The organism is Ruegeria sp. CF4, from assembly GCF_056537345.1.
The window spans coordinates 1-56,260 of the sequence record NZ_JBQFRJ010000017.1 but is presented as its reverse complement, the minus strand read 5'-3'; the positions used below and the strand labels follow the sequence as shown (position 1 = coordinate 56,260).

Sequence of the window (56,260 nt, the reverse complement as noted above, 5' to 3'; positions counted from 1 at the left end):
CCGCGCAAAGCGCGGCGCCGGGCCCAACCAGAGGAGATGTCTCATCAGAGACATTAACGATGGGCGGGAGGTCTTGCTCTTTAGTCTAAGTGACTCAGTCACCCAGCTTGGCGTGAATCTCGTCCAGATCGATCTCACCTACCGGCATCTTATTGGCCGGGTTTTCGAAATCGTATTTAAACAGTTCGAAATCTTGTTTGTAGATTTCATAGACCAGGTGCATGGACAGATCGTCAAAATAATCCTCGACCGGATGCGCGCGTTTGGGTCCGTGACCTTCGGATTCATTAAAGCGCGGAATCTCGGACAGGGTCACCGGGTGTGCGGTCTTGAGGTTGTCCAGAACACCCTGCATCCCATCATTGAACTTCTCGGTCCAGAAAATCCGGTCATAGCGCCCGCCATTTGCAATCAGGGTTGAGACATGGCCGGACATGGCGGACCAGTGAATATCCGGCTCCATCGGGCGACGCCAACGGATGGTATCCCGCGCGAAAAGAAGAAATCGGCGGAAACTGGCGATCTGATCGAACTCACCCTTACCGTCTTCGCCGCCCACTTCGATCCCGTAATTGTAAATCAGCGTTGGCACCAGATTACCGCGATAGCGTTTACCGTTGCGCTGAATGCCGCAGATCTTGTCGAAGAACGAGCTCAGGATGCGGGTATATGGGTTTCGCACACAGGTAAACGTATAGGATTCATGTGATCGCACGTTGCGCGAGATCGGGTCCTGGCTGGCCCCAAAAGCCCATTTGTGCATCCCGTCCTTGGCGTCATGGATATCACCACCAAAAAACCGACCGTGATCCGAATAATACATGATCTGGCCAATGGTCGAGCAGGCGCATTTCGGCACCACGCGGTACACCATGCTCTGGCTTTCGGTCATCCATGTTCCGGGAAAACCCATCTGCTGCGCCTCCTTGGCCGGATATCGGAGTGATACTTCGGCGGTATTGGCCCAAAGAACCAAAAATATTCTGTTTATTCAATCGCTCATCCTCAGTATCACGGTCGCGAACGGTAGAAACGGGGAATAGCGAAACGCAAATGGCAAAGATTGCCTATATCTTGCTATGTCACAAAGACCCTGACGCGATCATTGATCAGGCCGGGCAGCTGACGGCGGCGGGGGATTGCATGGCGATCCATTTCGACGCCCGCGCCAGTGAGGCAGCCTATACGCGCATCCGCGACGCATTGAGGGACAACCCGAACGTTACCTTCGCCCGCAAACGGATAAAGTGCGGCTGGGGGGAGTGGTCGCTTGTCCAGGCCACGCTGAATGCGCTGCAAGCCGCAGTGGAGGCCTTCCCACGTGCCACCCATTTCTACATGCTTTCGGGCGATTGCATGGCGATCAAGACAGCGGAGTACGCGCATCGCTTTCTCGACGAGTGTGATATGGATTTCATCGAAAGCCATGACTTCTTTGAAAGCAACTGGATCAAGACCGGCATGAAAGAGGACCGGCTGATCTATCGTCATTATTTCAACGAACGCACGCAATCGCGCCTGTTCTACGCGTCATATGAAACCCAAAAGCGGTTTGGCCTGACGCGCGAAATCCCCGCTGACCTGCAGATCATGATCGGCAGCCAATGGTGGTGTCTGCGCCGCCGCACGGTTGAGATGATCCTTGATTTCCTGCGCCAGCGCCGCGATGTGATCCGGTTCTTCTCGACCACCTGGATCCCGGACGAAACCTTTTTTCAAACCCTTGTCCGCCACCTGATCCCAAGGCAAGAGATCGACAATCGGACGCTGACGTTCCTGATGTTTTCGGACTACGGGATGCCCGTGACTTTCTATAACGATCACTATGACATGCTGCTGGGCCAGGATTATCTGTTCGCGCGCAAGATCAGCGCTGAAGCGCATGAGTTGAAACAGCGGCTGGGTCAGCTCTATGCCAGTGAAGGGGTCGCATTCGATATCTCGGATGAAGGGCGCAACCTCTATCATTTCCTCACGGGGCGTGGGCGGGTTGGGCGGCGTTTTGGCCAACGCTTCTGGGAAGCGGGAAATACGCTAGGTCCAAACCGTCAGGTGCTTCTGATCGTTTGTAAGAAATGGCACGTAGCCAAGCGCCTGGTTGATCAGATCGCGTCTGAGACCAACACGCCCTGTATTGAATACATCTTTGATGAGCAAGAGACAGCACTGCCCGACCTTGGGGGTATCGAAACTACTTTGAAGAAACGCGCGCGTCATCGGCGTGCGGTGATGCGGATGTTGTTCGATCATTTTGGAGACAACAGGCTGGTGCTCTGCCTCGATCCGGCCAATCTGGATGCAATTCAGGATTTCTGCTCTGATCAGGCGGACACGCGCATACTGGAAATCGACTGCAACTATTCCGACGCATATCTGAAGGGTCACGCCCATCGTGTCGGGCTGGCCGGGCAGAATAGCTCGGACGACACTTTGGGGCGATTGCTACCAACGCTGCGCAATGCTCTGGCCTTCGAATCCGAACAGATCCGGGGCACGCAAAATGACGGGCTGTTTTATCTGCGAGAGTCTGCAAATCGCGCCGAAAACGAGGCGGTCATTGCCAAGTTTCTTGACCTTGAACCGGGTCAGGCACATGCGGTGATGCAGTTGGATTATCTGTTTGCAGATTAGGTCCGGCGGCGCACCAAACACCGCCGGAGACCTGGCTCAGATATCGAACTTGACTCCTTGCGCCAGCGGCAGTTCAGCCGAGTAGTTCACCGTGTTGGTCTGACGCCGCATATAGGACTTCCACGCGTCCGAGCCGCTCTCGCGCCCGCCGCCAGTTTCCTTTTCACCGCCAAACGCCCCACCGATCTCGGCCCCCGACGGGCCGATATTGACGTTGGCAATGCCGCAATCCGAACCTGCAGCCGTCAGGAATTGTTCCGCCTCGCGCATATTCAGCGTGAACACGCAAGAGGACAGGCCTTGCGGCACGTCGTTCTGAATCTCAATCGCCTCGGCAAAGTCGTCATAGCCCATGACATAGAGGATCGGTGCAAAGGTTTCGGTCTTCACTGTTGCGGTCTGGCCCGGCATCTCCACGATGGCCGGTTGCATGTAGACACCACCCGGCACGCCTTCGGTCACGCGATTGCCGCCGAACACGCTTCCGCCTTCAGCCCTGGCAGCCTCAAGGGCGGCACTCATGGCATTGCCCGAGGCTTCATCCACCAGCGGGCCAATCAACGTGCCCTCGGTCAACGGGTTGCCAATCGGCAGATCGGCATAGGCTTTCTTCAGACGCGCAACCAGTTCCTTGCGGATCGAGTTGTGCACGATCAGGCGACGCAATGTAGTGCAGCGCTGACCTGCTGTCCCAACGGCCGAGAATACAATCGCACGCACAGCCATTTCCAGATCGGCTGAGGGGCCCACGATCATCGCATTGTTACCGCCCAGCTCAAGGATGCATTTACCAAAGCGCTGCGCCACAATCGGCGCAACCGCGCGACCCATACGTGTCGAACCTGTGGCTGAGATAACCGGAACATCCTCACTGGCAACCAGTGCCTCACCCAAATCAGCACCTCCGATCAGGGTCTGCAAAAGACCCTCGGGTGCATCGCCAAAGCGGGCCAAAGCGCGCTCAAAGATCTTCTGGCAGGCCATGGCGGTCAATGGTGTTTTCTCGGACGGCTTCCAGATCACCGGATCACCACAGACCAGAGCCAACGCGGCGTTCCACGACCATACGGCGACGGGGAAGTTGAAGGCAGAAATCACGCCCACCGGTCCCGCCGGATGCCATGTTTCCATCATCCGGTGGCCCGGGCGCTCAGATGCAATCGTCAAACCGTAAAGCTGCCGTGACAGACCAACTGCGAAGTCGCAGATGTCGATCATCTCCTGCACTTCGCCAAGACCTTCCGAAGTGATCTTGCCAGCCTCCCAACTGACAAGCGCGCCGAGGTCGTCTTTGGCGGCGCGCAGCTCTTCCCCAAGCAAGCGGATCAGCTCGCCCCGGCGCGGTGCAGGTACCACGCGCCATGCCTTGAACGCTGCTATCGAACGATCAAAGATGGCCTCCATCTCGGATACCGGTGTTTCATGCACTTCAGCCAGTAGGCTGCCATCGATCGGAGAGGTTACGCGCAATGCGCCCCCTGTCAGCTCTGCCGCGGTCAAGTCCAGTTTCGCAAGAGTAGCTTCAGCAGTCATCACAACATCTTTCATATCTCAGGCCGCCTTGTTCTGTTCGGTAACGTCACCGGCGCGATAGAGCCGGCCAAATTCGGTGTTCAGGAAATCGGCAAGCTTCACCTGCTCTTGCCGGACGAAGCCTTTCAAGGGCAGCACACCCACCCGCATCAGATCGACGACACCCAGTACACCCGCCGCTGTAGTAATCTGGATCGCGCTCCAGACCTGCCCATCTATGGTGCGGGCGAAGGATTTGTTGATCAGGGATTTCTCGCGCAGCGTACCATCAACCATCCCTTTGGCGGTGCAATAGACCAGTACGACATCCTGATCGGTACGCGGTAGGGCCGTTTCGAAAATCTCTTTCAACAGATCGCGACGACGCCCAAGCCCCAGATCGTTCAACAAGAGGCGCAGAATATCGCGATGCCCCGGATACCGGATCGAGCGGTAAGACACGGCGCGCGCCTTGTCTTCCAACGTCTCCGGTAATGTGCCCAGACCACCCGAAGTGTTGAAACATTCATACTCCACGCCGTCATGGCCAATCAGTTCATAATCTTCGAGCGGCGCAGTTTTCGTCCGCTCTCCATTCACGATAGCATCGCAGGGGTTGCAGTATTCGTTAATCAACCCGTCCGTTGACCAGGTGAGATTGTATTTAAGAGCATTCGTCGGATAGAGCGGCAATGCACCGACTCGCATATGCAGGCTGTCGATCTCATCAAACTCAGATGCCAGGGCCGCGCCCGCAATCCCGACAAATCCGGGGGCCAAACCACATTGCGGCATGAATGCAGTTTCGCTGTTACGCGCCAGATCCCGCACCGCATTTGTGGCGGCCACGTCCTCGGTCAGGTCGAAGTAATGCGCACCAACCGCCTTGGCTGCACCTGCAATCGCAGGGGTCAGGAAAAACGGAGCCGCTGAAATAACGGCATCAAACCCTGCAAGTGCCCGTTCGAGCGCCACGCTATCCGTTGCATCGATCTGTCGGGTGGGAATGCCGCGCTTCTTGAATGCGGACAAAGCGGACAGATCATGATCTGCGACCGTTACCGAATAATGCGCCGACGATTTCAGCAGGGTGGCGATCATCTGACCGATCTTTCCTGCCCCGACGATACAAACATTCCAGTTCAAAACGCGCCTCCATCTTTTCGTTTGCTTCAAGTATGAGGCACGGTTTGTTCGAGCTGCAGGATGTATCTTGACGAAAATGTCGTTGATTTCGTCAATTAATCGTCAGTTCCGACAATATGTCGTATCTGCAAATTGCGCATGTTTTCTGAACGTAGAAACTACGGTCCAAGCCTTTCGTGCAGCACCGACATCAGGATAGAACAGACCAACTGCCCTTTTACGGACGCTACATACTCACCATGAGCCGAACACTTCTGGTTACGACCGTAAAGAACGAAGGTCCAAACATACTCGAGTGGGTGGCCTATCATCGTTTGATCGGCTTTACGGATATCCATGTGTATCAGAACGATTCCACTGACGAGACGCAGAAGACCCTGCGTACGTTAAATCGGCTGGGCATAATCCAGTACTTCAGAAATGCAGCACCGAACCAGCAATGGCAGAACCGTGCTTATAGACGTTCTGCTCTATCGCCTGAATACCAGGAGTGCCAATGGTGTATGGCCCTGGATGGTGACGAATTTCTCAATATCCAGGCAGGCGACGGCACGCTTTCAGCGCTTTTTGATGCGGTCGGGGATGCGTTCGACGAAATGGCAATCAACTGGCGACTTTTTGGTGACTGCGCCGAAACCGAATTGTCGCCAGACCTTGTGATAAGCCGCTTCTTCATGGCCGAGGACGAAAATCTGATCAATGAGCGGTGGCGTGGGGTCAAGACTCTGTTTCGCACCAGCGCTTTTGAGCGACCCGGCATTCATCGTGCCAAGACCCCTCTCATAGAAGCCCCGCGTCGGATCAACGGATCAGGCTTGCAGCAAGGGCTATTCCGCGAATTGGGCTGGCGCGCACTCGACCCTCAGAAACGCGCGGTGGCGCAAGTCAATCATTATGCGGTTCGTGATCTTTCAAGCTTTCTGCTGAAATCCGCCCGCGGCAGCGCCTCGCATCCCGATCGAAAGGTCCAGATGCAATACTGGAAAAGAATGTCGTTTAATGATCAGGAAGATCGCTCTATACAGCGCTGGGTTGGCCCGGTACAGGATGAGATGCAGCGATTGAACCAACTGTCCAATGGCAGGCTGTTCCTCTTGCGAAAGAAATCTCTGAGACTGTGGCGCAGGCAGTTGAAAGAAGTCCTGAAGGCTCCGGGAATCCAGCAGCTACGGCAAGAGCTCCTCGCGCTTGGAACGCGGCAGGCCCAAACATAGAGTGAATTCGATGGTCGCCCCCGTTTCAGGTATCGGACAAAGAGAGGGCTGAAACAAAAAAGGGCCGTTCCATTTGGAACGACCCCTTTGCTCACTGTCTCTGTATCAGAGGATCAGGCGGCCAGAGCTGCCTGAGCTTTGGCCACGATCGCGCCGAACGCTTCCGGTTCGTGCACGGCCAGGTCGGCCAGAACTTTGCGGTCCACTTCGATACCGGCCAGGTTCAGGCCGTTGATGAAGCGGGAATATGTCAGAGCCTCGTCATGCGAACGGACAGCAGCGTTGATACGCTGAATCCACAGCGCGCGGAAGTTGCGCTTGCGGTTCTTACGGTCGCGGGTTGCATACTGGTTGGCCTTGTCGACGGCCTGACGGGCAACCTTGAAGGTGCTCTTGCGGCGACCATAGTAACCTTTGGCGGCCTTGATGACCTTCTTGTGACGGGCGTGAGTTACGGTTCCACCTTTAACGCGGGACATCTTCTAATCTCCTCTTAGCGGTCGTAGGGCATGTAGCCCTTGACGATCTTGGCGTCGGGGGCGGACAGGGTGGTGTTGCCACGGGCGTCGCGGATGAATTTCTTGGTCCGCTTGATCATGCCGTGCCGTTTGCCGGCCTGGCCAGCAAGGACCTTACCGGTCGCAGTCACCTTAAAGCGCTTCTTGGCGCTCGACTTGGTCTTCATCTTAGGCATTTCCGTCTCCTTTTCCGGGTTCGGTTTCAGACGCGACTCGGCATGCCATCTCGGCCGGTCACGCGATCAGAAGCGCCATTTACGCAAGTTCGGTCATACTGGCAAGGGGGTTTGGCCCAGATTCTGCGCTTTTCGCATCGGGTCAGGCACCGGGGCCGCGCGGGGCCGCCCCGGTGGAATGGTTTAGTGGCCGAATTTGCGGATTTCTCCGGTCTTCAGCCGTTCTGCGTAAGAGGCCAGCTCCTGCCGCACCACTTTCATCAGGAAGTAGAGCGCGAAGACGTTCACAACCGCCATCGCAAAGATCGCCGCATCCGAGAAGTCGATGACCGGGCCAAGGTTGGCCGCCGCACCGATAACAACGAAGATGCAGAAGATGATCTTGAACACCAGTTCCTTGGTGTGGCCTTCGCCGAACAGGTAGGTCCAGGCCTTCAGGCCGTAGTAGGACCAGCTGATCATGGTCGAGAAGGCAAACAGGACCACGGCAATCGCCAGAATGAACGGGAACCAGCTGAATGCGCTGCCGAACGCCGCCGATGTCAGGCTGACACCAGTATTGCCGTCAACGGTTGCAATCGCGTTGCCTGCTTCGTTCAGCATGTAGTTGCCAGTTGCCGGATCGATAATCAGCTGTTGCGTGATGATGATCACCAGCGCGGTCATGGTACAAATCACAACCGTATCGATGAACGGCTCCAGCAGAGACACAAAGCCTTCGGTAATCGGTTCCTTCGTCCGCACTGCCGAGTGTGCGATGGCCGCAGAACCAACGCCCGCTTCGTTCGAGAACGCCGCACGGCGGAAGCCCTGAATCAGCGCGCCGACCATACCGCCGGCGACACCAAGCCCGGTGAAGGCACCTGCGAAGATCTGGCCGAAGGCCCAACCGATCTGGTCTGCATGCATGATAATGATGACCAACGCCGCCGCCACATACATGACACCCATGAACGGCACGACTTTTTCAGTCACCCGTGCGATGGATTTCAGGCCACCAACGATCACGGCAAAGACGATACCTGCAAAGACCAGACCGGTGATCCAGCCCGGATAATCTCCGACAATACCCGCAATCTGCTGATGCGCCTGATTGGCCTGGAACATATTGCCCCCGCCCAGCGCGCCAAGGATACAGAAGATCGAGAACAGAATGGCCAGAATCTTACCGCCCGGCAGGCCCAGTTCGTCGAACCCTTTGGACATGTAATACATCGGACCACCGGAAACGGTGCCGTCCTCGTATTCATTACGGTATTTCACGCCCAGCGTACATTCAGTGAATTTCGACGCCATGCCCAGCAGACCCGCGACGATCATCCAGAAAGTCGCACCCGGACCACCAATCCCGACGGCAACCGCCACACCGGCGATATTCCCGAGACCGACCGTACCAGACAGAGCCGTGGCAAGCGCCTGAAAGTGACTAACCTCACCCGCATCATTGGGGTCAGAATAATCGCCTTTCACGAGGCTGATCGCATGCCCGAAGAAGCGCAGCTGAACAAAGGCAAAATACAGCGTGAACACGGTTGCCGCGATCACCAGCCAACCCACAATCCACGGGAACCCGGTGCCCGGGAACGGAGCAAAGATAAAGCTGACGAACGGCCCTGTGAAATCGGCAAAGGCCTGATTGATCTTGTCGTCCAACCCAACCGCTTCCTGAGCGGCGGCAGGACCTGCGGCCAGAGCGGTAAGCGCGGCCAGACCCAGTTTGTTCTGAATATTCATCATCATCTCTCCCCTCAGTTCACGACCGTGACGGGAACGTCGGCGTGCATGACAAGGTTCTGGGTCGAACTACCAAACAGGCGTTTCTTGAATCCATCCGCCGAGGCCCGGCCTACAACGATCTGAGTGCCGCCGTTTTCAACCGTGATTGCGTTCAACGTTTCCGCCACATCTCCGTGACGGACGATGCCGCGCGCCTCGAACCCTGCAGCCTTCAGCGCTTCGACCGCTGGCTCAATGATCCGCGACGTGGCCAACGCCACCTCTTCTTCACGCCGCTTGTGGCGCAACGCGTTTTCTTCCGGTGTCTGGAATGTGAAAGGAGACCATTCGATGACATAAACCGCCAGAAGCTCGCATGATCCGATGAGCCCTGCCAGATCTTTGGCAAAGGTGATCGCGCGTTCTCCGGTTTCTGTCCCGTCCAGCCCTATGACAATTTTCGTTGTCATGCCGTTCCTCCGTTATTGTTGATTTGGCCGGGACCCTCGCTCCCGGCAGGGCAGCCGGAACCTGGAACTTGTTTGAGTAGACTGCCCTAGGGGCGAGTATCCCTAAAAAACACGGAAAAACAGAGAGATAATTGCCGAGCACAACCCGAAATCAAATATACTATTGATAAATAAGTATATTTTTTGCCTAATAATTAGACATACACGGAATTGTCGAACTGAAAGTTAGCCTGCGGACCCGAGCTCAACCCGGGTCCGTATTGTAGATCAGCCGCTCATCGCAAGGCGCAATGCGCAGAATATTGGTGGTGCCGGGCACGTTGAACGGGACACCGGCAGTGACCACGATCTGATCAACTTCTGATGCAAATCCCGCGGCGCGCGCGGCACGAGCAGCGCTGACCACGGCACCTTTGAAGCGCTCCAGTTCGGGCGTCATGACACAGTGGCACCCCCAGCTGAGGCACAGGCGACGCGCCGTTCCAGTGGCCGGGGTCATCGCGATGATCGGCACGCCGGGACGTTCACGCGCGGTCAGCAAGGCGGTCGTGCCGCTTTGGGTGAAACAGCAAATCGCCTTGATATCGGTCTTCTCGGCAATCTCACGTGCGGCGGCAACGATCCCGTCCGCGACCGTCGTGCCCTTCGCCGTGCGCGAGGCGGCGATAATCTGGGTGTAGGTCGGATCGGCCTCAACCTCGATCGCCACCTTGTTCATGGTCTGAACGGCCTCGATCGGATAGGCACCGGCTGCCGATTCCGCGCTGAGCATAATTGCGTCCGTGCCCTCGTAGATCGCGGTGGCGACATCCGAGACCTCGGCTCGCGTGGGCATTGGGCTTTCGATCATGCTCTCCAGCATCTGCGTGGCCACGATCACCGGCTTGGCGGCACTGCGGCATCTGCGGACCAGACGCTTCTGAATTGGCGGCACGGCAGAGACCGGAAGCTCGACCCCTAGATCGCCGCGTGCAACCATGATCCCGTCCGAGGCGTCAAGAATGTCGTCAAACGCCTCGACCGCAGCTGGTTTTTCAATCTTTGACAGGATCGACGCACGGCCATCGGCCAGCGCACGCGCCTCGAAAACGTCCTTGGCGCGTTGCACAAAACTAAGCGCCAGCCAGTCCACACCCAGCTGGCATACAAATTCCAGGTCGTCCCGGTCCTTGGCCGAAAGCGCCGCCAAGGGCAGCACCACGTCCGGGACGTTCACACCCTTACGGTTCGAGATCGTGCCACCGACCTCAACGGTACAATTGGCAAAATTCTGACCACACTCCCGAACGATCAGGCGAATCTTGCCGTCGTTGACCAGCAGCCGCGCGCCAACCTCCAGCGCGGCAAAAATTTCGGGGTGCGGCAGACAGACACGACCGGCATCACCAGGTGCCGGATCAAGATCCAGCCGAAAGGTCGCGCCCTCTTCCAACTCTTCGGCATTATTGGCGAACACACCAACGCGCAGTTTGGGCCCCTGAAGGTCGGCCAGAATTGCGATCGGGCTGTCCAGGTCCTTTTCCACCTGCCGAATGATGCGGTGGCGTTCGCGAATCTCATCGTGGCTGCCGTGGCTCATGTTCAGTCGAAACACATCCGCCCCGGCCTCGTGCAGGGCGCGGATCATGTCATAGTCATTGGACGCTGGCCCCAGCGTCGCCACGATCTTCACGTTTCTCAGGCGTCGCATCGATCAAGTTCTCCTCAAACGTCCAAATGTTACCGCAAACAGTTCTCAGGCTGCTTATTGCGCAATTCCCTTTCCGAAGCAACTGTCCTACACCTGCGGCAAACAAGATGACAGGTTCATGACATACTCTCCGTTTTTCGTTCACGGCGCGGATCGCCCGTCGCGCTGGCTGATTACCTGCGATCACGCAACCAACATGGTGCCGCCGGATATCAATGGCGGTGACCTCGGCCTGCCGCGTGAAGATATGGAACGCCACATCGCCTATGATGTAGGGGCCTACGAGGTTTCGAAGCATCTGGGAGAGATCCTGAACGCCCCAGTCATCGCAGCCAACTTCTCGCGCCTTGTGATTGACCCCAACCGTGGCGAAGACGACCCAACCCTGCTGATGAAGCTGTATGACGGCTCGATTATCCCGGGAAACCGTCACGCCAATGCGACTGAGCGCGAACTGCGTTTGAACATGTGTTACCGGCCCTATCACACCGCACTGGCTGAACTGGCAGCTCTGCCGCATGCGGTGATCGTGTCGATGCATTCTTTCACCCGCCAATTGCGCGGCCGAGAACCGCGCCCCTGGCATATCGGCGTTCTTCACACCCCGGATGAACGTTTCTCACGCCCGTTGATCAACCGGCTTGAGACCGAGGGCGATCTGTGCGTCGGCATCAACGAGCCCTATACCGGCACGCTGCCGGGTGACGCGATCGACAAGCACTGCACCACTTTTGGCCGCCCCAACGCACTGATCGAGTTGCGCAACGACTTGATTGCAGATCACGACGGACAGCGGCACTGGGCCGAACGGCTTGCGGTTGTTCTGCAGGATGCACTATCGGAAAGCGGGCTGTGACATAGGGACGCCTCGGGTCGCTTTCACGACTAACGACATTGTGAGCTCTGGCACCGATACACATATATTGGACGAAAGGAGGCGATCATGACGCAGGAATTCCTGACCACCGTCTTCGGCTGGATGACAGTCCTTAACATCGGCGTGTTGCTGTTCAGCACACTAATGGTTGTGGCCTTGCAGGATTGGATTGCCGGTATACACGGCAGAATGTTCCAAATGGAAAAGCACGACGTGAAGCGCGCATATTTCCGGTATCTTGCCAATTTCAAGATCCTGACGATCACATTCAGCCTGATGCCGTGGATCGCACTTAAACTGGCGTAATATCCAGAACTATTGTCCCGGTGGGCTCATACGCCTTTCGTTTCATTGTAACATGGCCGCCGGATTGCTAGGTCAGGCTTAGCAAACAAACCTTCGGAGCCAGAACATGGACAAGCAAACCGAAATCGAACTTCAGGCGGCTGCCTTTCGTCGGCTGCAGAAACATCTGATGGAAGACCGCACCGATGTGCAGAACATCGATCTGATGAATCTGGCCGGGTTCTGCCGAAACTGCCTGTCGCGCTGGTATCAGGAAGCGGCCAATGAAAAGGGCATCGAGATCGGCAAGGATGAGGCGCGCGAGATCTTCTATGGCATGACCATGGATGAGTGGAAGGCCAATTATCAGACCGAAGCCAGCGCCGAGAAACAGGCCGCTTTCAAGGTCGCCTTTGAAGAGAATGTGGGGAAACAGGGCTGAGCCCTAACGATCAGCGGCGTAAAGCCCGCCCTGCGCCTTCGCGCCCTACTGTCGAACGAAAAAGGCCTGCCGCATTCCTTGCGGCAGGCCTTTTCCAGAACCGGTTCAAACAGCGGCTTTCAGACTCTCTTCCAGATAAATCTCGCGCAACCGCTTTGCGATGGGACCTGGCGTGCCTTCGCCGAGCGTCTCGCCATCAATTTCGACGACTGGCATCACAAATGTCGAAGCCGAAGTGACAAAGGCCTCTTCCGCCTGTTTCGCCTCATCAATGGTGAACAGACGCTCTTCGACCACCATCTGTGCCTCGGCCGCCATGCGCAAAACCGCTTTACGGGTGATGCCATGCAGAATGTCATTCGACAGCGGGCGCGTAACGATCTTGCCGTCTTTGACGAAGTAGGCGTTGTTCGAGGTGCCCTCGGTCACATAGCCGTCTTCGATCATCCAGGCATCGTCAGCCCCAGCCTTCTTTGCCATCATCTTGCCCAGTGACGGATAGAGCAGCTGGGTTGTTTTGATGTCGCGGCGACCCCAGCGGATATCGTCAATCGAAATGACACGGATCCCTTTCTGCGCCGCCGGGCTGTTGGCCAAGCCAGGCTTGTTCTGCGTAAACAGAACCAGCGTCGGTTTGGTATCATCCGAGGGGAAGACGAAATCCCGGTCACCGTCGCTGCCGCGTGTGACCTGAAGATAGATCAGGCCTTCGTCGATCTCATTGAGTTCGACCAGCTTGCGATGGATGTCCAGCAGCGCGTCTTTGCTGCAGGGCGCTGCCATATCCAGTTCGTCGAGCGAACGCTTCAGGCGCACCGCGTGGCCGTCGAAATCGATCAGCTTGCCGCCCAGAACGCTGGTCACTTCGTAAACAGCGTCAGCCATCAGAAAGCCCCGGTCAAAAATCGAGACCGTGGCCTCGGTCTCGGGCAGGTATTCGCCATTCACGTAAACGGTGCGGGTCATGTCATTTCCTCTTCGTCTCCGGGCTTCGCCCGTTTCCCGGGTGTCCGTCACCCCCAGAGCGCTGCCTTTGGCGGATGCACCCCGGCATCATCGAATGTCAGCGGGTTAGCTCGGTCTTCGGCCAACAGAAGCGGCCCGTCAAGGTCTGTTACCATCGCACCCTGCGCCAACAAGGTCGCAGGCGCCATCGCCAGAGAGCTGCCGACCATGCACCCGACCATCACGCGATACCCCTCGGCCAGCGCAGCCTTGCGCAATTCAAGCGCTTCGGTCAGGCCTCCGGTTTTGTCCAGCTTGATGTTCACGACGTCGTACTTACCCTTCAGCGCGGGCAGGCTGGCGCGGTCATGGCAGGATTCATCCGCACAAACGGGGACCGGGCGCTCCATTCCGATCAGGGCCTCGTCTTCTCCGGCTGGCAAAGGTTGCTCAACCAAGGCCACCCCCAGTCGCACCAGATGCGGCGCAAGATCGGCATAAACTGCAGCCGACCAACCTTCGTTGGCGTCCACAATGATCCGTGCCTTTGGCGCACCCGCACGCACCGCTTCAAGCCGCGGCATGTCATCAGGTGTTCCAAGCTTGATCTTCAACAAAGGACGATGCGCATTCTGCGCGGCCTGCGCCTGCATGGCTTCGGGCGTATCCAGCGACAGAGTATAGGCCGTTATCTCGGGCCCCGGCACCGGTAATCCGGCCAGATCCCATACCCGTTTGCCCGCGCGCTTGGCCTCAAGATCCCACAGCGCACAATCCACCGCATTGCGTGCGGCCCCTGCGGGCAGAAGCTCCATCAGCGCGTGCCGCGAAAACTCACCGGGCAGACCGGCAATCTCGGCCTCAACAGAATCCAAAGTCTCGTCATAACGGGCATAAGGCACGCATTCACCCCACCCTTGATAAGTCCCGTCCGTAATCCGAACGGTCAACACCTGCGCCTCGGTTCGTGAGCCACGCGAAATGGTAAACACCTGCGCCAGCCGAAACACATCGCGAGAGACTTCAACCTGCACGCGCCAGCTCCTTCATCTTTTCCCAAATATGCGACGGTTGCGAACATTGCCCGCCACCCGCGTGTCCTTCAGATCACATCTCGGCCAGTGCGTCGACCAGCTTGCCCGAGCCAAAGCGGAACGGGTCTGTTGCAGGCAGGCCCATATCCGCCTCGATCTGCGCAAGATAGGCCGATGCGTCTTCTTCGCTCATGTGCTGAGTATTCACCGAGACACCAACAACCTGACAGTCGGGGTTGGCAACACGCGCGAGGTTGAGCGCCGTATCACGCAGCGCCTCCAGTGAGGGTTGTTGGTAGCCGGGCAAACCCCGCATATGTTCACGGGTTGGTTCGTGCGATAGAATCAGCGCGTCCGGTTGCCCACCATGGATCAGGGCCATGGTCACACCCGAATAAGAGACGTGGAACAACGATCCCTGCCCCTCGATCAGATCCCAGTGATCTTCGTCATTGTCCGGCGTTAGCCATTCTACCGAACCCGCCATGAAATCAGCAACCACCGCATCCAGAGGCACACCATCGCCGGTAATCAGAATACCGGTCTGCCCCGTCGCGCGGAAGGTTGCCTTCATTCCGCGCTTGCGCATCTCGGCTTCCATCGCCATGGCCGTATACATCTTGCCGACCGAGCAATCGGTGCCCACGGCAAGACAGCGCTTGCCGGTACGTTTGACGCCATTTGCGATCGGATAGTCGACTTCGGGCACCCGCACATCATGCAGCTTGCGCCCGGTGGCCTCGGCCACAGCAACAAGATCGGGCTCATCGCGCAGAAGATTGTGCAGGCCCGAAGCCAGATCGAAACCTTCTTCCAACGCCATGACCAGAACCTTTTTCCAATCCTGGCTGATCACCCCGCCCCGGTTGGCCACACCGATGACCAGGGTCTTGGCCCCCGCTTCGCGCGCTTCAACCAGATCCATGTCTTTGAGACCAAGATCCGCCTTGCAGCCATCCATCCTGTACTGACCTACAGCGTTTTCAGGCCGCCAGTCCTTGATCCCAACGGCAACCTTGGCCGCCAGTTGGTCGGGCGCATCCCCCAAAAACAACAGATATGGTGTCTCGATCATCGCGCAGCACTCCTTTGATTCCGAGCCAAATTAGAGAACCAATTTGGCGAGCGTTTCTCGAATTCTCCTTACAACAGAGATATTCATGCAAAAATTTTGCAGATATGATCTCAACTCAGCAAGATTCTTCGAAGTTTTTAAAGTGATCAAACTTTAAGCACTCATTTCAGCACACTTCGCGACCGTTGCTGCACGCGCATTGCCGCAGATGCACAATCGCGCTTGCGCGCCGTTGCGCAATTTAATATCCCATCATAACGAGAGAACGCAATTTCATTACTCACGCGAGGTCCAGATGAGTTTCCGCATCCAACCCCCCGCCCCGGCGCGGCCCAACCGCTGCCAGCTGTTTGGCCCCGGCTCGAACACCAAACTGTTCCCCAAGATGGCGGCATCGGCTGCGGATGTCATCAATCTCGATCTCGAGGACTCGGTGGCTCCGTCAGATAAGGATACGGCCCGCGCCAATGTCATCGAGGCGCTGAACAGCGTGGACTGGGGCACTAAGTACATGTCCGTCCGTATCAACGGTCTGGACACACCCTATTGGTACCGCGATGTGGTGGATGTGCTGGAACAAGCGGGCGACCGGCTGGATCAAATCATGATCCCAAAGGTGGGCTGCGCCGCCGATGTCTATGCTGTGGACGCGTTGGTCACGGCCATCGAGCACGCCAAAGGCCGAACCAAACCAATCTCATTCGAGGTTATCATCGAATCTGCGGCGGGTCTGGCGCATGTGGAAGAAATCGCCGCATCCTCTCCACGCCTGCAGGCGATGAGCCTTGGCGCTGCGGATTTCGCCGCTTCGATGGGCATGCAAACCACCGGCATCGGTGGCACGCAGGAAAACTACTACATGCTGCGAGAGGGCGAAAAGCACTGGTCCGATCCCTGGCACTGGGCGCAAGCCGCGATCGTCGCCGCCTGCCGTACCCATGGCGTGCTTCCGGTCGATGGACCTTTTGGCGACTTTTCGGACGACGAAGGCTATATCGCTCAGGCAAAACGTTCCGCGACGCTGGGTATGGTCGGCAAATGGGCCATTCATCCCAAACAGATTGCGTTGGCCAATCAGGTGTTCACGCCTTCAGAGGAAGCCGTCACTGAGGCGCGCGAAATCCTTGCGGCCATGGAACAGGCCAAAGCCAACGGTGAAGGCGCAACCGTTTACAAAGGCCGTCTTGTCGACATTGCCTCGATCAAACAGGCCGAAGTAATCGTGGCACAGTCGGACCTGATCACAGCCGGAGGCTGACAAAAAGATCGGCGCCCGAAAGGGCGCCTCATCTGAGTTATGATCGTGGTTCAGCGCCCAAAAACGTCGTTGGGTGTCCAGGTAAAGCGTTCGCCCTGCTTGCCCCACTTCATCATCAGGCACGAGGTGCCATATTTCTGAAAATACTTTATTTTCACGGGATACCAACCTGCCTGCGGTACCTCGACCTCGGTGCGCTGGTTGGCCTCACACCCCTGGCGCCCGTTTACATAGCCGATTTGCTGACCACCGATCCAGGCATCAACACCGTCATTTGACCATGTTTCAAGTTCGTAGACCCCCGCCGCGTCAAACCTGATATAGCCTGTAATGTCCGCTGCTACATTGAAGGCTTCATTGAAGGTCAGCACCGGATCGCCCTCGTTGGTGTCCCGGTAATCAAGGCCTCGCAGCGGCTGACCTGGCTTTGCTTTCTTCAGCAACTGGTCAACTTTGCCAAAATTCTGAATCTTGCGAGGCGGGTTTCCCTCCCACGCATATTTTACGTTTAACCCAGACTTCGGGCTCGGTTGCGGATTGGCTGGCTTCAGCTTCAACGGCGCTGCAAAGCAACCACCGGCGAACACGGCCATGGTAGCGGCAAGCGCCCCGGTCCTGAGAAAGGTCATCTTTATCTCCCTGAATTCGCGCCGATCCCCCTGCCGACGACGTATTTATGATGACTCTATGGTGTGAAATTCGACCCGGCAAGGTGGTTAAACTTCACAAAATAGCCCCTAGGCGCGCCTGTCTTTGGGGGAATCCATAACCACATAAGACGTGATTGAGGTCACATGGGGCAATGTGCCCAGCACCTCGGTATGGAAGGCTTTGTAGGTCGGCAGATCGGCGCACTCCACCCGCAGCAGGTATTCGATCGTACCGGTGATATTGTGACACTCGACCACTTCCGGGGCCCGGTGAAGCGCTTTTTCAAACCCTTCCTGAGCGGCTTTTGTGTGCTCTCCCAACCCCACGCCGATATAGGCGACGAAGCCAACACCCAAGGCCGAAGGGTTGAGCACTGCGCGATAACCAGCGATCACGCCGGTCCGTTCCAGTTCCTGTACGCGTCGCAGGCACGCCGACGGGGACAGGCCGACACGCTCAGCCAGCTCCAGATTGCTGATGCGCCCATCCTCAGAAAGCTCGCGCAATATTCGATGGTTTATTTCATCTATATTCACCATTTATTGCTAAATTTGCACCCAAACGCACAAAAACGCAATTACATTTGCCCACTTTGGCGAGATTATACCAAGCATGACCTACGACATCCTGTTGGCTTTGATTGCATTTGCTTTCGTCTCGTCGATTACGCCGGGGCCTAACAATCTGATGCTTATGGCGTCAGGTGCCAATTTCGGCTTTCGCCGAACCGTCCCGCATATGCTGGGCATTGGGCTGGGCTTTACGTTCATGGTGCTGCTGGTCGGGGCCGGGCTGGTGCAGGTCTTCAATCGGTTCCCCGTCAGCTATACGCTGCTCAAGATCGCATCGGTCCTGTACCTGCTGTATCTCGCATGGAAGATCGCCCACGCCGCCCCGGCGCAAAGAGGGGCTGCTTCGGGTAGGCCGATGACCTTCTTGCAAGCGGCGGCCTTTCAGTGGGTCAATCCCAAAGCCTGGGCGATGGCGCTGACGGCGACCACAGCCTACACGCCCGGCCACACGATCACAGCCATCGTAATCGTCGCGCTCGTGTTTGGCGCGGTCAATCTGCCATCGGTCAGCGTCTGGACAGTGCTCGGCCAACAGATGGCGCGGATTCTGACCAATCCGCGCCGGTTGTTGGTGTTCAACTGGGCGATGGCGGGGCTTCTTGTGGCCTCGCTGTATCCGGTGCTGTGGCCTTGATCTATTTCAGCGGCAGGCAGATCTCGGTCAGCAAGTCCTCGGGTGCAGTTTCGCGCGGATCGTTCAGGTAAATCTCGTAACAGGGCTGATCCGCCGGTTCCTCTCCGGACTCAGGCAGCCAATTACCGAACAAACTATGGTAAGCGGCCTGAAGCCCTGAATATGGACCTTTGAAGGTCAACACTGCCGTGTTCCCGCCAGCAATGGTCAGGCTCTCCATGCCCTCGGGCGTTGTGTCACCCCTGAACTCAGCCCCGGCATAACTGCGCAGGTCCTGCTCGGGAACATCATCTGGACTGTCGAAATACATGCCAATCATCGGGCCAATCTGGGGCCACAGCTGACGGGATTCGCACAAGGCGCTGAACGCTTCAAAGCTTTCGCCGATTTCGGTATAGGCACCCTTATGCGGCAGGGCAACGATGCGACGGGTGGGTTCTATACGTGTACTAATGGGATGCATTGGATAATCTCCGATCTTGAACCGTGGGTTAACTGGCAAAAACTGACCGGCACTGCGAAAGGCAGCGGGGCTTTTGCCGTAGGCCTCGGAAAAGGCCCGCGCAAAAGAATTCAGGTTGGGATAGCCGATGTCGGACGCGATCTTGCCCAAGGGCTCGTCGGTCTGAACCAGCCAACACGCGGCACGATGCAGCCTGATCCGACGCACCGCCTGCGCACAGGTTTCACCCGTGATGGCACGAAACACCCGGTGCCAGTGGAACCGCGACATGGCGGCCACATCGGCCAGAGTGTCCAGCGACAGATCCCCTGCAGGGTTGCCATGGATATAGGCCAATACGCGCAGAACGCGATCTTCATAGCTGGTGGCCATGGGCTTTCTTCCTACTTCCTCGCCTTCTCGGAAGTCGCATATTATCGATCCACAAGTCTTGCTGAGTTGCATCCGGGCCGACCTTTAGTCATATAGCAGGGAACTTCCGCGTTGAGAGGCGTCATGACCCAGTATCTGGATTTCGAAAAACCCCTGGCCGAGATCGAAGGCAAGGCCGAGGAATTGCGCGCGCTGGCCCGTGCCAATGAAGAGATGGATGTGACCGAAGAGGCCGCAGCACTGGATGCCAAGGCCGCCAAGCTGCTGGATGAGCTTTACGCCGATCTGACCCCATGGCGGAAATGCCAGGTGGCGCGCCACCCCGAACGGCCCCATTGTCAGGACTATGTCAAAGAGCTGTTTACCGAGTTCACGCCGCTGGCCGGGGACCGGAACTTCGCCGACGATCTGGCCGTGATCGGCGGTCTGGCCCGGTTCAACGACCAGCCAGTCATGGTGATCGGCCATGAAAAGGGCAGTGACACCAAATCGCGGATCGAACGTAATTTTGGCATGGCCCGCCCCGAAGGTTATCGCAAGGCCGTGCGATTGATGGAAATGGCTGGCCGCTTTGGCCTGCCGGTGATCACTCTGATCGACACAGCCGGGGCCTATCCCGGAAAAGGGGCCGAGGAGCGTGGCCAATCTGAGGCCATCGCGCGCTCGACCGAGATGTGTCTGAAGATCGGGGTGCCTCTGGTCTCGGTCATCATCGGCGAAGGTGGCTCGGGCGGCGCGGTCGCATTCGCCACCGCGAACCGCGTGGCGATGCTGGAGCACTCGGTCTACTCGGTGATTTCACCCGAAGGCTGCGCCTCGATCCTGTGGAAAGACGCCGAGAAGATGCGCGAAGCCGCCGAGGCGCTGCGCCTGACCGCGCAAGACCTCTACAAGCTTGGTGTATGTGACCGGATCATCACCGAACCCAAAGGCGGTGCGCATCGCGATCGCCCCGCGACGGTCGAGTCGGTGCGTTCGGCCATCACCGCAATGCTGAAAGAGCTAGACGGCAAAGATGCGGCGGCCCTGATCAAGGACCGCCGACAGAAATTCCTCGATATCGGCTCTAAAGGCCTAGCGGCGTAAGCCGTCAGCCTCCCAATCGACGCAGCAGATCGACCGATGGCTTGCCGGTGACAGGCAGGCCGTTCGCACGCTGATAGCCACTGATCGCGGCTTCGGAGTTCTTACCGATCACCCCATCCGCGCCCTGCGTATCATACCCGGCGGCAGTCAGACGGCGCTGTAGCTCCTTCCGATCCTCTAACGTCAACCCGTTTTCATCCGGCCCGAACGAGGCCTGAAACGGTGCACCCCCCGCAATCCGGTCCGACAGGTGGCCTACACCAATCGCGTAGCTGTCCGAGTTGTTATAGCGCTTGATGACCTGAAAGTTGCGGAACACAGCGATGCGCGGTCCGGGCGTCTGCGGTTGCAACACCGCAACAGGTGTGCCGGACACCGTGCCGGCCTCACCTCCCCAGGGCTGCCCACGCACCCAACCCGCCCGCGCCAGATAGGCGGCTGTCGAAGCCAGAGAATCCGTGGGATCCTCAGACCAGATATCGCGCCGCCCATCGCCTGTGAAATCCACTGCATAGGCCAGATAAGAGGTCGGGATGAATTGCGTATGCCCCATGGCACCCGCCCAGCTGCCGGTCATATTGGCGGGCGATGTGTCGCCCTCCTGAATAATCCGCAGCGCGGCCACCAGTTGCTTTTCAAAGAATGCCCCGCGCCGCCCGTCATAGGCCAGAGTTGAGGTCGCCGAGATCACCGGCACGTCGCCGCGCCGCGCGCCATATCGGCTCTCCAGCCCCCAAACGGCGACAACCACCTCTTTGTCGACACCATACTTGGCTTCGATCTGTGACAGGGTTCCCGCGTGGCGCACCAACATCTGCTTGCCAGTGCTGATCCGTTCGTCCGAGGCGGCGATAGCCAGATAATCTTCAAGCGAGCGTTTGAATTCGACCTGATTGCGGTCGCGCTCGATAACGTCGGGCAGATAACCCGCGCCCTGAAAGGCACGATTGAGCGTGGTCTGCGAAATACCCTGAGAGGCGGCTCGGCCCTTGAAGCCAGCAACCCAGGCATCCCAACCTGCGTTAGGCACGGCACGCATGCGGCTCGCGGGGGCAGAGCTTGGAGCGCTGCCTCCTGAACAGGCGGCCAGAAGGCTTGCCCCAAGCCCAGCGGAGAATGTTCGACGATTGATCATGATTGAAATCTGCTCTTGTTGTGATTTGCAATCAGGATAACGCAGCCCGACCATCCAGACCAGCAGAGCTATGCCTCAAATGAGCAGGTCAGGGCGATGGGCAACAAGCCGCTCAGGTCACCAGCAGGCGTAGCCCCTGCGTCACATCCGAACGCACTGCCAGCCGAAGCCCGGGTTCATCCCCGGCCTTGAGTGCCGCAATAATCAGGCGGTGATAATGGGGAGGCTCGGTGCGTCTGAGCCGCCCATAGAGGGCGCGCATTGTTGGTCCCAGTTGCAGCCAGACGGTCTCGGCAATCGCCAGCATCGCCGGGGCCTGCGCGCGCAGATACAGGGTACGATGGAACTCGAGATTCGAGCGGATATAGCCCACTGCATCCCGCTTAGTGACCATTTCGGCCACATTCATGTTGATGCTTTGCAACCGGTCAATCAATGCCATATGGGCGCGCGGCAAGGCGCGACTGGCAAGCTCCACCTCAAGCAATGCGCGCAGCGCAGCCAGTTCTTCGATCCGGTCATTGGTCAATTCCGGTGTCGACACCCGGCCGGAGGTGGACAGGAACAGAGCACCTTCCGCCGCCAACCGTCGCACAGCCTCGCGCGCGGGGGTCATTGAGACGCCAAACTCCTTGCCGATACCGCGCAAGGTCAACGCCTGCCCGGGAGCGATTTCGCCATGCATAATGCGCGAGCGCAGGGCGCGATAAACACGATCATGAGTAGCAGTGTGAGAGTCGGCAGTACGTGTGGTCAGCATGGGTTTATGTGATCACAAATCCTTCTCAGGTCAACTGCTGGCCTCGAATCGGTATCGATGCAGATGCGTGCCATGGTCGCGCAACCACCGGCGTGGCGCTTTGTAAGGGCCATAGATCCGCTCGACCTGCGCCCAGAAGGCAGGCGAGTGGTTCATCTCGGCCAGATGCGCCACCTCATGCGCGGCCACATAATGCAGCACTTCGGGTGGCGTAAGGATCAAACGCCACGAGAACATGAGGCCCCCCGCCGATGTGCACGACCCCCAGCGCGAGCGTGTATCGCGCAGCGTGAGGCTGCTATATGGCCGCTCCAGCATCGCGGAATAGTCGTCACACGCCCCGGTCAGCCGATCCCGGGCAAGCTCTTTCAGGAAACGGGCAAGACGCCGGGCCTCGGCGCCCTTGGGAACGGCGATTTCCGTCTCTCGCAGCTGCACCCGGCGGCCCGAGGCGGGAACGATTCGTCGTACAACCCCCTCAATGGGGAGCGATTGCCCGAATTGCACAATGGCAGGCTCCGGCCGATCCTGCAGGTGCCCTCGGATCCAGCCCTCTTTTTGCTGCGCAAAGCTCAACGCCTCATCTTCGGCGACCCCGGTCGGATAGGTCAACGTAACCCGCCCATCCAGTTGGGAAATCCGCAAACTGATCCGCCGCGCACGCGCCGATTTGCGCAATGTCAGCGGTACAGGGGGCGTTCCCGGCAATGCGTGTCGCCCCATGGGCCGATCTCCTTCGCGCAAAGGCTTTGACAGTCCCTGCCGCTTGTGGCAGGTGACCTGAATCATTGATGAGATTCACCTGATATCAAGGGGATTTGATATGCCCAAGGAAGAATGGGGCGTAAAGCGTGTTTGCCCGACCACTGGCAAACGCTTTTATGACCTGAACAAGGACCCGATCGTCAGCCCCTATACAGGCGAGATCGTGGAACTGGATACCGGCAAAAGCCGGATGATCGCTGCGGATGCGGAAGATGCAGCATCGGTCAAGGCGCGCGAAGCGACATCGGATGACGATATCGTTCTGGACGATGACGCCGATGTGGATGTCGAACTGGACGATGATCTGCTGGATGATGAGGACGACGGCGATAACGTTTCGCTGGACGACATCAAGGATATGTCGTCGGACGACGAAAGCTGACAGACCTCGGGGCGGCCTATGCCGCCTCGTCCCAGTCCTAAATACCCAGCGAAACTTTTTCGCCTATTCTGTTATTAGGGCTTGAACTCACTTGCGACGTCTCATAAACGTCCGTCCACCGCCGAGGCGGTACCTGTATGGGGCCTTAGCTCAGTTGGGAGAGCGCTTGCATGGCATGCAAGAGGTCAGGGGTTCGACTCCCCTAGGCTCCACCAAAACCTAACCATACAACTAGATAGCAAGCATCAGAGCGGTGTGACACACAGGTGTGACACAAAATGAAGCTGCATGCGTATCTCTCGCTATCCAGACACGGCATCTATTAATTCCGTTGACCTCAAGCGTGTCAGGTCAGCGTCCCTTCACTCGGTGAGCCCTACTCTTCAAAACGTTACCGCAATCCACATAGCGGAAATGCTAAGTCTCTCCTGAGCCTTCGGGAGACTTTCATGATCAAATCGCTTCTCACGCTTGCAGCCATTCTTCTCGCCGCCAACGTCGCGTCGGCCGAAACGGTGCGGTTCAAGGCCTCCGACGGGATTATCGTAACCGCAGATTTCCAAAAGCCCGAAAAAGCCTATGGTACCATTCTCGTGCTTTATCACATGGCTGGAGCAAGCCGCGGCGAATACTCTGATATCGCCAAGCGGTTGAACGGGCTTGGCTACGCGACGCTTGCAGTCGACCAGCGCTCAGGCGGCAAATTCAACGGGGTGGAAAACGAAACCGCCGCCAAGGCGGGGGGCAATGTTGCCTATGACAGCGCCATCCCCGACATGCAGGCCGCAGCTACATGGGCGCGAAACAACGCTGGTGCACAAAAAGTCGGCGTGCTCGGCTCTTCTTATTCCGCCGGCCTAGTCCTCGTCTTGGCCGCGGATAACGATAATTTTGCCGACGCCGTTATGGCGTTTTCCCCCGGCGAATATTTCGGCAGCAATAATTACGTTTCAAAACGGCTCGAAAAGCTGAAGGCGCCGGTCTTTCTGACCTCGGCCAGCAATGAGACTGGTCAGTGGAGACCTTTCGAAGCAAAAATAACTGGCCCTGTCACAGGGTTTGAACCAAAGGGCCGCGGACGTCATGGTGCGTCGGCGCTCGTGAGTGGTGACGGGGCGGAATACTGGGAGGCCCTAACCGGTTTCCTGGACACGCATTTGCCTCCAGGCTGAGAAAACCCGCCCTTCACGCCGGGGCACCAAGTCGACGGCACCGGAACACAATAAAAGTGTTGTTTCAGTTCTCCTGAGAAAACAACTCCGCTTGGGGGTGCGCATCCACTTCCTTCAACATTTTCAGAACTTCAGCTCTCCAGCCCGCCATTATCTTCAGAGCCAATTGAGACGGGGGGCGATGTTCCGGTTTCAGGATCGCGTACTCATATCTGAGTGGTTTTTCAAAAGGAACGAACACAACTTTTTTGTTGGACAGATTCAGTTCCCGTTCCGTCGCGACAGTCAATGGATCGACGATGCTGCAACACTGACCGGAACTGACAAAAGGAACAAGCGGAATGAAATACTGGCAAGTCACTGTCGGGTTGTAGTCCACGGAGATATCCTGAAATTCCTGCCGGATCTTTTGTTGAAAGGGATGGGTGGCATATAGCCCGCCCATCGGAACCCCATCCAAATCCTCGATGGTGATGTATTCGCGCGTCGCCAACGGGTTCTCTCGGTCCACGGCAAAGAAGCAATCCGCCCGGATTAATTCGGCCTTATATTGGGGCTCCTTCCCGGCCGAGTGTTCGAAATCTGCAAATCCGAAATCGATATTCTGTGTTCCTGCAAGTTCCATGATCTGGGGCGAGCTACGAGTGGACAGCGTGATGCGTATCTCGGGGTTTTCCGCGACCGACTGGCTGATGAACCGTGGGAAGAGAAAAGCCGACGGTCCAGGCATGGTGGCAATGTTGAGGCTACCCGAATGGCCCTTGATCAGTCCTTCCATCGTGTTCGAGATCGTTGCGAGGCGGTCAAGGATACCGGTTGTTTCCGCCAAGAGGTAATGCGCTTCGGGTACCGGCACCAATCGGCGCCCGTGCCGTTCGAACAAGGTCAGCCCCAATGACTTCTCCAGGTTTTTCAGCGCCAAGCTGATGGCTGGTTGGGTGCGGTTCAGTTTCTTAGCCGTTTGCGAGATGGAGCCGGTTTCCATCACCTCGCGGAACACGGCGAGTTGGGTCAGGTTCATATTCAATATATAAGATAAACTTTAGTATAGTGAAATATAACAAATTTGTATTTATGCGAATTGTCTCTACGCTTTCAGGATCAGAATTCGGGCGAACCGAATCCAACGAACCAACTACGGAGACGATGATGAAACTAGTGAAATGCCTGACTGGCCTGGCTCTGGCTGGCGCACTGGCCGCACCGGCGCTGGCGCAGGACCCGACCTTTTTCCGCATCGGCACAGGTGGTGCCGGTGGAACCTATTTCCCCATTGGCGGCACCATCGCCAACGGTATCTCAGCCCCTCCGGGCTCGCGCCCCTGCGAAGAGGGTGGCCAGTGCGGTGTGCCCGGCCTGATTGCCATCGCGCAATCCACCACGGCCTCGGTCTTCAACAATGCTGCCGTACAAAACGGCGAGCTTGAGGCCGGTCTGGCCGCAGCCGACGTCACCCGCTCGATGTATCTGGGCGAGGGCAAATTCGACGGCAAACCCCATCCCAAGCTGCGCATCGTGGCCAACCTGTTCCCGGAAGATCTGCATCTGGTGCTGCCCGCGGGCGCGACGATTGGTGATCTGGGCGACCTGGAGGGCAAACGCGTCGGCATCGCGCAGGCTGGTTCAGGTACGCAGGTTGCCGTACTGCAGATGCTCGAAGCCTGGGGCGTCAATCGCGACAACATGGATGAAGCCGAACTGAACAATAGCCAAAGCGCCGAGCGTCTGGCCGATGGTCAGCTGGACGCCTATTTCTATGCTGCAGGCTGGCCGGTCGCCGCGATGGTGCAGCTGTCCTCGACCAAGGGCATGAACCTGCACTCGTTCAGCGACGAGGATCTGGCGAAGATCAACGAGATCATTCCGGCCTATATCCCCTCGGCTATTCCGGGTGGCGTCTATGAAGGCATCGATGCCGAAACCAAGACCCCGGCGGTGAGCGCCATGCTGGTTGTCTCCTCGGATCTATCCGAAGATCTGGTCTATCAGCTGACCAAAGCCCTGTGGAACGACAACACCCGCAAGCTGCTGGATAATGGCCATGCCAAGGGTAAGCAGATCACAGCTGATACAGCGCTGGACGGTGTCGAAGCGCTGGGTGTGCCGCTGCATCCGGGGGCGGAGAAGTTCTATAAAGAAGCTGGGCTTCTTCAGTAATCGCATCTCACTGACATCTGTCGTCGGTGCCCCTGCGCGGGGCACCGCACTCTGGACTCATGCGAAATCGGGGGGCCATCATGTCCGACACCCAGAAACTTGATGACCACGAACTGACAGCCGAGGAACTGGCGGCCATCGAAGAGCAGTTCGACGAAGGTGCTGCCGTCCGGCAGGTCACTCCCACGGCGGGCAAGGTGCTGCGCGTCGTTGCCCTGATCTTTGCATTCTACGAATTCTTTACAGCTGGTTTCGGCCTGCCCGCCGACCACTGGCATATGGGTATCTATCTGGCCCTGCTGTTCATTCTGGTCTACGCCACCATCCCGATTATCGGTGCCAAAAGCCTGTATGCCCTAAAGGTCAGTCGCTTCCGCATCGGCAATGTCCCCTTCTACGATCTGGTCTTCATGGGGTTCGGCATTGTAGCAGCCCTGTATGTCGGCTTCGCCTGGCGCGGCATCCCGTTTCTGGGGATTGAGGAGCAGACCTTCCGTATGGGGAACCCAAATGGCTATGACGTGTTCCTTGGCGTGGTCATCATCCTGCTGGTGCTGGACATCGCCCGCCGCACGCTGGGCTGGGTGCTGCCGCTGATCATCTGTGTGTTCATCTCTTACGCTCTGCTCGGGCCGTATTTCCCGGGCTTGCTGCAGCATCCGGGCGTGAACTTCAAAACCTTCGTGTCGTCGATGTATTTCCCGCAGGAAGGCATCTATGGCGTCACGCTTTGGGTGGTTTCCACCATTGTCTTTCACTTTGTCCTGTTCGGCGTCATCGCGCAACGCACCGGGTTGGGGCAGCTGTTCATCGACAATGCCACCATTCTTGCGGGCCGCTATACCGGTGGCCCCGCGAAGGTATCGGTGGTGTCTTCCGCATTCTTCGGCACCATCTCAGGCTCGTCCGTCGCCAATACCGTTTCGACCGGCGCGCTGACCATTCCGAACATGAAACGTCTGGGCTACCCCGGCCATTTCGCAGGCGGGGTCGAGGCCGCGTCTTCGGCAGGCGGGCAGATCACGCCGCCGATCATGGGGGCTGCGGCCTTCATCATGGCCGAGTTCCTTGAGGTGCCATATACCACCATCGTGATCGCGGCGATCTTCCCCGCGATCCTGCACTATGTCGGAGTCTTTGCCGTGGTGCACCTGATGGCGCGCAAGCTCAACCTGCAAGGTCTGGCAAAAGAGCAACTGCCACAGCTCAAAGCCGTCTGGGCTGAAGGCTGGGCCAATATCGTACCGTTGATCGGTCTGCTGGTGGTTCTGTTCACGGGCTACACGCCCTTCATGTCGGCCTTCTGCGGTATTTCACTGGCAGTCATCGCCGGTATGTCGCGCATTAAACAGCCACCAACGTTGATCTACGCGGCAGCCTTTCTGGCCTTTGTACTGTGGAAGTTCTCAGACGGCGGGTTTGATCTGACCATGACCGCGATCCTGTGCGGTCTGTCCGTCATCGCCACGCTGAACCCGCAGAAACGTATCGAAGTGCCCGAGATGCTGCAGGCGGTCGAGTTGGGCGTGAAATACTCTCTGGCCGTAGGCGCCGCAGCCGCTGCGGTTGGCATCGTCGTGGGCGTGATCAACACCACCGGCATCGGCTTCCGCATCGGCTTCATGGTGACGCAAGGCGCGGGCAATCTGGCGTCGGATCTTTATAACATGATCTCGTTCGGCAGTTTTCAGCTGTTTGCCATGGAAGACCTGCAACTTTTCATCTCGTTGGTCTTCATCGCCATCGTCTGCATCCTGATGGGGGCGGGTATCCCAACCACGGCTCTCTACATCATGCTGGTTTCGGTCGCACAACCTGCACTGGCACAGCTGGGCGTTCCACCCATCGCCAGCCACCTGTTCGTTCTCTACTATGGAGTGGTGTCCGAGATCACGCCTCCGGTCTGCACATCGGCCTATGCGGCAGCGGCGATTGCCAATTCCAACCCGTTCCGAACCGGTTTGTCCGCCTTCACACTTGGGTTGGGCAAGGTGATTGCACCCATGGCTTTCGTCTATGCTCCGGTTTTGCTGTTCGTGTCTTCGACCGGGTTCAATCTGTGGGAATTCACCTACACCGCTACCAGTTGCATCGCTGGTGTCATTGCACTGTCCGCTGCTGTCGTCGGCTACTGGTTAAAACCGCTGAACATTGCGTCGCGGATTCTGATGGCCATCGCCGGTGTGATCTTTGTGGCACCATCACTGATGGCGGACCTGATCGCACTGGCCGTCGCCTCGCCGGTCATTGTCACCCAGTTGATCGGCCGTAACAGAAGCCCTTCGCCGGCCTGATACGATGACAGAACAAGTCACCATCATCGGCGCGGGGATCGTCGGAATTTGCTGCGCCCTGTCACTGCAGGAACGCGGTATCCCGGTTAGGCTCGTCGATCGAGGCGAGCCCGGACAGGAAACGTCGTTCGGGAACGCGGGCGTCGTGTCCCCGTGGTCGATCATCCCACAAGCGGTTCCGGGCATCTGGAAGAAACTTCCGCAGATGTTGATGGACCCCAAAAGTGCGCTCTCAGTCCGACCTGCCTTCTGGCCTAAGATGATCCCATGGGGCATGCGGTTTCTGAGCAATTCCGGCGAAAAGACCGTGCGCGAGGTCTCGGACGCGATGGAGCTTTTATGCCGACCGTCCATCGATCTGTATCGCAGGCATCTGCGCGGCACCGGGCACGAAGACCTGATCGCTGACAGCTACTACGTTCACGCATTCCGCCGTCCCGAACAGGCCAATCTGGATGGGCTGGACTATTTGATCCGGCGGGAAAAAGGCGGTGATCTTGAGCGGATAGATGGCATTGAATTGCGAAGGCTCGAACCTGCGCTGACGGATGCGTTCAAAGCCGCGATTGTGATCAAAGGACAGGCGCGGGTGACTTCGCCGGGACGTATGGGGGCGGTTCTGGCCGACAAGGCCCGCAGGCAAGGCGCTGAAATCTTACGAACCGAGGTCACCGGGCTGACGCGCGACATAGACAGCGGCTGGCAGATCGCTACCGGGCAAGGAACATTGTACGCCCGGCATGTCATACTGGCAGCCGGAGTGTGGTCGGTCGATCTGCTGAAACCACTGGGCTTGACCGTCCCTCTCGTCGCCGAGCGCGGCTATCATGTCGAATTTCCGGCCGCCTCAGTCAGTCTGAACAACTCAATCATGGATGTGGATGCAAAAGTGGTCGCCAGTTCGATGCAAGGCGGTCTGCGGGTCGCCGGCACCGCCGAATTCGCAAGCATAGATGCCCCTGCCGATCCGCGCAAAAAGAAGATCCTGACCGATCAGGCCAAATCCATGGTTCCAGACCTTGATACCGGCCAAGCGCAATTCTGGATGGGACGACGCCCCTCCTTTCCCGACAGCTTGCCTGCGCTTGGGCAACTTGACGGCATGGACGGGCTCTTTGCAGCGTTCGGGCATTCTCATTACGGGCTGATGATGGCCCCGAAAACCGGTGAGCTTGTGGCCGATCTCGTGTCTGGTCGTAGCCCGAACGTCGATCTGGCCCCGTTTTCGGCGGCCCGGTTCTAACCTGCGATATCGAAAGGATTCGAACACCATGCCGATTTACAATGGCGGTCAGAATATCTGCGGTGCATCCATTGGTGTATTGTGCCTTGAAAGCTATTTTCCCAAGCCGCCCGGTCATATCAAAAACCCGTCCAGCCTGCCGTTTCCCGTGCTCTACGAGATGATAGACGGTATCACCGTCCCCACCCTGCTGAACAACCCAACGCCCGAGTTGCTGGCCCCACTGATCAAAGGCGTCCAACGGTTGGAGGCCGAAGGAGTGCGCGCGATCACCGGCAGCTGCGGTTTTCTGGCTCTGTTTCAAAAGGAACTCGCCGAAGCCGTTTCCGTGCCGGTCTTTGCCTCAAGTCTGATCCAGGTGCCGCTGGCTTATCATATGACAGGCGCAAGTGCTCCGGTCGGTGTGCTGACTGCAGATGCGTCCGCGCTGACACCACGCCATTTCGAAGGTGTCGGAGCAGCCAGTATCCCGGTCGCTGTGCAGGGCCTGGAGGATACAAGCGAATTCGCCGAAGTAATCCTGCGGAACACCCGCACCCGTATGGACACCGATCTGATCGAGGCCGAGGTTATGGACGCCGCCCGCCGCCTGAAACGTCAGGCACCGGATATTCGGTCTCTGGTGCTGGAATGTACCGACCTGCCCCCCTATGCGGCGCAAATTCAGGAGGAGCTTCAACTGCCTGTCTTCGACCTGACGACGCTTGCTCAGATGGCGCATTCCGTTGCGGTTCGCGGTCGCTATTCCGGGATTATGCCCTGGTCGTGATGACGCTGCATGACGTTGGCCGATCATTCGCTTCAACAAAACGGCATGGACCATGACCTGAAACTCTGGATACATCAGCAGACGTAAGAAGTGGCTGTGACCTTGGGAGTTTGAATTGACCGTAGAGTTGTACCTGCTGATGATCGCCATCTGTCTGGGCGCTATTCTGCAGGTCGGGATCGGTATCGGGTTCAGCATCGTTGCTGGCCCACCGATGATGATCCTTCTGGGTACGTCCACGGCCATTCCGGTTCTGCTGCTATTGAACACAATCGTTTCCGCAGTCGCCACGGATCGGCGCGTACTAACCCTGGAACGGCGGACAATCCTGACCGCGATCATAGGATGCCTTATCGGAATAGTCGTTGGCCTGGCGGTTTATCCGATGTTGAGCGAGGCTTTCGTGCTGGCCCTGACAGCCAGCCTTTTGCTGATCGGATTGGTCACAACGCTGATACCTCTTCACAAGGCAATCGGAACAACTGGCTTCACCTTCGTATCGGGCTTGTCCGGACTTGCGACTGTATGGGCCGCGACGCCTGGCCCTCTGATGGTGTTTGGTTTGATTGCAAAGGGACGATCGGCAAAGGACGTCGCCAAATTGGTCCAACCTATCGCACTGGTGGCTTATGGCGTCGCGTTTCTGCTGCACAGCTTACCCAACGTGCGAGCCGTTTCAGCAGACACGCAGGTAATGGGCTTTGCCGTGATCACGCTGATTGGCAGCTTATTGGGTCGCGTCATCGGTCCTTACCTGCCACAATCCCTCGTCAAGGCAGCCATTCGCGTGGTTTCGCTGATTGCCTGCTGTGTCCTTTTTCAACGTGCCTATGTGATGGCATAGTTTCGGTGGGTGGATCATGAACCATAACGACCTTCTGGCACGATTTCCGCGGGCTGATTTTATGTCCGGACCAACGCCACTGGAACGATTGGACAGGCTGTCTGCCGAGCTCGGAATTGAACTCTGGCTCAAACGCGACGACCTGACAGGGCTTGGGTTCGGAGGGAACAAGACACGGCAGCTCGAGTTCTATTTCGGCGATGCGCTCCGACAAGGTGCTGACACCGTTCTGATCACCGGCGCGGTTCAGTCCAACTATGTGCGCTCGGCGGCGGCGGCCGCCGCCCGACTGGGCATGCGATCCGTCCTGCAACTGGAAGAACGCGTTCCGGAAATGGGGCCGGATTATTACACGTCAGGTAACGTGATGCTCGCCAAAATCCTCGGGGCGGAGCATATGAGTTACCCTGAAGGAGAGGACGAAGCCGGCGCGGATGCAGCGCTCCATGCACGTGCAGAGGAACTGGCTGCACAGGGACGCAAACCCTATGTCATACATCTGGGGCTTCATCACCCGCCTCTGGGCGCGTTGGGTTACGTTGCTGCCGGTCTGGAATTGTATGAACAGATGCGCGACTTTGATGCGGTCGTAGTCCCCTCGGGCAGCGGAGCAACGCATGGCGGCCTATTGACAGGAATCGCACTGACAGGAAGCCCAGCCTCGATCTTTGGCGTATGCGTCCGACGAGACCGCAATCAACAAAGCGCACGGATGGAGATCGTACTGCAAAAACTGGCCGATCTTTTGGCCATAGAGCCGGAACCGTTACTCGAAAGGATACATGTCACCGATACCGCCCTGCCTCCGGGCTATGGCAAGATCAGTGACAAAACTCGGTCTGCGCTGGAGAAGATGGCCAGAACCGAAGGCATATTCCTCGACCCTGTTTATACTGCAAAGACCTTCTCCGGGTTGCTGGACTTGCTGGCGACGGAACAAATCAAACCCGGCCAGAAGGTTGTCATGCTGCACACCGGCGGGCTACCTGCACTATTTGGTTATCAAGGCGAGCTGGAATTCTGATGCCGGCCCCTGGATCCGAAGCTTCTGGCTAGTGCGTGAATAGGCTTGTTTCGCACTCTCAAAGCTTAAACCGGGCCCTGTCGTGCGACGCAAAGATGGGGCTGCATGTAGCCAAAGGCCAAACTTGTTCAAACGCATCTGGCCCAACCAAACAGGCTGGGCCAGACAGGCTCAAGTGAGTGGCGTTTATCAGTCGTAAAGAACGGCCGCGATCTTGGGATCGTCAATGTTTGATGCATCATAATAGTAGAAGCCCGTGTCGATCAGGTTCGGGACTTCTTCACCGTTCAGCGCAGCAACCGCAGCTTTCACGGTTTCATACCCGATACCCACGGGGTTCTGAGTGATTGCGCCGGCCATCAGGCCGCTCTTGATGGCATCTTTCTGCGCTTTGCCGCTGTCATAGCCGATGATGACCAACCCTTCGGTACCCAGTTCTTGCACCCCGTTCACCACGCCGATGGCCGAGCCCTCGTTGGTGCCGAAAATACCATTCAGGTCCGGGTTCGCGGTCAGGATCGCCTTGGTCACCTCTGTAGATTTCAGGTGATCGCCCTGTCCATACTGAACCGTGACAACTTCGATATCCGGGTACTTTTCGGCCATCCGATTCACAAAGCCATCGCGGCGATCAATACCTGTACGGCTGGTCTGGTCATGTGCCACGACGGCGACCTTACCCTTGCCGCCGATTTTCTCGGCCATCTTGTCCGCCGCCAGACCGGCCGCAGCCAGGTTGTCGGTGGTCGCGGTTGAAAGGGGGATATCGCTGTCGACACCGCTGTCGAAGGCGATGACCGGAATACCCTTTTCATTGGCCTGTTTCAGAAGCGGGATCGCGGCCTGGCTGTCCAATGCAGCAAATCCGATAGCCTTGGGATTGTTGGCCAAGGCAGCAGCCAGCATGTCGATCTGGCGGTCGACCATTGTTTCGTTGTCCGGGCCTTCGAAGGTGATGGTGACGTTGAATTCGTCCGCCGCCTGTTCAGCCCCGGACTTCACCGCCTGCCAGAACTGGTGCTGGAAACCTTTGGATACCAGCGGGATGTAAATGTCTTCTGCAGCCGCCATCGAGGCGGGGCCTGCCAGGGTTGCCGCACTCAGCGCCCCCAGAATGAAACGACGTGATAACATGATTTCTCCTCCAGTTGGTCGTTTTGGTCTTTCGTTATGCCTTTTGATCAACCCGTTTTCTTGCGCCGCGCCATGTCGGCATAGACGGCCAGAATAATGATCGCGCCGGTGACAACGGTCTGCCATTCCTGCGCGACGGACAGCACACGCAGACCGTTTGTCAGCACGGCCATGATCAGGGCTCCGATCAGAGTTCCCAGAATGGTGCCGCGTCCGCCGGACAGGGACGTGCCCCCGATGACAACAGCAGCGATGGCCTCCAGCTCGTAGCCCAGGCCCAGCGCGGGTTGCGCAGAATTCAGGCGCGAGGCGATGAGGATACCGGCAATGCCACAGATGGCTCCGGCCAGCGCATAGATGCGCATCTTCCACATGTCGGTGTTCACCCCCGACAGGCGCACCGCCTCTTCGTTCGATCCCAGCGCAAAGGTATACCGCCCCAGCACCGTGCGCCCCAGAATGTACGAGGCCGCGATGGCCACCAGGAACAGGATCAGCACTCCATTGGGGATGGGCAAGGCAGGAAAAACCTCTCCGATCAGCGACCCGCGCGAAATCTGGTCAAAGCCCGGCGTGTCGTTGAAATAGATCGGCCGCGTGCCCGAGATCACCAGCGACATGCCCTTGAGGATTAGCATCATGCCCAAAGTCGCAATGAAGGGCGGGATCTTCATCTTGGCCACAAACGTGCCCGAGCACAGACCGCAAAGCGCCCCCGCCGCGATGGCCGCTGCGACACCCAAAAGCAAGGGCATCCCCAGATAGGTCAGAACAACGCCGGCGATCACCGCACAGAAGGTCATCAATGTGCCCAGCGACAGGTCGATCCCGCCGGTAATGATGATCAGCGTCGCAGCCACGGCCAGCACCCCATTGACCGAGGTCGCCTGCAGGATCGCAATCATGTTCGAGGTCTGCATGAAATTCGGCGACGCAATCGAGAAGCCGATCAGCAGGGCGATCAAACTCGCGAACGCCAGCAGTTTTTGATAGGCACCGCTTTCCGACAGGCCCGCGAGGGGTTTCTTCTTGTCGATATCCGTAGCTGTGGTCATTGGACTGTCCCTGTTACCTGCATCGCCGCCGCGCGCTGCGTGGCCAGATGCATGATGTCTTCTTGAGTGGTGTCTTTTCCGCCGGGTAGAATGCCGGTCAGTCGGCCCTCGCACATCACGGCAATGCGATGGCTGAGGCGCATGATTTCTGGCAGTTCAGACGAGATCACGATGATCGTCTTGCCCTGCTCGGCCAGCTCTTCCAGTAGTTTATAAATCTCGGATTTCGCGCCCACGTCGATGCCGCGGGTGGGTTCATCGAAGATCAGGATGTCGCAATCGCGCAGCAGCCATTTTGCGATAACCACCTTTTGCTGATTGCCCCCGGACAGCAGCCTGACCTCCTGCACATCTGAAGGCGTGCGGATACCCAACTGCGCGATATAGCCCTTGGCCGTCGTGCTGACTTCACTGTCATTCAGAACGCCGCCCGTATTTGTGAACAGGTCCATCGAGGCCAGCGCGATGTTGTCCCGGACGTTCATTCCGGTGGCGAGGCCGAAGTGTTTGCGATCTTCGGACAGATACCCGATCCCAGCCTTCACCGCGTCGGTCGGCGATTTGATCGAGACCACCTGACCATGCACCCAGATTTCTCCGGCATCTTTTGGATCGGCACCGAAGATTGCCCGCGCAACTTCGGTTCGGCCGGCGCCCATCAGTCCGGCAAAGCCCAGTATTTCGCCCTTCTGAACCGAAAAACTGACATCCTGAATTTCCTTGCTGCGGCTCAGACCCGTGACTTGCAGCGAGACCTCGGCATCGCCCAGATCGGGCACGTCCAGAGGTTCCTCGTTCACCTCGCGCCCCACCATCATCGCGATGATCTGGCTGATCGGCGTTTCAGCGGCACCCACCGTGCCCACATATTCCCCATCGCGCATGACGGTTACCCGGTCGGCGATCTGCTTCAGCTCATCCATTTTATGGCTGATGTAAACGATGCCCACGCCTTCGGCCTTGAGGCGGCGGATGATCACGAACAGCTCGGCGATCTCGGCGTCATTCAACGCCGCCGTAGGTTCATCCATGATCAGCACTTTCGACCGGTAAGATAGTGCCTTGGCGATCTCGACCATCTGCTGTTTCGCGATGGTCAGACTGCCGACCAATGTTTTGGGGTCTAGCGACAGGTTCATTGAGGCAAAGATTTCGGCGGTCTGCGCGTTCAATGCAGCCTCATCCAGACGACCAAAGCTTTTGCGCGGTTCGCGCCCGATGAAGATATTCTGCGCAACGGTGAGATCGTTCATCAGGCTCAATTCCTGATGGATGATGCCAATACCCAGATCCTGCGCCTCACGCGGGGTGGTCGGGCTGACCGACTTGCCTTCGATTGCCAGATCACCACCGTCGCGCTGATAAATCCCTGAAAGGATTTTCATCAGCGTGCTTTTTCCGGCTCCGTTTTCGCCCATCAGTGCGTGAACCTCGCCCGGAAACAGATCGAACTGCACGGTTTTCAGCGCGTGCACACCGGGGAAGTGTTTATCAATCCCCGTCATGTCGACCAGTTTTGTCATTTCTCCTCCCATAAGCCCCTCTCCCCCAGGGCTACGCGATTACATCACCGCGCCGATTTGCCAGGGCACGAATTCGACGCCCCCAAAGCCAAGTTCCTCACTTTTGGTTTTCTCGCCCGAGGCGACACGGATGAGCATCTCGAACAGCTCTTCGCCCTTCGCCTCGATACTGACGCCGTCGGTAACGATGTCGCCGCAGTTCAGGTCCATGTCGTCTGCCATGCGGGCATACATTTCCGAGTTGGTGGATAGCTTGATACAAGGCGTGGGCTGATAGCCCGAGACCGAGCCGCGCCCGGTGGTAAACACAACCAGGTTCGCGCCCGAGGCCACCTGCCCGGTAACCGAGCAAGGATCAAAGCCGGGACTGTCCATGAAGACAAACCCGTGCTTGTCGACCTTCTCACCAAATTTGTAGACATCGCGCAGCGGCGCGGTACCACCCTTGGCGACAGCGCCCAACGATTTCTCCAGAATGGTGGTCAGCCCGCCGCGTTTGTTACCGGGGCTGGGGTTGTTGTCCATCTCACCGCCGTTGCGGGCTGTGTAATCTTCCCACCAATGGATGCGTTCGATCAGCTTCTCTCCAACCTCAACCGTCTCGGCCCGTCGGGTCAGAAGATGTTCAGCCCCGTAGATTTCCGAGGTTTCCGACAGGATCGTCGTACCGCCGTGACGCACCAGCAGATCCGAGGCGTATCCCAACGCGGGGTTTGCCGTGATCCCCGAATACCCATCGGAACCACCGCACTGCATACCCACGGTAATGGCGCTCACCGGCGCCGGGGCGCGCTCGGCCTGATCCGCGAGTTCAGCAATGCCCCGCAACTCTTCAAGCCCACGCTCGATGGTGCGGCGTGTTCCGCCCTCATTCTGAATGGTCATATAACGCAATGCGCCATCAGGACGAATTGGGCGGCCACCAACCAGATCGGCCACCTGCATCACCTCACAGCCCAATCCGATCAGAAGGATGCCGCCGAAATTCGGATGTTGAGCATACCCGGCCAGAGTACGGAACAGGGTGGCGTAACCCTCGTCCTTCCCCGACATCCCGCAGCCAGTGCCATGCACGATCGGGACCACACCATCGACATTTGGAAAGCCGTCCAAAAGCCCCGATTTCTCAGCCGCTTCGGCAATGAAGCGCGCCACGGAGCCCGAGCAATTCACGGTGGTCAGAATTCCGATGTAATTCCGTGTTCCCACTTTGCCGTCGGCACGGTGGTAGCCCGCGAATGTCCGCGCCTCAGCAATAGCTGGTAGCGGAGCGTTTGCGCTTGCATATGCATAATCCTGCTGATGCGCGCCCATGCCAAGGTTGTGCACATGCACATGCTCACCGGGGGCAATCCCGGATTTGGCCTGACCGATAATCTGACCATAGCGGATGATATTCTCACCGGGCTGAATGGGTGTGACGGCAATCTTGTGACCCCGTGCAACAGGCGCGATCAGGGGAACAGGCACAGACGCGGGGCGCTCACCTGCCTGCAGATCACGCAGCGCAATGACGACGTTGTCATGTGGGTTAAGCTTCACAACGTCGCGTACAGCGCCTTCAAGTATATTTGTGCCGCCTTGTGCTTGCATCACTCCCTCGCTTGCTTGAATCATGTTGCTAAGGTGAACTTCACCTCTTGTCAACTAACATGTTAGAATGCTAAATCACGAGATATGACCAAACTCCAAGATATTGATGCTGCTTTGCTGCCCGAGATCACGACAACCGAAGGGTCATTGACCCAGCGTGTGCATCAGTCCCTGAAACAGGCGATTCTGGCGCTGGATTTTCCGCCCGGCGCGAATCTGCGTAAGGTGCCTGTGTGCGAACGCCTTGGGGTCTCACGCGCCCCTGTCGCAGATGCGATTGCCCGCCTTGCCTCAGAAGGGCTGGTGGATGTGGTGCCGCAATCGGGCACGCGTGTGTCTTATTTCTCGATGGAAGAAATCCGCGAGGGCGTTTTTCTGCGCGAAGCGCTGGAACTTGCAACGGTTGCCAAGGTGGCGCGCGATCTGACGGATGATCAGCGCAAGCGGCTGAGCCGCAACATGCGCCTGCAAGAACTGTTGATCGAGGATGACGACATTCCCGGCTTCTATCAGGCTGATGAAGAGTTCCACGCTCTGCTGATGGAATTCACCGGTTTTCGCCGCCTCGCAGACGTGGCCCAAACCGTCTCGCTGCAGGTCAGCCGGGCCCGGATGCTGTTGCTGCCGACACCAGGGCGGATCGCTGAAACGCTGGCAGAGCATCGGGCAATCTTCGACGCGATCTCTGCCCGCGACGAACAGGGCGCTCAGGATGCGATGCGCTCTCATCTGGGTCAGTTGATGCCGCGCATCGAACAGCTGGAACAACAGCAACCACATCTGTTCAAACCCACCCAACAGCCGAACAGCGAGGCAGGATGACCGTTTCACAGACAGAATTGCTTAATAGCCGTACCGCGCGACCCGTTCCCCTGACGCGGATGGGATTTGGCGGAGCGCCGTTGGGGAACCTGTATCGCAAAGTTACCGAAGAAGACGCGCAGGCGGCATTGCAGGCTGCTTTTGACGCAGGCATCCGGTTTTTCGACACCGCGCCGCAATACGGGCTTGGCCGGTCTGAGCATCGGTTCGGCGAGGCGATCACCCGCTTTGGCCGCGAGAACATCCAGCTGTCGACCAAGATCGGTCGTCTTTTGCTGGATTGCGAACCGCATGAGGTGACCCCCGAAGCTTTTGTCGACGTACCGCAGAAACGCATCGTATTTGACTACACCTACGATGGCGTCATGCGGTCATATGAGGCCAGTCGCGAGCGGATCGGCGTCGCCAATGCCGATATCCTGTTGGTCCATGATGTGTGTGTCTTTAGCCAGGGCAGTCAGGAAATGTCGGACGCCAAGGTGCGTGAGCTGTTCGATGGCGGCGGCTACAAGGCTCTGGCCGAGCTGCGCGATGCCGGTGAGATTGCGGCCATCGGTGCCGGAGTGAACGAATGGCAGGTTTGCGAAAAAATGCTGGGACTTGGTGACTTCGACGGCTTTCTGCTGGCGGGTCGCTATACGCTGCTGGAACAAGAGGCATTGGACAGCTTCCTGCCGCTTTGTGAGAAACGGGATGTGGGGATCATTCTGGGTGGGCCCTACAATTCCGGCATTCTAGCCACTGGTGCCGTTCCGGGGGCCAAATACAACTACGCCGACGCCCCCGAGGATACTCTGGACCGGGTGCGCAAGATCGAAGCGGTCTGCGCCGCGCATGACACTCCCCTGATTGCCGCCGCACTGCAGTTTGTTATGGGCCATCCCTGCGTCAAAACCGTGATCCCCGGGGCCGTGAGCGCTGCCGAAGTGCAGGCTAATGTCGCCCTGCTGGATCGTGACATCCCTGCAGCACTTTGGTCCGATCTGCGCACCGAAGGTCTGATCCGCCCCGACGCACCATTGCCAAAAGAGGCCGCCAATGCTGCGTGACATAAACCCGATCCTGTCGCCAGAGCTGCTTTATGCCCTCAGGGCCATGGGTCATGGCGACGAGATCGTGATTGCAGACGCGAATTTCCCGGGCACGAGCATTGGGCCAGAGTGCATCCGCGCCGACGGGTCCTCGGCCAGCGAGATGCTACAGGCGGTGCTTTCCGTCATGCCACTGGATACATTCGCGCCCGATCCGGCGCTGACGATGCAGGTGGTTGATGATCCGGAGGCAGTGCCTGCAGCCGTAGCCGATTTTCAGAGCATCATCAACGAGACAGCGGACAACCCCGCCCGAATCCAGGGGTTGGAGAGGTTTGCTTTCTATGATCGCGCCGCCAGCGCCTTCGCCATTGTGCAGACCGGAGAACGCAGGCTCTATGGCAATATTATCCTCAAAAAAGGTGTCATCGGATGAGGATCGATGCGCATCAGCATTTCTGGGCACTGGCCCGAGGCGACTATGGCTGGCTGACGCCAGAGTTGAGCGCGATTTACCGGGATTTCACGCCTGAGGATCTACAACCCTTGCTTGCTGCGGCAGGTATCGAAGGCACCGTGTTGGTCCAGGCTGCGCCGACGGTAGCCGAGACGGAATACATGCTGTCCCTGGCCGATCAGACATCGTTCATCAAAGGTGTCGTCGGATGGGTCGATTTCGAAGCCGCTGATGCGCCCGCACAGATCGAAAACCTGTCCAAGCACCTTGCTCTGGTTGGTTTGCGGCCAATGATTCAAGACATCCCTGATCAAGACTGGATGATGAAGGACGCTCTGACCCCGGCGTTTGAGGCCCTGCAGCGCCATGACCTGACCTTTGATGCCCTGACCCTGCCTCAACATCTTGGCCCGTTGCGGCAGCTTCTGGCACGCCACCCGCAGATGCGTGTTGTGATTGACCACGGATCGAAGCCATTGATCCGAGACAAGTTGATTTCTGGCTGGGCCGAGGATATGGCCGCACTTGCCCGCGACACGGATGCCTGGTGCAAGCTGTCGGGCCTGGTCACCGAAGCCGAACCGGATTGGACAATTGACGACCTGCGCCCCTATGTGGATCAACTGCTGGACACGTTTGGCCCGTCACGGTTGATCTGGGGCAGCGATTGGCCGGTCTGCACACTGGCCAGCAGCTATCAACGCTGGCAGGAAACGACGGATGCGCTGCTGAGCGCGCTGAGCAATACCGAACGCAATGCAGTGTTGGGTGGGAACGCCGCCCAGGCCTATAACCTCATGGACTGAAATGACCTTTCCAAATCTGGATTCTGACGGGCTGTGGCTTGGGCGTGTTGAACGCCCCGGAATCGGCCCTTGTGTCGTGACACTGCGCGGCGGGCAATTGATCGACATCACCGCGAAAACGGCGCCAACCGTCCGGGATATTCTCGAACGTGATGACGCGGCTGCTTATACGCGCACCGCATCGGGTGAGGTTTTGGGCCCTCTGGGTGCGAGTCACCAATGGCTCGCCCCGTGCGATCTGCAGGCGGTCAAGGCCTGTGGGGTTACTTTCGCGGGTTCGATGGTTGAACGGGTGATCGAGGAACAAGCCGCCGGTGATCCGGGTCAAGCCGATGCCATCCGGTCGCGTATCGGCGCGCGGATCGGGGACAGCCTGTCGAATATCACCCCCGGCTCGGCAGAGGCCGCCAAAGTCAAAGAAGCGCTGATCGAGGAAGGCTTGTGGAGCCAGTATCTTGAAGTTGGCATCGGTCCGGATGCCGAAGTCTTTTCCAAGGCGCAGACTCTGTCTTCGGTCGGCTTTGGTGCTGAAATCGGGCTGCATCCGATCTCGACCTGGAACAATCCCGAACCCGAAATTGTGTTGGCCGTGAATTCGCAGGGAAAGATCAAGGGTGCAACGCTTGGCAACGACGTGAACCTGCGCGATGTCGAGGGGCGCTCGGCCCTGTTGCTGAGCAAGGCCAAAGACAACAATGCCTCATGTGCGATTGGGCCGATGATCCGGTTGTTCGATGACAGTTTCACGCTTGATGATGTGCGTCAGGCCGAACTGACGTTGACCGTGGCCGGCCCGGACGGGTTTGTTCTGAACGGTAGTTCCTCAATGTCCCAGATCAGCCGCGATCCGGCAGATCTGGTGCAGCAAACGATCGGAAGACATCACCAATACCCGGACGGGTTCATGCTGTTTCTCGGAACGCTCTTTGCTCCGACACAAGATCGCGATACTCCGGGGGGCGGGTTCACTCATAAGCTGGGTGATATCGTCACGATTTCAAACGACAAGCTGGGTGCGCTGACCAACACCGTGCGCCTGTCGACCGAGTGTCCGGAATGGACGTTCGGAGTTTCACACCTGATGCGCAACCTCGCCCAACGCGGCCTGCTGTAAGAAAGCTATGAACATGCTGAACGGAAAACACCTGATTGCTGGCGAATGGGTTGGCTCGGACGCGAGTTTTACCTCGGAGCCCGCACATGGCCCAAGTCATACCTTTCCTGTGGGTACACCCGCGCAGGTGGATGCTGCTGTTGAGGCGGCAGAAGAAGCCTTCGCTAGCTTCGGCTGGTCCACCCGCGCCGAGCGCGCAGCGCTGCTGCGTAAGATCGCCGATGAGATTGATACGCGTGGCGATGCGATAACCCAGATCGGAACCCAGGAAACCGGCCTGCCCGAGGCGCGCTTGCAGGGTGAACGTGGCCGCACCGTTGGCCAGCTGCGCCTGTTCGCCGATCACATTGAGAACGGTGATTACCTGGACCTGCGCCGAGACCCTGCCCTGCCCGACCGCGCGCCGTTGCCACGCCCGGATTTGCATATGATCCAGCGCCCGCTGGGGCCAGTGGCGGTATTTGGGGCCTCGAATTTCCCGTTGGCTTTCTCGGTCGCGGGCGGGGACACTGCTGCGGCGCTGGCTGCCGGCTGTCCGGTGGTGGTCAAGGGCCATCCAGCGCATCCCGGCACCGGCGAAATCGTGGCACAGGCCATCGATGCTGCGATTAAATCCACGCACACCCATCCCGGCGTGTTTTCAGTAATCCAAAGCGACGGGATAGAGGTCGGCACAGCCTTAGCAAATCACCCCATGATCCGAGCCGTTGGGTTTACCGGTTCGCTGCGCGCGGGCCGCGCCTTGTTTGACCTGTGCGCACAACGCGACGAACCCATTCCATTCTTTGGCGAGCTGGGCTCGGTCAACCCGATGTTTATCCTGCCGCAGGCCGCATCGGCACGCGGAGCCGAGATCGGTACAGGCTGGTCCGGCTCGCTGACCATGGGCGTGGGCCAGTTCTGCACCAATCCGGGCATAGCGGTCATCATCGACGGGCCGGACACGGATGTGTTCCAAGCAGCCGCTGAAGTGGGATTGTCTGCAGTAGCGGAGCAGACCATGCTGACCGATGGGATCGCGAGTGCCTATCGTGACGGTGTGGCGCGCGTGGCTTCAGGCACCGGTGTGACGCAAATCATGGGAACAGGCTGTGCGACGCGTGATGCGGCCCCCTATCTGTTCACCGTTTCCGGAGACGACTGGCTGGCCGACCACAAACTTCAGGAAGAGGTGTTTGGTCCGCTCGGCATCGTCGTACGTGCACGCGACACAGAGCAGATGCAACAAATCGCACGGGCCATTGAAGGCCAGTTAACCTGCACGCTGCATCTGGATGAAGGTGACAAGCCGGCTGCACAAGCCTTGCTGCCGTTGCTGGAGCGCAAGGCCGGCCGTCTTCTGGCCAACAGCTTCCCAACCGGCGTCGAGGTTTGCGATAGCATGGTGCATGGCGGCCCCTATCCGGCATCGACGAATTTTGGCGCAACCTCGGTCGGGACCCTGTCGATCCGGCGCTTCCTGAGGCCTGTCTGCTATCAGGATATCCCCACTGAACTGCTACCAGAACAAGTGTGAGAGAGACGATGGCTTCCCATTCCCCTTCCAACCGCCTGCCCGGTAAGACCGTCCTGATAACAGCCGCCGGTCAGGGGATCGGGCGCGCTTCGGCCGAGCTTTTTGCTGCTGAGGGCGCGCGCGTAATTGCCAGTGATATCAATGACGCTTCGCTGGCTGAGTTGGCGCTCATCAACGGGATTGAGACCCTGAAACTGGATGTGACGGATGCCGATGCAGTTCAAGCCGCGACGTCAGCACTGCCACCTTTGGACGTGCTCTTTAACTGCGCTGGTTTCGTCGCGGCCGGATCGATTCTGGAATGCTCCGACAAAGACTGGGATTTCAGCTTCGACCTGAATGTAAAGGCGATGTACCGGCTCATCCGCCTGATACTGCCTGCGATGATCGAGAACGGAGGCGGTTCCATCATCAACATGTCATCAGTTGCGTCATCTTTGACCGGCGTTCCGAACCGATTTGCCTATTGCGCGTCCAAGGCGGCAGTGATCGGCCTGACCAAATCGGTTGCAGCCGATTTCGTGACTCAAGGCATCCGTTGCAACGCGATCTGCCCGGGAACAGTCGACAGTCCGAGCCTACATGACCGCCTGCGTGCGACGGGTGACTACAACAAGGCAATGACTGACTTTATCGCACGTCAACCTATGGGGCGGATCGGTACGGCCGAGGAAGTGGCGGAACTTGCGTTGTATCTTGCAAGCGACGCCAGCGCCTACACCACAGGCCAGCCCTTTGCCATCGATGGCGGCTGGACCACCTGATCAATAGAGGAGCGAGACATGAAGCTTTTACGCTATGGGCCGGTCGGCGCAGAGAAACCCGGAGTTCTGGACAACAACGGCGCTATCCGTGATCTTACGGGCGTTGTGGACGATATAGCCGGCGATGTCTTGGGCGATGAAGGTATAGCACGTCTCCGCGCACTCGACCCGTCCTCGTTGCCGATTGTCGAAGGCAATCCGCGCATCGGTGCCTGCGTGGGGCACGTTGGCAAGTTCATCTGCATCGGGCTGAACTATGCAGATCACGCCGCCGAAAGCGGAATGGAATTGCCCGCAGAACCAGTGATCTTTTTCAAAGCCACCTCTGCCATTATGGGGCCCTACGATACGGTAGAAATCCCGCGTGGTTCGGTCAAAACGGATTGGGAGGTCGAACTGGGTGTGGTGATCGGAAAGCCCACCAAATACGTATCCGAGGCCGAGGCACTGGATCACGTGGCCGGTTATTGTGTGGTGAACGATTTGTCGGAGCGCGACTTTCAGCTGCATCGCTCTGGCCAGTGGGTCAAAGGCAAATCCGCAGACACATTCGGCCCAATCGGCCCCTGGCTGGTGACACGGGATGAGGTTCCGGATCCTCAGAATTTGTCTATGTATTTGGACGTGAATGGTCGGCGTTATCAGGATGGATCGACCAGAACCATGCACTTTAGTGTGGCGACAGTGGTTTCTCACTTGTCACAATTCATGTCGTTGCAACCGGGAGACGTAATCTCGACCGGGACCCCTCCGGGTGTTGGCATGGGTCAGAATCCGCAGGTTTATCTCAAACCCAACGACCAGATGGAGCTGGGTATTGAAGGGTTAGGTGTGCAGCGGCAATCGGTCGTTCAGGGGTAAGATTGCGGATTCAAACTGGTGTCTTAGGGGATTGACTGGTCTTTATGATCAATCGTTCCGAACCAGAATCTTAGACAAACATCACCACATAATTGGTTAGTGTTTATTGGCTCTTGGTACAAATCAGAACGCCCGCAGCGTTGGTACTACGGGCGGTTCTGCGACGCTGGTTGCGGAACGCAATTGAAATGTCAGATATAGGCGCGAACCCAACATACACAACTCGTCACTAAATTTCTGCTATGCGGGACGAAGCGGGCATTGGAGTTACTCATTTGAATGGTAGCTTTCGAGGCCCGCTCCTTTCTGGAAGCTTAGTCTGCCTCTGCGAAGTACGACAGTTCAGGAACCGTCTGATTCACATCAATTTGGAGAACTTCGGCAGACACAACATTATGTTCTACAAATGAGTCCGCTGCAATGCGTTGGCGCAAGTCTGCGTCGCATTGCGACACCCGTATTTCATCACTAAACTTCGGCTTCGCGGACATCACATCCCTGCCCTGCCTACATCAAAGTTGGCGGAACAGGCTCCCCAAAAAAGGCGCCAATAACGGCTTAGTGGACAAAGTAAACTTTCGCCGCATCAGAACCAATAGCCACTTTCGATCAAAGAGAAGCGTCACTAAAATTGGGCTGGCTATTCAAGACAGATCACAAGATGAGTTGATCAATTGTCTTTGGATGATTGGTCACTGGCTCATGGCCGTCTTGCGTTATGATAAAGCTGTCACCGATCTGGGCACGGAAGGTATCTACTGACACAGATCCATCCACTGCAAAAACCATGCCTGGTTGGAGTATTGTTGTGTCGCCGGTGACCAATTGTGGAGCTTCCAGAAAACTGAAACCTGTCGCACGGCCACAACGAAAAGGATACTCGTATCCTGCACCTTGAATAACTTCTGCATATGCAGCGTGAACGCTTTCTGCTGTCACACCGGGGCGCAACGCATTAAGCGCAGCTTGCTGACTGGCCAGTGCGACCTCATAGACCGCGGCCTGAGACGGGTCATTAATCTCGCCAATCCAAAAGGTTCGGTCAAAGCCCAGCTTGAAGCGGTGAAAATTGGTCATGCCGCAGAAACAGAGGAACACCGGCTCGCCGCGCCGCATGATACGTGTGGTGGCGCGGTGATGGGTCTTTGTGATTGCCTCACCTGAAGCCATGATTTGCAGGAAGTGCGTATTCGGTGACATATCGGCGTCATCGTAATAGGCGCTCAGAAGTTCTGCCGCTTTGCGCGTTCCTGCTTGCGATGTGGCAAGGGCTACTTCGTATTCCGGCACACCATCCCCGATGGCAGCGCGACCGGCGTTCATCATGGCGTTTGCGACCTGACCTGCATGGCGGGCAAGCAGTAGTTCTCGGTCGGATTTGATCATCCGCATCTCGGACAGGATCGGTGTGATCGAGGTGAGATTTTGCGCACCAACCAGTTCATCAACATATGCGCGCACAAGGGCTGGCATGTGATTGGACTCTATTCCAATTCGCCTGGCACCTTTGACGGCGGCAGGCAATTCAGCGCGCCATTCCGCCCCCATTCCGTCATTCCAGGCCGCAATCCTGTCTACACGCGCCGCAGATTGAGCCGTGTTGAGGTCAATCGTGGGTGTGATCAACAGGCTGGAGCCGTCGCGCGGCACCACCAGTATGGTCGGGCGGCCAAATTCCATATGCAAATAGTCGTAGTACCCTGACAGGTAATAGACATTGTCGTCATCGGTGATGAAAGCGACATCAAGACCTTTTTTGCCCATTTCAACGCGAAGCGTATTCATACGGGAATCGAACATGGTTAATCGCATCCGTTTCCGGCTACCGGCAGGCGGTCACGCACCAGTTGCGCCCAAAACGCGACCCCAATTGGCAACAGATCATCGTTGAAATCATAATCGTCCGAATGGAGGGGCTGGCCACACGGCCCCTCTTGCCCGTTGCCGAGCAGCAAGAAGCACCCTGGAACAGCAGCCGAGAAATGTGCGAAATCCTCCGAGAAACTCATAGGTTCGCGATTGCCTTCAGTCTCCAGCCCCAAGGCGAGAGCCGCGTCTACGACTGCGCGAGTTTGTTCCGGGGCATTGATCGTCTCGATGAATTCTGTGTTGAATGTCATAGATACTTCTACGCCGTGGGCGGCTCCGATACCGTCCACAAGCTGGCGCATAAGGCGCGCGACCTCCTCGCGATCTTCGGGCATCCGTGCGCGCACATCCCCCTTGAGGGTTGCGACACCAGGTAGGACATTGCGCTGACCATCGGTCAGGAATTCCGTCACCGAAACGACAACACCCGCGCCCGGAGCAAGCTTTCGCGAGACGATAGTTTGCAAGGCCTGCACAATCTCTGCCCCGATCGTAATCGCATCCCGCCCAACCTGCGGCATGGAGGCGTGACCTCCTTGTCCTTCGATCAGTATCTCAAACAGGCTTTCGCTCGAACAGATCTGACCGGGCCGCGTGGAAATCTGCCCCACCGGCGCGGCAGGAAGATTGTGAATGGCATAGACTTCCTCAACTGGAAAACGCTCCAACACACCCTCGGCGATCATGGCTTGCGCGCCTAATCCGTGCTCTTCGTTAGGTTGGAAAATGAACAGCACCGTGCCATCGAAATCGGGCTCTTCAGCAAGGGCTGCCGCCGCGCCCAAGAGAATGGTCATATGGCCGTCATGCCCACACGCATGCATCACACCAGCCGTCTGTGAGACATAGTCATGGCTGCTTGCCTCATGTATCGGCAGTGCGTCCATGTCAGCTCTTATACCGATGGCGCGATTGCCTGTCCCACGTTTCAGGACACCAACAACACCCGCGCCGACATGGGTCTCGATTCCGAGATCTTCTAGGATGCCTGCAACCCGTGCTTTCGTGCTTTCTTCAGCAAACCCGAGTTCGGGCATTCTGTGAAATTCATGGCGTAGGGCAATCAGGTCTATTGGTGGCATTCGTTTTTCTCACTGGATGGTCTCCAACGAGGTTAACTTGAAAATTCGGCAATGCAGGCAGGAAAACGACCTATGGCAGGAAATCTAACAAATACCTGAAACACCAGCGTATGATCAAAGCAGACATTCGCGCCGGTCGCAGCATCATCCATTTGGGCTCTTACTTCCAGTCGGAGTACACCGCAGAGAATGATGGCAGCGAGCCCAACCTGTGAGTTCACTTTTTTCGCTGCGCGCGCAAGTAACACAGTTTTTGCTGTATGCGCATCATAGTTGGCTCGGCGACGCGGCGTGAAAACCAGCCATTCGTGCCACACGCAACGAGAGTTTGTCGGGTAAAGTGCAAGGAGTGGACAAAGCGGGCACTAGAGTAGCCTAGGGTTAGGAGCTAGATCATCCAAGCTCAACTGCATAACCACTCGGTTTTTCGCCGCTTTTGGCTGTTAGGCGAGGTCGATCTTGGTGGCTTTTCCAAACGCTCAAGATTTGGTTTTATCTATTATGATAGAAAACGAGCGGCTTGCTGGCGGCTAATATTAGCGTTTGCAACCCTGCAATCAATGACGGAGTTTATCCGCCTTGAACGGTGCCAGGCTCTCTCGAAACTGCTCGATAAACTCAAGCGTCACCAGTGATGGTTGCTTCAAAATCGGGCGCACAAGGGAAAGTGTATGTGACAGGAGCGGTTTGAACGGTCGGTAGCTCAATCCGTTGTCTGCATATTGAACGGCGTCCAGCTCGCTCACCACGGAAACCCCGACACCTTTTACCGCCAATTCACAAGCCGCCGTGAACTGCCTGACTTCGATGTGGGAATTCAGTTTGACGCTGGCGTTTTGAAACGCTTTTGAAAGTTGTCCAAAAAAAACGCTGTCGCGCCGTGTGTGAATAATCTTGGCATTTGCAAGATCCGTAGGTGTCACCTCGGAGAGTTTTTCCAGTTCATGTCCGGTAGGAAACACGCAAACCGTACGGACATCGATGTCTCTGCTTTCGACGGCCGGATGCCCGTTAAAGCTGTCTGTGATTCCGAAATCATATTGCTCACCGATCATCCACTCGAGAATGCGTTCCGGTCTGTCAGGCTCGATCGTCATAGTTACACCTGGCCGATCTTCTAAAAACGTGGCGATGACGTTAGGAAGGTGACTGGTGGCGAACCCGGGCAAGCATGCGATGCGGATGTGTCCCGCTTTGCGTTGCGTTATGTCCTGACTGACATCCGAGATCTGCTTCATCAATTCCAAAACACGCTCTACGCTGGGTTGCAGATAACGCACTTCCTGCGAAGGCACTAAGCGACCTTCACGGCGATCAAAAAGTTGAAAGCCAAGCGATTTTTCCAGATCAGAAAGCAGTCGACTGACCGCAGGCTGGCTTATCCCAAGATCCGTAGCTGCAGCAGTGACCGACCCATTTGTAGAAACTGCCATGAGCGCTTCCAATTGGCGGATCCTCAAAGTTTGACTCATGCTTTGAACCTGGTTCGTTGTTTGCTTTGTAAGTTTATAATGTTATGTTATGTTTTTCTCAAAAATTAAATGCTTGAATTATAAAATTGTGACGTTAACGTCGTGAAATCGTCATGTGTGCTGATTACGCGTTGCGGTCGGTATTCAACGAAGCATCAACACTGATGCATGGGAGGAATCATGAATAAGCAATTTCTCGGCGCTCTCGCCGTAACTACTGCGTTGTCCCCCGTGGCGGCGATGGCGCAAACTGAAGTTCAGTTCTGGCACGCCTTCACCGGCCGACTGGGTGAGCTTGTTAAAGCGCAGGTTGAAGAGTTCAACGCCAGCCAGGACGAGTTCGTCGTGGTCGAAAGCCACAAGGGTAACTACTCGGAAACTCTGAACGCAGGTATTGCGGCTTTCCGTGCCGGTGAGCAGCCCCACATTTTGATGGTCTTCGAGGTGGGCACGGCAACGATGATGTCGGCTGAGGGTGCGATCAAACCCGTTTATGAAGTGATGGCAGAAAGCGGCGCATCCTTTGATCCGGATGCATATATCGGGGCTGTCAAAGGATACTATACGACCACAGACGGTCAGATGCTGTCTCTGCCTTTCAACTCGTCCACGCCTGTTCTGTGGGTCAATCGCGATGCCTTCGAAGCGGCGGGCGTTGATCCGGACACGGATTTGTCGACCTGGGAAAAGGTTGGTGATGTATTAGAGCAGCTGAAGGCCGGCGGCGAGGACTGCCCGCTGGTGACCGCATGGCAGAGCTGGATTCACCTCGAGAACCTGTCGGCCTATCACGACGTTCCGTTCGCATCGCAGGACAACGGTTTTGCCGGTCTGGACACTGAACTGATGCTGAACGGTCCGGCGCAGGTCGCACATCTGACGGCAATGGGTGACTGGGCCAAGGATGGCAAATTCATCTACACCGGGCGTAGAAACGAAGGTGGTGCAAACTTCCGGGCTGGAGAATGCGCGTTGTTTACGGAAAGCTCAGCCGGTTACGCCGGTATCAGCTCCGAGGCTGAGTTCAAGTTCGACGTGCGCCCGCTGCCCTATTGGGAAGCCTTGGTGAGCGAGCCGCAGAACACTATTATCGGTGGCGCTTCGCTTTGGGTGATGGAAGGCCATGATCCTGAAGCATACAAGGGCGTGGGTGAATTCCTCAGCTTCCTGTCATCGTCAGGCGTGCAAGCTTCGTGGCATCAGAATACTGGTTATCTTCCGATCACGGCGGACGCAGGCGATGTTACGCGCGCTGCAGGTTTCTATGAGCAAAACCCCGGTACGGATATCGCGGTGATCCAGATGACTGCGAAAGAACCAACCGCAAACTCGAAAGGTCTGCGTCTGGGATCGTTCGACCAGATCCGCGGCATCATCGACGAAGAGCTTGAAGCCGTCTGGTCTGGTGAAAAAACCGCTCAGGAAGCGATGGATAGCGCGAAAGAGCGCGGTGATGCACTGCTGCGCCGGTTCGAATCCGCCAATCAATAAGTGTTAATTTGATGCGGGCCTACTAAAGGCCCGCATTTTCTTTCTTCAGTGGACTATCAGGATGGAAAAACGCGTCACCTTCCGCGGCTGGCTTTTGCCATTGGCGCTGATCGCCCCTCAGGTCATCATCTCCGCTGTTTTCTTTTTCTATCCCGCCGGTCAGGCCGTCTGGCAGTCACTTTTCATACCTGACCCTTTTGGGCTGTCGTCTCAGTTCGTGGGGCTGGGTAACTTTGAATTTCTGCTGAGCGACAGATATTACCGCGCCTCATTCGTCACGACTGCTGTGTTTTCGACGCTGGTTACGCTCTGCTCTATGATCCCGGCTTTGTTTTTGGCCGTTATCGCGGATCGCCTGATCAAGGGGTCGGGTGTTTATCGGACGCTGCTGATCTGGCCATACGCCGTCGCGCCAGCCGTGGCTGGTGTGCTGTGGCTGTTTATGTTCAATACCCGAGTTGGCGTGGTGTCGTGGTATCTAGGACAACTTGGCTATGACTGGAACCACGTCCTGAACGATGCCGAAGCGATGGGCCTGGTGGTTGTCGCCTCGGCCTGGGGTCGCATCAGCTATAACTTTCTGTTCTTCTTTGCCGCGCTGCAATCCGTTCCCCGCTCGGTCATCGAAGCGGCTGCGATTGACGGCGCCCATTTCTGGCGTCGGTTTTTTACCATTGTGCTGCCACTTCTTTCCCCTACGGCCTTCTTCCTGCTGGTGGTGAACATTGTCTACGCCTTTTTTGAAACCTTTGGGGTGATCCACACGATCACCGGTGGTGGGCCACAGCAGGCGACGACAATTTTGGTCTACAAAGTCTTTTCAGACGGGTTTGTCGGGCAGGATCTCGGGTCATCCTCGGCGCAATCGGTCATCCTTCTGATTGTCGTTGGCCTGCTGACCGTCGTGCAGTTCAAATACGTTGAAAAGAGGGTGCATTACTGATGGCGGCCCAGCAACACGGAATGGTCGAGAAACGCGGCGCGAGCATCTGGCTGACCCACGCCCTCATGATCCTTGGCGTTCTGATCATCTTTTTTCCGATCTGGCTGGCCTTTGTCGCATCGACCGTCACCCAAGCCGATATCATCTCACCCCCTATGCCCGTAGTGCCGGGCGATCAGTTCTGGGTGAATTACAAAGCGGCGCTGTTCTCTGGGATAAACGTGCCTGTCGCAACTATGCTGTTCAACAGTCTGGTGATGGCCATTGGCATTGCGGTTGGAAAAATCATCATTTCGCTACTGTCAGCATTTGCGATTGTCTATTTCCGTTTCCCCGGGCGAACGACATTCTTCTGGCTGATTTTCCTAACACTTATGCTGCCGGTCGAAGTCCGCATCGTTCCGACATTCGAAGTTGTCGCTGGGTTTGGAATGCTTAACAGCTATTACGGGCTGATCTTCCCCCTGATTGCTTCGGCAACGGCGACCTTCCTGTTCCGTCAGTTCTTCCTGACGATCCCCGATGAACTAGCCGAAGCCGCCCGAGTGGACGGTGCCCGCCCGATGCGGTTCTTCATTGATATAGTTGTTCCCATGAGCCGGACCAACATCGCGGCACTGTTCGTGATCCTGTTTATCTATGGGTGGAACCAATACCTCTGGCCGCTGCTCATCACCACTGATCCCGAAATGAATACCATCGTGATGGGCATCAAACAGATGTTCCCGTCCGGCGATGATTTTGCCCATTGGCCGACAATCATGGCCACATCCATTCTGGCGATGATCCCGCCGGTCATCGTGGTGGTTTCGATGCAAAAGCTCTTTGTCCGCGGCCTTGTCGATAGCGAGAAGTAAGAAATGGCAACAGTAACCCTAGAGAACGTCAAAAAGAGCTTTGGCCCGACGGACGTCATCCATGGCATCGATATCGATATTGCGGATGGTGAGTTCATCGTGATCGTTGGCCCCTCGGGCTGCGGCAAGTCCACGCTGTTGCGGATGGTTGCGGGGCTTGAAACCGTGACTGCGGGTGAAATCCGAATTGGGGATGAACGAGCCAACGACAAGGAGCCGATGGATCGTGACATCGCGATGGTGTTCCAGAACTATGCACTCTATCCACATATGTCTGTGCGACAGAATATGGGCTACGGCCTTAAGATCGCCGGCCTTCCAAAGAACCAGATCGACCAGAAGGTGACTGAGGCCGCCAAACTGTTGCAACTGGAACCCTTATTGGATCGCAAACCAAGACAACTTTCCGGCGGCCAACGTCAGAGGGTGGCGATGGGTAGGGCAATTGTTCGCGAGCCCGCTGTCTTCTTGTTTGATGAACCGCTGTCGAACCTGGACGCTAAACTGCGTGTTCAGATGCGTCTGGAAATTCGTGAACTTCAGGAGAAGTTGGGCATCACTTCGCTTTACGTAACCCATGATCAGGTCGAAGCGATGACGATGGCAGACAGGATGATCGTCATGAACGGCGGTATCGCAGAGCAGATTGGAACTCCGCTCGAGGTTTACGAAACGCCGAGAACCCTGTTTGCAGCGCAGTTCATTGGCAGCCCTGCGATGAATGTGTTAGATGCCCGACGTGAAAACGGGGCAATCAAGATCGGTGAAATAGAGGTCGGTCCGTCTGCAGGACCGGATACCGAGCTAAAACTGGGGATCCGCCCAGAGCATCTGCTGTTGGCCGACAACGGCCCGCTGGAAGCGGCAATTCAGATGGCAGAACCATTGGGCGCAAACACTCTGTTGCACGGCCAACTCGCGGGGATTGGCGGAGCGATCACAATAAGCCTTCCGGGCGTCCATCCGATCGAGGGCCGACATCCGAATATGCGGTTTTCGGTCGCCTCCGAACACATGCATCTGTTTGACCATTCAACCGGGGAAAGGCTGGAAAGCTAATGGGGTTTCCGCAGGTCGAAGCATTTCGTGGCGGTAACAACCTAATCCGTGTTGTGGGCCATCGGGGTGCGAGGGGCGTTTTACCTGAAAACAGCATGATTGGCTTTGATTTCTCACTGTCCATCGGCGTACCGCTTCTTGAATTTGATGTTGTCCTGACGGCCGATGACGTTCCGGTCATAACCCACAACCATCGTCTGCACGCATCTAACTTTCGCGACACCAATGGCCTGTTTCTTTCCGGAGAAGAGCCAAAAGTCTCTTCTCTGACTTTCGAGCAGATCCAGCAATTCGATATTGGACGGTTAGACGGACACTCTGCCTATGGCCGACGCTTCCCGGATCAGGCGCAACTGGACGGCGTTCGTGTCCCAAGGCTGATAGACTTGCTCGAGTTGGTAACCGAACCAAAATACGGCGATGCGTATCTGATGCTCGAACTGAAGTCGGATCCTGACCTGGCTCACGATGCGCATTATCGAGAGAGCTTTGTTGGGCGAGTTCTTCAGGAAGTTCGCGCCAAAGGTCTATCTTCGCGCGCGGTTTTGCACAGTTTTGACTGGAACCTTTTAGAGGAATGCCAGCGACAGGCTCCGGATATGCCGTCTTCTTACCTTACGCAGCTTCCGGAAAACGAGGACGATGTAGGCGAGGATTCCTCGAAAGCGGTTTGCCCAGACTTTCGCGGTCGCTGCGACGAAATCCCACTTCTGGTCAAGCAAGCCGGTGGTTCGCTTTGGTGCCCATACTATGCGGATGTGACAGCAGAAAACGTGGCCCTCGCAAAAGAGCTAAGCCTATGTGTCGCCGTTTGGACCGTCAATGAGCACGAAGAAATAAGCAGGATGATCGACCTGCGCGTGGATGCAATCGTATCTGATTACCCTGGGCGGGTTCAAAGGCATCTGTCGGATTTAGGCATGGGGTGGTATGTCAGCAACCAGTGAATTCTGCGCCGCATATCCGTGACGTTTCTTGTGCTTCTTCCAGTCACAGTCGGAAAGGATCATTCACATCATAACTTCAACCTGCTGTGTAAGACGTAAAGCATAATGGCTATATCTGGAAAGACCAAGCCTCGATGGAAGCTTTCCTGAATAGTGATCTCTTCAAGGGTATCCCGGCAGCCTACGGCATCGTGGGAGCTCCCAACGTTCAGATCGCACGAGGCCTCTATCCTCTTCGGTAAGACATTGCCTAAAGAGGGAAACCAGTCCAAAAGTCCAAGAGGTCAAACACCGATCTGCGAGACCGGGTCGGCGCTTTAACGCACGCCGATCTATCGCCATACTGACAGGTTAGCTGCCGGATATTGCTGAGGGTTCCAATTAGCCGTTCGCCGCGAAGTGTTCCGCTGATCGCATTGGGCCATATGCATCAGCTCCGTTCGACCCAAATGGTTGCGGGAGTAGGATTTGAACCTACGACCTTCAGGTTATGAGCCTGACGAGCTACCGGGCTGCTCCATCCCGCGACACTTTGCGTTGGCCTATCGCTTA

The 56,260-nt window shown here is 57.2% G+C and carries 54 protein-coding genes and 2 tRNA genes; 30 read left to right on the top strand and 26 right to left on the bottom strand.

Annotation, left to right across the window (positions count from 1 at the left end; all coding sequences use genetic code 11):
- Positions 1 to 94: 94 nt before the first annotated feature.
- Positions 95 to 913 (bottom strand): sulfotransferase family protein, encoded by an 819-nt coding sequence (locus tag ACR0NF_RS21175; protein WP_480778906.1) that lies wholly within the window; start codon positions 911 to 913, stop codon positions 95 to 97.
- Positions 914 to 1,053: 140 nt separating this feature from the next.
- Between ACR0NF_RS21175 and ACR0NF_RS21170 the strand changes: the two genes are divergently transcribed.
- The gene (locus tag ACR0NF_RS21170; RefSeq protein WP_480778905.1) at positions 1,054 to 2,631 is read left to right on the top strand and encodes a DUF5928 domain-containing protein; all 1,578 of its coding nucleotides are present in this window, start codon (positions 1,054 to 1,056) and stop codon (positions 2,629 to 2,631) included.
- Between the two features lie 36 nt (positions 2,632 to 2,667).
- On the opposite strand, the gene amaB is transcribed toward ACR0NF_RS21170, so the two are convergent.
- Positions 2,668 to 4,179 carry an L-piperidine-6-carboxylate dehydrogenase gene (amaB, locus tag ACR0NF_RS21165; RefSeq protein ID WP_480778904.1) on the bottom strand — a complete coding sequence of 504 codons (1,512 nt, stop codon included), beginning with the start codon at positions 4,177 to 4,179 and terminating at the stop codon, positions 2,668 to 2,670.
- A gap of 3 nt (positions 4,180 to 4,182) precedes the next feature.
- A complete protein-coding gene (locus tag ACR0NF_RS21160; RefSeq protein WP_480778903.1) occupies positions 4,183 to 5,289 on the bottom strand; it encodes a saccharopine dehydrogenase family protein in 1,107 nt (368 codons plus the stop codon).
- 239 nt (positions 5,290 to 5,528) lie between these two features.
- Here ACR0NF_RS21160 and ACR0NF_RS21155 point away from each other — a divergent pair, with 239 nt between their 5' ends.
- The gene (locus ACR0NF_RS21155) at positions 5,529 to 6,503 is read left to right on the top strand and encodes a glycosyltransferase family 2 protein (protein WP_480778908.1); all 975 of its coding nucleotides are present in this window, start codon (positions 5,529 to 5,531) and stop codon (positions 6,501 to 6,503) included.
- A gap of 113 nt (positions 6,504 to 6,616) precedes the next feature.
- On the opposite strand, the gene rplT is transcribed toward ACR0NF_RS21155, so the two are convergent.
- The 5 genes from rplT to pyk form a co-directional block, all read right to left on the bottom strand.
- Positions 6,617 to 6,982, bottom strand: coding sequence for a 50S ribosomal protein L20 (gene rplT / locus ACR0NF_RS21150; protein WP_008756009.1), 366 nt, complete (start codon positions 6,980 to 6,982; stop codon positions 6,617 to 6,619).
- 14 nt (positions 6,983 to 6,996) lie between these two features.
- Positions 6,997 to 7,197 carry a 50S ribosomal protein L35 gene (gene rpmI / locus ACR0NF_RS21145; RefSeq protein ID WP_010443552.1) on the bottom strand — a complete coding sequence of 67 codons (201 nt, stop codon included), beginning with the start codon at positions 7,195 to 7,197 and terminating at the stop codon, positions 6,997 to 6,999.
- Between the two features lie 183 nt (positions 7,198 to 7,380).
- The gene (locus tag ACR0NF_RS21140; RefSeq protein ID WP_480778902.1) at positions 7,381 to 8,931 is read right to left on the bottom strand and encodes an alanine/glycine:cation symporter family protein; all 1,551 of its coding nucleotides are present in this window, start codon (positions 8,929 to 8,931) and stop codon (positions 7,381 to 7,383) included.
- 14 nt (positions 8,932 to 8,945) lie between these two features.
- A complete protein-coding gene (locus ACR0NF_RS21135) occupies positions 8,946 to 9,383 on the bottom strand; it encodes a universal stress protein (RefSeq protein ID WP_480471183.1) in 438 nt (145 codons plus the stop codon).
- A 244-nt stretch (positions 9,384 to 9,627) separates the two neighbouring features.
- Complete coding sequence (gene pyk / locus ACR0NF_RS21130) at positions 9,628 to 11,073, bottom strand: pyruvate kinase (RefSeq protein WP_480778901.1); 1,446 nt, start codon at positions 11,071 to 11,073, stop codon at positions 9,628 to 9,630.
- Between the two features lie 118 nt (positions 11,074 to 11,191).
- On the opposite strand from pyk, the gene ACR0NF_RS21125 reads away from it, so the two are divergent.
- The 3 genes from ACR0NF_RS21125 to ACR0NF_RS21115 all read left to right on the top strand — a co-directional run bounded on the left by ACR0NF_RS21125 (position 11,192) and on the right by ACR0NF_RS21115 (position 12,677).
- A complete protein-coding gene (locus ACR0NF_RS21125; RefSeq protein WP_480660023.1) occupies positions 11,192 to 11,929 on the top strand; it encodes an N-formylglutamate amidohydrolase in 738 nt (245 codons plus the stop codon).
- An 87-nt stretch (positions 11,930 to 12,016) separates the two neighbouring features.
- Entirely contained in the window at positions 12,017 to 12,256 is a 240-nt protein-coding gene (locus tag ACR0NF_RS21120; RefSeq protein ID WP_480471186.1) for a DUF6868 family protein, read from the top strand.
- A gap of 106 nt (positions 12,257 to 12,362) precedes the next feature.
- Positions 12,363 to 12,677 (top strand): DUF1244 domain-containing protein, encoded by a 315-nt coding sequence (locus tag ACR0NF_RS21115; RefSeq protein WP_480471187.1) that lies wholly within the window; start codon positions 12,363 to 12,365, stop codon positions 12,675 to 12,677.
- A gap of 105 nt (positions 12,678 to 12,782) precedes the next feature.
- Here the strand turns inward: ACR0NF_RS21115 and ACR0NF_RS21110 are convergent, their stop codons facing one another.
- From ACR0NF_RS21110 to dgcN, 3 genes are all read right to left on the bottom strand, one after another.
- Entirely contained in the window at positions 12,783 to 13,643 is an 861-nt protein-coding gene (locus ACR0NF_RS21110) for a D-amino-acid transaminase (RefSeq protein ID WP_480471188.1), read from the bottom strand.
- 47 nt (positions 13,644 to 13,690) lie between these two features.
- Positions 13,691 to 14,656 (bottom strand): N-acetyl-D-Glu racemase DgcA, encoded by a 966-nt coding sequence (dgcA, locus tag ACR0NF_RS21105; protein WP_480471189.1) that lies wholly within the window; start codon positions 14,654 to 14,656, stop codon positions 13,691 to 13,693.
- Positions 14,657 to 14,729: 73 nt separating this feature from the next.
- Positions 14,730 to 15,731, bottom strand: a complete 1,002-nt coding sequence (dgcN, locus tag ACR0NF_RS21100; RefSeq protein ID WP_480471190.1) for an N-acetyltransferase DgcN — start codon at positions 15,729 to 15,731, stop codon at positions 14,730 to 14,732.
- Positions 15,732 to 16,026: 295 nt separating this feature from the next.
- Here dgcN and ACR0NF_RS21095 point away from each other — a divergent pair, with 295 nt between their 5' ends.
- A complete protein-coding gene (locus ACR0NF_RS21095; protein WP_480667158.1) occupies positions 16,027 to 16,989 on the top strand; it encodes an L-malyl-CoA/beta-methylmalyl-CoA lyase in 963 nt (320 codons plus the stop codon).
- A 50-nt stretch (positions 16,990 to 17,039) separates the two neighbouring features.
- On the opposite strand, the gene ACR0NF_RS21090 is transcribed toward ACR0NF_RS21095, so the two are convergent.
- Complete coding sequence (locus ACR0NF_RS21090) at positions 17,040 to 17,618, bottom strand: PA14 domain-containing protein (protein ID WP_480485055.1); 579 nt, start codon at positions 17,616 to 17,618, stop codon at positions 17,040 to 17,042.
- A gap of 108 nt (positions 17,619 to 17,726) precedes the next feature.
- Positions 17,727 to 18,179 (bottom strand): Lrp/AsnC family transcriptional regulator, encoded by a 453-nt coding sequence (locus ACR0NF_RS21085; RefSeq protein ID WP_480471193.1) that lies wholly within the window; start codon positions 18,177 to 18,179, stop codon positions 17,727 to 17,729.
- A 73-nt stretch (positions 18,180 to 18,252) separates the two neighbouring features.
- Between ACR0NF_RS21085 and ACR0NF_RS21080 the strand changes: the two genes are divergently transcribed.
- Positions 18,253 to 18,846, top strand: a complete 594-nt coding sequence (locus ACR0NF_RS21080) for a LysE family translocator (RefSeq protein WP_480471194.1) — start codon at positions 18,253 to 18,255, stop codon at positions 18,844 to 18,846.
- A 1-nt stretch (position 18,847) separates the two neighbouring features.
- Here the strand turns inward: ACR0NF_RS21080 and ACR0NF_RS21075 are convergent, their stop codons facing one another.
- Positions 18,848 to 19,681 (bottom strand): AraC family transcriptional regulator, encoded by an 834-nt coding sequence (locus ACR0NF_RS21075; RefSeq protein ID WP_480778900.1) that lies wholly within the window; start codon positions 19,679 to 19,681, stop codon positions 18,848 to 18,850.
- Between the two features lie 123 nt (positions 19,682 to 19,804).
- On the opposite strand from ACR0NF_RS21075, the gene ACR0NF_RS21070 reads away from it, so the two are divergent.
- Positions 19,805 to 20,767: an acetyl-CoA carboxylase carboxyltransferase subunit alpha gene (locus tag ACR0NF_RS21070; protein WP_480471196.1), complete on the top strand. Its 963-nt coding sequence runs from the start codon at positions 19,805 to 19,807 to the stop codon at positions 20,765 to 20,767.
- A 4-nt stretch (positions 20,768 to 20,771) separates the two neighbouring features.
- Here the strand turns inward: ACR0NF_RS21070 and ACR0NF_RS21065 are convergent, their stop codons facing one another.
- The 3 genes from ACR0NF_RS21065 to ACR0NF_RS21055 form a co-directional block, all read right to left on the bottom strand.
- Positions 20,772 to 21,902, bottom strand: a complete 1,131-nt coding sequence (locus ACR0NF_RS21065; RefSeq protein WP_480471197.1) for a lytic murein transglycosylase — start codon at positions 21,900 to 21,902, stop codon at positions 20,772 to 20,774.
- 112 nt (positions 21,903 to 22,014) lie between these two features.
- A complete protein-coding gene (locus tag ACR0NF_RS21060; RefSeq protein ID WP_480471198.1) occupies positions 22,015 to 22,662 on the bottom strand; it encodes a GntR family transcriptional regulator in 648 nt (215 codons plus the stop codon).
- 30 nt (positions 22,663 to 22,692) lie between these two features.
- On the bottom strand, positions 22,693 to 23,385 hold the full coding sequence (locus ACR0NF_RS21055) for a M48 family metallopeptidase (RefSeq protein WP_480471199.1): 693 nt from the start codon (positions 23,383 to 23,385) through the stop codon (positions 22,693 to 22,695).
- A gap of 100 nt (positions 23,386 to 23,485) precedes the next feature.
- Here ACR0NF_RS21055 and ACR0NF_RS21050 point away from each other — a divergent pair, with 100 nt between their 5' ends.
- From ACR0NF_RS21050 to ACR0NF_RS21040, 3 genes are all read left to right on the top strand, one after another.
- The gene (locus ACR0NF_RS21050) at positions 23,486 to 23,809 is read left to right on the top strand and encodes a TIGR02300 family protein (protein WP_480471200.1); all 324 of its coding nucleotides are present in this window, start codon (positions 23,486 to 23,488) and stop codon (positions 23,807 to 23,809) included.
- Between the two features lie 139 nt (positions 23,810 to 23,948).
- Positions 23,949 to 24,024: transfer RNA gene (locus ACR0NF_RS21045), tRNA-Ala, on the top strand.
- 234 nt (positions 24,025 to 24,258) lie between these two features.
- Positions 24,259 to 24,981, top strand: coding sequence for an alpha/beta hydrolase (locus ACR0NF_RS21040; protein WP_480471201.1), 723 nt, complete (start codon positions 24,259 to 24,261; stop codon positions 24,979 to 24,981).
- 64 nt (positions 24,982 to 25,045) lie between these two features.
- Here ACR0NF_RS21040 and ACR0NF_RS21035 read toward each other — a convergent pair whose 3' ends face one another.
- Entirely contained in the window at positions 25,046 to 26,002 is a 957-nt protein-coding gene (locus ACR0NF_RS21035; protein WP_480471202.1) for a LysR family transcriptional regulator, read from the bottom strand.
- 128 nt (positions 26,003 to 26,130) lie between these two features.
- Between ACR0NF_RS21035 and ACR0NF_RS21030 the strand changes: the two genes are divergently transcribed.
- The 6 genes from ACR0NF_RS21030 to ACR0NF_RS21005 all read left to right on the top strand — a co-directional run bounded on the left by ACR0NF_RS21030 (position 26,131) and on the right by ACR0NF_RS21005 (position 33,312).
- Positions 26,131 to 27,138 (top strand): TAXI family TRAP transporter solute-binding subunit, encoded by a 1,008-nt coding sequence (locus tag ACR0NF_RS21030; protein ID WP_480471203.1) that lies wholly within the window; start codon positions 26,131 to 26,133, stop codon positions 27,136 to 27,138.
- 80 nt (positions 27,139 to 27,218) lie between these two features.
- Entirely contained in the window at positions 27,219 to 29,432 is a 2,214-nt protein-coding gene (locus ACR0NF_RS21025) for a TRAP transporter permease (RefSeq protein ID WP_480778899.1), read from the top strand.
- A gap of 4 nt (positions 29,433 to 29,436) precedes the next feature.
- Positions 29,437 to 30,675 (top strand): NAD(P)/FAD-dependent oxidoreductase, encoded by a 1,239-nt coding sequence (locus ACR0NF_RS21020; RefSeq protein ID WP_480667155.1) that lies wholly within the window; start codon positions 29,437 to 29,439, stop codon positions 30,673 to 30,675.
- Between the two features lie 28 nt (positions 30,676 to 30,703).
- Positions 30,704 to 31,444, top strand: coding sequence for an aspartate/glutamate racemase family protein (locus ACR0NF_RS21015; RefSeq protein ID WP_480471206.1), 741 nt, complete (start codon positions 30,704 to 30,706; stop codon positions 31,442 to 31,444).
- A 115-nt stretch (positions 31,445 to 31,559) separates the two neighbouring features.
- A complete protein-coding gene (locus ACR0NF_RS21010) occupies positions 31,560 to 32,288 on the top strand; it encodes a TSUP family transporter (protein WP_480778898.1) in 729 nt (242 codons plus the stop codon).
- 16 nt (positions 32,289 to 32,304) lie between these two features.
- Positions 32,305 to 33,312, top strand: a complete 1,008-nt coding sequence (locus ACR0NF_RS21005; protein WP_480778897.1) for a D-cysteine desulfhydrase family protein — start codon at positions 32,305 to 32,307, stop codon at positions 33,310 to 33,312.
- Between the two features lie 189 nt (positions 33,313 to 33,501).
- Here the strand turns inward: ACR0NF_RS21005 and ACR0NF_RS21000 are convergent, their stop codons facing one another.
- From ACR0NF_RS21000 to ACR0NF_RS20985, 4 genes are read right to left on the bottom strand one after another with little or no spacing between them, the layout of a single operon-like run.
- Positions 33,502 to 34,446, bottom strand: coding sequence for a substrate-binding domain-containing protein (locus ACR0NF_RS21000; protein ID WP_480471209.1), 945 nt, complete (start codon positions 34,444 to 34,446; stop codon positions 33,502 to 33,504).
- A 47-nt stretch (positions 34,447 to 34,493) separates the two neighbouring features.
- Positions 34,494 to 35,501, bottom strand: a complete 1,008-nt coding sequence (locus ACR0NF_RS20995; RefSeq protein WP_170713290.1) for an ABC transporter permease — start codon at positions 35,499 to 35,501, stop codon at positions 34,494 to 34,496.
- Entirely contained in the window at positions 35,498 to 37,024 is a 1,527-nt protein-coding gene (locus tag ACR0NF_RS20990; protein ID WP_480778896.1) for a sugar ABC transporter ATP-binding protein, read from the bottom strand. The genes ACR0NF_RS20995 and ACR0NF_RS20990 overlap by 4 nt, the downstream gene beginning before the upstream one ends.
- A 39-nt stretch (positions 37,025 to 37,063) precedes the next feature.
- Positions 37,064 to 38,617, bottom strand: a complete 1,554-nt coding sequence (locus tag ACR0NF_RS20985) for a UxaA family hydrolase (RefSeq protein WP_480778907.1) — start codon at positions 38,615 to 38,617, stop codon at positions 37,064 to 37,066.
- A gap of 84 nt (positions 38,618 to 38,701) precedes the next feature.
- Here ACR0NF_RS20985 and ACR0NF_RS20980 point away from each other — a divergent pair, with 84 nt between their 5' ends.
- The 8 genes from ACR0NF_RS20980 to ACR0NF_RS20945 are packed head-to-tail and all read left to right on the top strand — an operon-like array spanning position 38,702 to position 45,988.
- Positions 38,702 to 39,439, top strand: a complete 738-nt coding sequence (locus ACR0NF_RS20980; protein WP_480778895.1) for a GntR family transcriptional regulator — start codon at positions 38,702 to 38,704, stop codon at positions 39,437 to 39,439.
- Positions 39,436 to 40,488, top strand: a complete 1,053-nt coding sequence (locus ACR0NF_RS20975) for an aldo/keto reductase (RefSeq protein WP_480778894.1) — start codon at positions 39,436 to 39,438, stop codon at positions 40,486 to 40,488. The genes ACR0NF_RS20980 and ACR0NF_RS20975 overlap by 4 nt, the downstream gene beginning before the upstream one ends.
- On the top strand, positions 40,478 to 40,906 hold the full coding sequence (locus ACR0NF_RS20970; RefSeq protein WP_480778893.1) for an RbsD/FucU family protein: 429 nt from the start codon (positions 40,478 to 40,480) through the stop codon (positions 40,904 to 40,906). The genes ACR0NF_RS20975 and ACR0NF_RS20970 overlap by 11 nt, the downstream gene beginning before the upstream one ends.
- The gene (locus ACR0NF_RS20965) at positions 40,903 to 41,733 is read left to right on the top strand and encodes an amidohydrolase family protein (RefSeq protein WP_480778892.1); all 831 of its coding nucleotides are present in this window, start codon (positions 40,903 to 40,905) and stop codon (positions 41,731 to 41,733) included. Before ACR0NF_RS20970 ends, ACR0NF_RS20965 begins: the two co-directional genes overlap by 4 nt.
- Position 41,734: 1 nt before the next feature.
- Positions 41,735 to 42,847, top strand: a complete 1,113-nt coding sequence (locus ACR0NF_RS20960) for a fumarylacetoacetate hydrolase family protein (RefSeq protein WP_480471216.1) — start codon at positions 41,735 to 41,737, stop codon at positions 42,845 to 42,847.
- Positions 42,848 to 42,860: 13 nt separating this feature from the next.
- Positions 42,861 to 44,363, top strand: coding sequence for an aldehyde dehydrogenase (NADP(+)) (locus ACR0NF_RS20955; protein ID WP_480778891.1), 1,503 nt, complete (start codon positions 42,861 to 42,863; stop codon positions 44,361 to 44,363).
- 8 nt (positions 44,364 to 44,371) lie between these two features.
- Complete coding sequence (locus ACR0NF_RS20950; protein WP_480471218.1) at positions 44,372 to 45,127, top strand: SDR family oxidoreductase; 756 nt, start codon at positions 44,372 to 44,374, stop codon at positions 45,125 to 45,127.
- An 18-nt stretch (positions 45,128 to 45,145) separates the two neighbouring features.
- Positions 45,146 to 45,988, top strand: a complete 843-nt coding sequence (locus ACR0NF_RS20945; protein WP_480667148.1) for a fumarylacetoacetate hydrolase family protein — start codon at positions 45,146 to 45,148, stop codon at positions 45,986 to 45,988.
- Positions 45,989 to 46,642: 654 nt separating this feature from the next.
- Here ACR0NF_RS20945 and ACR0NF_RS20940 read toward each other — a convergent pair.
- From ACR0NF_RS20940 to ACR0NF_RS20930, 3 genes are all read right to left on the bottom strand, one after another.
- The gene (locus ACR0NF_RS20940) at positions 46,643 to 47,788 is read right to left on the bottom strand and encodes a M24 family metallopeptidase (RefSeq protein WP_480778890.1); all 1,146 of its coding nucleotides are present in this window, start codon (positions 47,786 to 47,788) and stop codon (positions 46,643 to 46,645) included.
- A 2-nt stretch (positions 47,789 to 47,790) separates the two neighbouring features.
- Positions 47,791 to 48,939: an amidohydrolase gene (locus tag ACR0NF_RS20935; RefSeq protein WP_480667146.1), complete on the bottom strand. Its 1,149-nt coding sequence runs from the start codon at positions 48,937 to 48,939 to the stop codon at positions 47,791 to 47,793.
- A gap of 557 nt (positions 48,940 to 49,496) precedes the next feature.
- On the bottom strand, positions 49,497 to 50,411 hold the full coding sequence (locus ACR0NF_RS20930; protein ID WP_480471222.1) for a LysR substrate-binding domain-containing protein: 915 nt from the start codon (positions 50,409 to 50,411) through the stop codon (positions 49,497 to 49,499).
- A gap of 180 nt (positions 50,412 to 50,591) precedes the next feature.
- On the opposite strand from ACR0NF_RS20930, the gene ugpB reads away from it, so the two are divergent.
- From ugpB to ACR0NF_RS20905, 5 genes are all read left to right on the top strand, one after another.
- Entirely contained in the window at positions 50,592 to 51,902 is a 1,311-nt protein-coding gene (gene ugpB, locus ACR0NF_RS20925; protein ID WP_480659076.1) for a sn-glycerol-3-phosphate ABC transporter substrate-binding protein UgpB, read from the top strand.
- A gap of 61 nt (positions 51,903 to 51,963) precedes the next feature.
- Complete coding sequence (ugpA, locus tag ACR0NF_RS20920) at positions 51,964 to 52,845, top strand: sn-glycerol-3-phosphate ABC transporter permease UgpA (RefSeq protein WP_480471224.1); 882 nt, start codon at positions 51,964 to 51,966, stop codon at positions 52,843 to 52,845.
- Between the two features lie 20 nt (positions 52,846 to 52,865).
- Complete coding sequence (ugpE, locus tag ACR0NF_RS20915) at positions 52,866 to 53,702, top strand: sn-glycerol-3-phosphate ABC transporter permease UgpE (RefSeq protein ID WP_480471933.1); 837 nt, start codon at positions 52,866 to 52,868, stop codon at positions 53,700 to 53,702.
- A gap of 3 nt (positions 53,703 to 53,705) precedes the next feature.
- Positions 53,706 to 54,761, top strand: a complete 1,056-nt coding sequence (gene ugpC / locus ACR0NF_RS20910) for a sn-glycerol-3-phosphate ABC transporter ATP-binding protein UgpC (protein ID WP_480471225.1) — start codon at positions 53,706 to 53,708, stop codon at positions 54,759 to 54,761.
- Complete coding sequence (locus ACR0NF_RS20905; RefSeq protein ID WP_480471226.1) at positions 54,761 to 55,708, top strand: glycerophosphodiester phosphodiesterase family protein; 948 nt, start codon at positions 54,761 to 54,763, stop codon at positions 55,706 to 55,708. The genes ugpC and ACR0NF_RS20905 overlap by 1 nt, the downstream gene beginning before the upstream one ends.
- A gap of 450 nt (positions 55,709 to 56,158) precedes the next feature.
- Here the strand turns inward: ACR0NF_RS20905 and ACR0NF_RS20900 are convergent.
- A tRNA-Met gene (locus ACR0NF_RS20900) sits at positions 56,159 to 56,235 on the bottom strand.
- Between the last annotated feature and the right edge of the window lie 25 nt (positions 56,236 to 56,260).

Coding starts and splice junctions, on each gene's coding strand:
- dgcN (WP_480471190.1), bottom strand. CDS start 15,731: ATGATCGAGACACCATATCTGTTGTTTTTGGGGGATGCGCCCGACCAA.
- ACR0NF_RS20905 (WP_480471226.1), top strand. CDS start 54,761: ATGGGGTTTCCGCAGGTCGAAGCATTTCGTGGCGGTAACAACCTAATC.
- ACR0NF_RS20960 (WP_480471216.1), top strand. CDS start 41,735: ATGACCTTTCCAAATCTGGATTCTGACGGGCTGTGGCTTGGGCGTGTT.
- ACR0NF_RS21040 (WP_480471201.1), top strand. CDS start 24,259: ATGATCAAATCGCTTCTCACGCTTGCAGCCATTCTTCTCGCCGCCAAC.
- ACR0NF_RS20995 (WP_170713290.1), bottom strand. CDS start 35,501: ATGACCACAGCTACGGATATCGACAAGAAGAAACCCCTCGCGGGCCTG.
- ACR0NF_RS21015 (WP_480471206.1), top strand. CDS start 30,704: ATGCCGATTTACAATGGCGGTCAGAATATCTGCGGTGCATCCATTGGT.
- ACR0NF_RS21155 (WP_480778908.1), top strand. CDS start 5,529: ATGAGCCGAACACTTCTGGTTACGACCGTAAAGAACGAAGGTCCAAAC.
- ACR0NF_RS21020 (WP_480667155.1), top strand. CDS start 29,437: ATGACAGAACAAGTCACCATCATCGGCGCGGGGATCGTCGGAATTTGC.
- ACR0NF_RS20935 (WP_480667146.1), bottom strand. CDS start 48,939: ATGCCACCAATAGACCTGATTGCCCTACGCCATGAATTTCACAGAATG.
- ACR0NF_RS20965 (WP_480778892.1), top strand. CDS start 40,903: ATGAGGATCGATGCGCATCAGCATTTCTGGGCACTGGCCCGAGGCGAC.
- ACR0NF_RS20930 (WP_480471222.1), bottom strand. CDS start 50,411: ATGAGTCAAACTTTGAGGATCCGCCAATTGGAAGCGCTCATGGCAGTT.
- ugpE (WP_480471933.1), top strand. CDS start 52,866: ATGGTCGAGAAACGCGGCGCGAGCATCTGGCTGACCCACGCCCTCATG.
- ACR0NF_RS21035 (WP_480471202.1), bottom strand. CDS start 26,002: ATGAACCTGACCCAACTCGCCGTGTTCCGCGAGGTGATGGAAACCGGC.
- ACR0NF_RS21135 (WP_480471183.1), bottom strand. CDS start 9,383: ATGACAACGAAAATTGTCATAGGGCTGGACGGGACAGAAACCGGAGAA.
- ACR0NF_RS21065 (WP_480471197.1), bottom strand. CDS start 21,902: ATGATCAATCGTCGAACATTCTCCGCTGGGCTTGGGGCAAGCCTTCTG.
- ACR0NF_RS20985 (WP_480778907.1), bottom strand. CDS start 38,617: ATGCAAGCACAAGGCGGCACAAATATACTTGAAGGCGCTGTACGCGAC.
- ugpB (WP_480659076.1), top strand. CDS start 50,592: ATGAATAAGCAATTTCTCGGCGCTCTCGCCGTAACTACTGCGTTGTCC.
- ACR0NF_RS21050 (WP_480471200.1), top strand. CDS start 23,486: ATGCCCAAGGAAGAATGGGGCGTAAAGCGTGTTTGCCCGACCACTGGC.
- ACR0NF_RS21055 (WP_480471199.1), bottom strand. CDS start 23,385: ATGGGGCGACACGCATTGCCGGGAACGCCCCCTGTACCGCTGACATTG.
- ACR0NF_RS21140 (WP_480778902.1), bottom strand. CDS start 8,931: ATGAATATTCAGAACAAACTGGGTCTGGCCGCGCTTACCGCTCTGGCC.
- ACR0NF_RS20950 (WP_480471218.1), top strand. CDS start 44,372: ATGGCTTCCCATTCCCCTTCCAACCGCCTGCCCGGTAAGACCGTCCTG.
- ugpC (WP_480471225.1), top strand. CDS start 53,706: ATGGCAACAGTAACCCTAGAGAACGTCAAAAAGAGCTTTGGCCCGACG.
- ACR0NF_RS21025 (WP_480778899.1), top strand. CDS start 27,219: ATGTCCGACACCCAGAAACTTGATGACCACGAACTGACAGCCGAGGAA.
- ACR0NF_RS21075 (WP_480778900.1), bottom strand. CDS start 19,681: ATGGCCACCAGCTATGAAGATCGCGTTCTGCGCGTATTGGCCTATATC.
- ACR0NF_RS21170 (WP_480778905.1), top strand. CDS start 1,054: ATGGCAAAGATTGCCTATATCTTGCTATGTCACAAAGACCCTGACGCG.
- ACR0NF_RS21080 (WP_480471194.1), top strand. CDS start 18,253: ATGACCTACGACATCCTGTTGGCTTTGATTGCATTTGCTTTCGTCTCG.
- ACR0NF_RS21095 (WP_480667158.1), top strand. CDS start 16,027: ATGAGTTTCCGCATCCAACCCCCCGCCCCGGCGCGGCCCAACCGCTGC.
- ACR0NF_RS21115 (WP_480471187.1), top strand. CDS start 12,363: ATGGACAAGCAAACCGAAATCGAACTTCAGGCGGCTGCCTTTCGTCGG.
- ACR0NF_RS20945 (WP_480667148.1), top strand. CDS start 45,146: ATGAAGCTTTTACGCTATGGGCCGGTCGGCGCAGAGAAACCCGGAGTT.
- ACR0NF_RS21070 (WP_480471196.1), top strand. CDS start 19,805: ATGACCCAGTATCTGGATTTCGAAAAACCCCTGGCCGAGATCGAAGGC.
- ACR0NF_RS21120 (WP_480471186.1), top strand. CDS start 12,017: ATGACGCAGGAATTCCTGACCACCGTCTTCGGCTGGATGACAGTCCTT.
- rpmI (WP_010443552.1), bottom strand. CDS start 7,197: ATGCCTAAGATGAAGACCAAGTCGAGCGCCAAGAAGCGCTTTAAGGTG.
- amaB (WP_480778904.1), bottom strand. CDS start 4,179: ATGAAAGATGTTGTGATGACTGCTGAAGCTACTCTTGCGAAACTGGAC.
- ACR0NF_RS20980 (WP_480778895.1), top strand. CDS start 38,702: ATGACCAAACTCCAAGATATTGATGCTGCTTTGCTGCCCGAGATCACG.
- ACR0NF_RS21060 (WP_480471198.1), bottom strand. CDS start 22,662: ATGCTGACCACACGTACTGCCGACTCTCACACTGCTACTCATGATCGT.
- ACR0NF_RS21000 (WP_480471209.1), bottom strand. CDS start 34,446: ATGTTATCACGTCGTTTCATTCTGGGGGCGCTGAGTGCGGCAACCCTG.
- ACR0NF_RS21110 (WP_480471188.1), bottom strand. CDS start 13,643: ATGACCCGCACCGTTTACGTGAATGGCGAATACCTGCCCGAGACCGAG.
- ACR0NF_RS21090 (WP_480485055.1), bottom strand. CDS start 17,618: ATGACCTTTCTCAGGACCGGGGCGCTTGCCGCTACCATGGCCGTGTTC.
- ACR0NF_RS21005 (WP_480778897.1), top strand. CDS start 32,305: ATGAACCATAACGACCTTCTGGCACGATTTCCGCGGGCTGATTTTATG.
- ACR0NF_RS21085 (WP_480471193.1), bottom strand. CDS start 18,179: ATGGTGAATATAGATGAAATAAACCATCGAATATTGCGCGAGCTTTCT.
- ACR0NF_RS20955 (WP_480778891.1), top strand. CDS start 42,861: ATGCTGAACGGAAAACACCTGATTGCTGGCGAATGGGTTGGCTCGGAC.
- ACR0NF_RS21125 (WP_480660023.1), top strand. CDS start 11,192: ATGACATACTCTCCGTTTTTCGTTCACGGCGCGGATCGCCCGTCGCGC.
- ACR0NF_RS21030 (WP_480471203.1), top strand. CDS start 26,131: ATGAAACTAGTGAAATGCCTGACTGGCCTGGCTCTGGCTGGCGCACTG.
- ACR0NF_RS20940 (WP_480778890.1), bottom strand. CDS start 47,788: ATGTTCGATTCCCGTATGAATACGCTTCGCGTTGAAATGGGCAAAAAA.
- ugpA (WP_480471224.1), top strand. CDS start 51,964: ATGGAAAAACGCGTCACCTTCCGCGGCTGGCTTTTGCCATTGGCGCTG.
- ACR0NF_RS20990 (WP_480778896.1), bottom strand. CDS start 37,024: ATGACAAAACTGGTCGACATGACGGGGATTGATAAACACTTCCCCGGT.
- rplT (WP_008756009.1), bottom strand. CDS start 6,982: ATGTCCCGCGTTAAAGGTGGAACCGTAACTCACGCCCGTCACAAGAAG.
- ACR0NF_RS20970 (WP_480778893.1), top strand. CDS start 40,478: ATGCTGCGTGACATAAACCCGATCCTGTCGCCAGAGCTGCTTTATGCC.
- ACR0NF_RS21175 (WP_480778906.1), bottom strand. CDS start 913: ATGGGTTTTCCCGGAACATGGATGACCGAAAGCCAGAGCATGGTGTAC.
- ACR0NF_RS20975 (WP_480778894.1), top strand. CDS start 39,436: ATGACCGTTTCACAGACAGAATTGCTTAATAGCCGTACCGCGCGACCC.
- pyk (WP_480778901.1), bottom strand. CDS start 11,073: ATGCGACGCCTGAGAAACGTGAAGATCGTGGCGACGCTGGGGCCAGCG.